The 57,239-nt window shown below is 61.2% G+C and carries 54 protein-coding genes, 1 tRNA gene and 1 pseudogene (1 of these 56 running past the window's edge); 29 read left to right on the plus strand and 27 right to left on the minus strand.

Translation table 11 applies throughout. The annotated features are described in order from the left end of the window. From WH91_RS25460 to WH91_RS13725, 4 genes and pseudogenes are all read right to left on the minus strand, one after another. Positions 1-630: pseudogene (locus tag WH91_RS25460) on the minus strand (IS3 family transposase); the annotation flags it as partial. A gap of 487 nt (positions 631-1,117) precedes the next feature. Then, complete coding sequence (locus WH91_RS13715) at positions 1,118-1,801, minus strand: Crp/Fnr family transcriptional regulator (RefSeq protein ID WP_074797268.1); 684 nt, start codon at positions 1,799-1,801, stop codon at positions 1,118-1,120. Positions 1,802-2,023: 222 nt separating this feature from the next. Then, positions 2,024-2,494: an Hsp20/alpha crystallin family protein gene (locus WH91_RS13720; protein ID WP_046171585.1), complete on the minus strand. Its 471-nt coding sequence runs from the start codon at positions 2,492-2,494 to the stop codon at positions 2,024-2,026. A gap of 80 nt (positions 2,495-2,574) precedes the next feature. Beyond that, positions 2,575-3,222, minus strand: coding sequence for a BON domain-containing protein (locus WH91_RS13725; protein ID WP_046171586.1), 648 nt, complete (start codon positions 3,220-3,222; stop codon positions 2,575-2,577). Positions 3,223-3,405: 183 nt separating this feature from the next. Between WH91_RS13725 and WH91_RS24685 the strand changes: the two genes are divergently transcribed. Continuing rightward, the gene (locus WH91_RS24685; protein WP_158409570.1) at positions 3,406-3,576 is read left to right on the plus strand and encodes a hypothetical protein; all 171 of its coding nucleotides are present in this window, start codon (positions 3,406-3,408) and stop codon (positions 3,574-3,576) included. Positions 3,577-3,594: 18 nt separating this feature from the next. After that, on the plus strand, positions 3,595-4,680 hold the full coding sequence (locus tag WH91_RS13730) for a sensor histidine kinase (RefSeq protein ID WP_046171587.1): 1,086 nt from the start codon (positions 3,595-3,597) through the stop codon (positions 4,678-4,680). Between the two features lie 2 nt (positions 4,681-4,682). Here the strand turns inward: WH91_RS13730 and WH91_RS25465 are convergent, their stop codons facing one another. Together WH91_RS25465 and WH91_RS24690 are read right to left on the minus strand one after the other, a co-directional pair. Beyond that, positions 4,683-4,820 carry a hypothetical protein gene (locus WH91_RS25465; protein ID WP_248305821.1) on the minus strand — a complete coding sequence of 46 codons (138 nt, stop codon included), beginning with the start codon at positions 4,818-4,820 and terminating at the stop codon, positions 4,683-4,685. 46 nt (positions 4,821-4,866) lie between these two features. After that, positions 4,867-5,382 carry a hypothetical protein gene (locus tag WH91_RS24690; RefSeq protein ID WP_248305822.1) on the minus strand — a complete coding sequence of 172 codons (516 nt, stop codon included), beginning with the start codon at positions 5,380-5,382 and terminating at the stop codon, positions 4,867-4,869. On the opposite strand from WH91_RS24690, the gene WH91_RS25470 reads away from it, so the two are divergent. Continuing rightward, positions 5,263-5,664 (plus strand): hypothetical protein, encoded by a 402-nt coding sequence (locus tag WH91_RS25470; RefSeq protein ID WP_046171589.1) that lies wholly within the window; start codon positions 5,263-5,265, stop codon positions 5,662-5,664. The two genes, WH91_RS24690 and WH91_RS25470, sit on opposite strands and share 120 nt — an antisense overlap. 132 nt (positions 5,665-5,796) lie before the next feature. Here the strand turns inward: WH91_RS25470 and WH91_RS22690 are convergent, their stop codons facing one another. The 4 genes from WH91_RS22690 to WH91_RS13760 are packed head-to-tail and all read right to left on the minus strand — an operon-like array spanning position 5,797 to position 8,390. Then, a complete protein-coding gene (locus tag WH91_RS22690; protein ID WP_143078022.1) occupies positions 5,797-6,180 on the minus strand; it encodes a hypothetical protein in 384 nt (127 codons plus the stop codon). Between the two features lie 32 nt (positions 6,181-6,212). Beyond that, entirely contained in the window at positions 6,213-6,863 is a 651-nt protein-coding gene (locus WH91_RS13750; RefSeq protein WP_046171686.1) for a BON domain-containing protein, read from the minus strand. Between the two features lie 29 nt (positions 6,864-6,892). Next, positions 6,893-7,753 carry a universal stress protein gene (locus WH91_RS22695; protein ID WP_052952843.1) on the minus strand — a complete coding sequence of 287 codons (861 nt, stop codon included), beginning with the start codon at positions 7,751-7,753 and terminating at the stop codon, positions 6,893-6,895. A 1-nt stretch (position 7,754) separates the two neighbouring features. Beyond that, entirely contained in the window at positions 7,755-8,390 is a 636-nt protein-coding gene (locus WH91_RS13760; RefSeq protein WP_046171590.1) for a hypothetical protein, read from the minus strand. A 137-nt stretch (positions 8,391-8,527) separates the two neighbouring features. Here WH91_RS13760 and WH91_RS13765 point away from each other — a divergent pair, with 137 nt between their 5' ends. Further along, complete coding sequence (locus tag WH91_RS13765; RefSeq protein ID WP_046171591.1) at positions 8,528-10,111, plus strand: MBL fold metallo-hydrolase; 1,584 nt, start codon at positions 8,528-8,530, stop codon at positions 10,109-10,111. Positions 10,112-10,548: 437 nt separating this feature from the next. Beyond that, positions 10,549-10,622, plus strand: a tRNA-Cys gene (locus WH91_RS13770). An 89-nt stretch (positions 10,623-10,711) separates the two neighbouring features. On the opposite strand, the gene WH91_RS24300 is transcribed toward WH91_RS13770, so the two are convergent. Beyond that, positions 10,712-10,906, minus strand: coding sequence for a hypothetical protein (locus WH91_RS24300; RefSeq protein WP_143078021.1), 195 nt, complete (start codon positions 10,904-10,906; stop codon positions 10,712-10,714). 227 nt (positions 10,907-11,133) lie between these two features. Between WH91_RS24300 and WH91_RS13775 the strand changes: the two genes are divergently transcribed. The 3 genes from WH91_RS13775 (at position 11,134) to WH91_RS13785 (ending at position 14,242) form a co-directional block, all read left to right on the plus strand. Next, complete coding sequence (locus WH91_RS13775) at positions 11,134-11,790, plus strand: protein-L-isoaspartate O-methyltransferase family protein (protein ID WP_046171592.1); 657 nt, start codon at positions 11,134-11,136, stop codon at positions 11,788-11,790. A gap of 133 nt (positions 11,791-11,923) precedes the next feature. Continuing rightward, positions 11,924-13,303, plus strand: coding sequence for a TolC family outer membrane protein (locus WH91_RS13780; protein WP_046171593.1), 1,380 nt, complete (start codon positions 11,924-11,926; stop codon positions 13,301-13,303). Positions 13,304-13,492: 189 nt separating this feature from the next. After that, on the plus strand, positions 13,493-14,242 hold the full coding sequence (locus tag WH91_RS13785; protein WP_046171594.1) for a DUF2497 domain-containing protein: 750 nt from the start codon (positions 13,493-13,495) through the stop codon (positions 14,240-14,242). Between the two features lie 68 nt (positions 14,243-14,310). Here WH91_RS13785 and WH91_RS13790 read toward each other — a convergent pair whose 3' ends face one another. After that, complete coding sequence (locus WH91_RS13790) at positions 14,311-14,610, minus strand: hypothetical protein (RefSeq protein ID WP_046171595.1); 300 nt, start codon at positions 14,608-14,610, stop codon at positions 14,311-14,313. A gap of 183 nt (positions 14,611-14,793) precedes the next feature. On the opposite strand from WH91_RS13790, the gene WH91_RS13795 reads away from it, so the two are divergent. Both WH91_RS13795 and WH91_RS13800 read left to right on the plus strand, forming a co-directional pair. Then, positions 14,794-17,673, plus strand: a complete 2,880-nt coding sequence (locus WH91_RS13795; RefSeq protein WP_046171596.1) for a valine--tRNA ligase — start codon at positions 14,794-14,796, stop codon at positions 17,671-17,673. 124 nt (positions 17,674-17,797) lie between these two features. Continuing rightward, positions 17,798-18,808: a CorA family divalent cation transporter gene (locus tag WH91_RS13800; protein WP_052952844.1), complete on the plus strand. Its 1,011-nt coding sequence runs from the start codon at positions 17,798-17,800 to the stop codon at positions 18,806-18,808. 253 nt (positions 18,809-19,061) lie between these two features. On the opposite strand, the gene WH91_RS13805 is transcribed toward WH91_RS13800, so the two are convergent. Continuing rightward, positions 19,062-20,909, minus strand: a complete 1,848-nt coding sequence (locus WH91_RS13805; protein WP_082102174.1) for an ABC transporter ATP-binding protein — start codon at positions 20,907-20,909, stop codon at positions 19,062-19,064. Positions 20,910-21,469: 560 nt separating this feature from the next. Between WH91_RS13805 and WH91_RS13810 the strand changes: the two genes are divergently transcribed. Next, positions 21,470-22,279: a tetratricopeptide repeat protein gene (locus WH91_RS13810; protein WP_052952845.1), complete on the plus strand. Its 810-nt coding sequence runs from the start codon at positions 21,470-21,472 to the stop codon at positions 22,277-22,279. A gap of 309 nt (positions 22,280-22,588) precedes the next feature. Here the strand turns inward: WH91_RS13810 and xth are convergent, their stop codons facing one another. From xth to WH91_RS13825, 3 genes are read right to left on the minus strand one after another with little or no spacing between them, the layout of a single operon-like run. Continuing rightward, the gene (gene xth / locus WH91_RS13815) at positions 22,589-23,368 is read right to left on the minus strand and encodes an exodeoxyribonuclease III (protein ID WP_046171691.1); all 780 of its coding nucleotides are present in this window, start codon (positions 23,366-23,368) and stop codon (positions 22,589-22,591) included. A gap of 28 nt (positions 23,369-23,396) precedes the next feature. After that, positions 23,397-24,509, minus strand: a complete 1,113-nt coding sequence (locus tag WH91_RS13820; RefSeq protein ID WP_046171597.1) for a serine hydrolase domain-containing protein — start codon at positions 24,507-24,509, stop codon at positions 23,397-23,399. A gap of 57 nt (positions 24,510-24,566) precedes the next feature. Continuing rightward, complete coding sequence (locus WH91_RS13825) at positions 24,567-24,917, minus strand: HesB/IscA family protein (RefSeq protein WP_046171598.1); 351 nt, start codon at positions 24,915-24,917, stop codon at positions 24,567-24,569. A 98-nt stretch (positions 24,918-25,015) separates the two neighbouring features. Here WH91_RS13825 and WH91_RS13830 point away from each other — a divergent pair, with 98 nt between their 5' ends. The 3 genes from WH91_RS13830 to WH91_RS13840 all read left to right on the plus strand — a co-directional run bounded on the left by WH91_RS13830 (position 25,016) and on the right by WH91_RS13840 (position 30,330). Further along, complete coding sequence (locus tag WH91_RS13830) at positions 25,016-26,206, plus strand: deoxyguanosinetriphosphate triphosphohydrolase (RefSeq protein ID WP_046171599.1); 1,191 nt, start codon at positions 25,016-25,018, stop codon at positions 26,204-26,206. 30 nt (positions 26,207-26,236) lie between these two features. Then, complete coding sequence (argS, locus tag WH91_RS13835) at positions 26,237-27,982, plus strand: arginine--tRNA ligase (protein ID WP_046171600.1); 1,746 nt, start codon at positions 26,237-26,239, stop codon at positions 27,980-27,982. Between the two features lie 80 nt (positions 27,983-28,062). After that, positions 28,063-30,330 (plus strand): SPOR domain-containing protein, encoded by a 2,268-nt coding sequence (locus tag WH91_RS13840; RefSeq protein ID WP_143078020.1) that lies wholly within the window; start codon positions 28,063-28,065, stop codon positions 30,328-30,330. A gap of 30 nt (positions 30,331-30,360) precedes the next feature. On the opposite strand, the gene WH91_RS25475 is transcribed toward WH91_RS13840, so the two are convergent. After that, positions 30,361-30,510: a hypothetical protein gene (locus WH91_RS25475; protein ID WP_244542309.1), complete on the minus strand. Its 150-nt coding sequence runs from the start codon at positions 30,508-30,510 to the stop codon at positions 30,361-30,363. On the opposite strand from WH91_RS25475, the gene WH91_RS13845 reads away from it, so the two are divergent. From WH91_RS13845 to WH91_RS13885, 9 genes are all read left to right on the plus strand, one after another. Next, positions 30,449-31,237: a segregation and condensation protein A gene (locus WH91_RS13845; protein ID WP_046171602.1), complete on the plus strand. Its 789-nt coding sequence runs from the start codon at positions 30,449-30,451 to the stop codon at positions 31,235-31,237. The genes WH91_RS25475 and WH91_RS13845 overlap by 62 nt on opposite strands. Before the next feature lie 5 nt (positions 31,238-31,242). Further along, entirely contained in the window at positions 31,243-31,896 is a 654-nt protein-coding gene (scpB, locus tag WH91_RS13850; protein ID WP_046171692.1) for an SMC-Scp complex subunit ScpB, read from the plus strand. After that, on the plus strand, positions 31,889-32,971 hold the full coding sequence (locus WH91_RS13855) for an ABC transporter ATP-binding protein (RefSeq protein WP_244542307.1): 1,083 nt from the start codon (positions 31,889-31,891) through the stop codon (positions 32,969-32,971). The genes scpB and WH91_RS13855 overlap by 8 nt, the downstream gene beginning before the upstream one ends. Positions 32,972-33,031: 60 nt before the next feature. Continuing rightward, entirely contained in the window at positions 33,032-33,247 is a 216-nt protein-coding gene (gene tatA / locus WH91_RS13860; protein ID WP_046171604.1) for a twin-arginine translocase TatA/TatE family subunit, read from the plus strand. A 43-nt stretch (positions 33,248-33,290) separates the two neighbouring features. Further along, positions 33,291-34,001 (plus strand): Sec-independent protein translocase protein TatB, encoded by a 711-nt coding sequence (tatB, locus tag WH91_RS13865; RefSeq protein ID WP_046171605.1) that lies wholly within the window; start codon positions 33,291-33,293, stop codon positions 33,999-34,001. Between the two features lie 3 nt (positions 34,002-34,004). Further along, positions 34,005-34,823, plus strand: coding sequence for a twin-arginine translocase subunit TatC (tatC, locus tag WH91_RS13870; protein ID WP_046171606.1), 819 nt, complete (start codon positions 34,005-34,007; stop codon positions 34,821-34,823). Positions 34,824-35,051: 228 nt separating this feature from the next. Beyond that, on the plus strand, positions 35,052-36,446 hold the full coding sequence (gene serS / locus WH91_RS13875; protein ID WP_046171607.1) for a serine--tRNA ligase: 1,395 nt from the start codon (positions 35,052-35,054) through the stop codon (positions 36,444-36,446). Continuing rightward, positions 36,446-37,225, plus strand: coding sequence for a 5'/3'-nucleotidase SurE (gene surE, locus WH91_RS13880; protein WP_052952846.1), 780 nt, complete (start codon positions 36,446-36,448; stop codon positions 37,223-37,225). The genes serS and surE overlap by 1 nt, the downstream gene beginning before the upstream one ends. 280 nt (positions 37,226-37,505) lie before the next feature. After that, positions 37,506-38,765, plus strand: a complete 1,260-nt coding sequence (locus tag WH91_RS13885) for a M23 family metallopeptidase (protein ID WP_082102176.1) — start codon at positions 37,506-37,508, stop codon at positions 38,763-38,765. A gap of 53 nt (positions 38,766-38,818) precedes the next feature. Here WH91_RS13885 and WH91_RS13890 read toward each other — a convergent pair whose 3' ends face one another. Beyond that, positions 38,819-39,697, minus strand: coding sequence for an ATP-binding protein (locus tag WH91_RS13890; RefSeq protein ID WP_046171608.1), 879 nt, complete (start codon positions 39,695-39,697; stop codon positions 38,819-38,821). Between the two features lie 208 nt (positions 39,698-39,905). On the opposite strand from WH91_RS13890, the gene yajC reads away from it, so the two are divergent. The 4 genes from yajC (at position 39,906) to WH91_RS13910 (ending at position 44,119) form a co-directional block, all read left to right on the plus strand. After that, positions 39,906-40,262: a preprotein translocase subunit YajC gene (gene yajC / locus WH91_RS13895; RefSeq protein WP_046171609.1), complete on the plus strand. Its 357-nt coding sequence runs from the start codon at positions 39,906-39,908 to the stop codon at positions 40,260-40,262. A gap of 66 nt (positions 40,263-40,328) precedes the next feature. Next, positions 40,329-42,875: a protein translocase subunit SecD gene (gene secD, locus WH91_RS13900; RefSeq protein ID WP_046171610.1), complete on the plus strand. Its 2,547-nt coding sequence runs from the start codon at positions 40,329-40,331 to the stop codon at positions 42,873-42,875. 13 nt (positions 42,876-42,888) lie between these two features. Further along, positions 42,889-43,272: an Mth938-like domain-containing protein gene (locus tag WH91_RS13905; protein ID WP_046171611.1), complete on the plus strand. Its 384-nt coding sequence runs from the start codon at positions 42,889-42,891 to the stop codon at positions 43,270-43,272. A 1-nt stretch (position 43,273) separates the two neighbouring features. Beyond that, positions 43,274-44,119 (plus strand): phytoene/squalene synthase family protein, encoded by an 846-nt coding sequence (locus WH91_RS13910; protein WP_046171612.1) that lies wholly within the window; start codon positions 43,274-43,276, stop codon positions 44,117-44,119. A gap of 145 nt (positions 44,120-44,264) precedes the next feature. Here WH91_RS13910 and trmFO read toward each other — a convergent pair whose 3' ends face one another. After that, positions 44,265-45,650: a methylenetetrahydrofolate--tRNA-(uracil(54)-C(5))-methyltransferase (FADH(2)-oxidizing) TrmFO gene (gene trmFO / locus WH91_RS13915; protein ID WP_046171613.1), complete on the minus strand. Its 1,386-nt coding sequence runs from the start codon at positions 45,648-45,650 to the stop codon at positions 44,265-44,267. Between the two features lie 95 nt (positions 45,651-45,745). On the opposite strand from trmFO, the gene WH91_RS13920 reads away from it, so the two are divergent. After that, complete coding sequence (locus WH91_RS13920) at positions 45,746-46,399, plus strand: glutathione S-transferase family protein (RefSeq protein WP_046171614.1); 654 nt, start codon at positions 45,746-45,748, stop codon at positions 46,397-46,399. Between the two features lie 88 nt (positions 46,400-46,487). Here WH91_RS13920 and WH91_RS23535 read toward each other — a convergent pair whose 3' ends face one another. The 4 genes from WH91_RS23535 to WH91_RS13930 all read right to left on the minus strand — a co-directional run bounded on the left by WH91_RS23535 (position 46,488) and on the right by WH91_RS13930 (position 51,427). Continuing rightward, complete coding sequence (locus tag WH91_RS23535; RefSeq protein ID WP_074797262.1) at positions 46,488-46,637, minus strand: DUF1127 domain-containing protein; 150 nt, start codon at positions 46,635-46,637, stop codon at positions 46,488-46,490. 198 nt (positions 46,638-46,835) lie between these two features. Continuing rightward, positions 46,836-46,988, minus strand: coding sequence for a hypothetical protein (locus tag WH91_RS24695; RefSeq protein ID WP_158409571.1), 153 nt, complete (start codon positions 46,986-46,988; stop codon positions 46,836-46,838). Positions 46,989-47,668: 680 nt separating this feature from the next. Next, a complete protein-coding gene (gene uvrA / locus WH91_RS13925; RefSeq protein ID WP_046171615.1) occupies positions 47,669-50,563 on the minus strand; it encodes an excinuclease ABC subunit UvrA in 2,895 nt (964 codons plus the stop codon). Between the two features lie 219 nt (positions 50,564-50,782). Further along, on the minus strand, positions 50,783-51,427 hold the full coding sequence (locus WH91_RS13930; protein WP_046171616.1) for a LysE family translocator: 645 nt from the start codon (positions 51,425-51,427) through the stop codon (positions 50,783-50,785). A gap of 230 nt (positions 51,428-51,657) precedes the next feature. Between WH91_RS13930 and ssb the strand changes: the two genes are divergently transcribed. Then, entirely contained in the window at positions 51,658-52,176 is a 519-nt protein-coding gene (gene ssb, locus WH91_RS13935) for a single-stranded DNA-binding protein (RefSeq protein ID WP_046171617.1), read from the plus strand. Positions 52,177-52,208: 32 nt separating this feature from the next. Here the strand turns inward: ssb and WH91_RS13940 are convergent, their stop codons facing one another. From WH91_RS13940 to WH91_RS13955, 4 genes are all read right to left on the minus strand, one after another. Beyond that, on the minus strand, positions 52,209-53,591 hold the full coding sequence (locus tag WH91_RS13940; protein WP_244542306.1) for a diguanylate cyclase domain-containing protein: 1,383 nt from the start codon (positions 53,589-53,591) through the stop codon (positions 52,209-52,211). A 95-nt stretch (positions 53,592-53,686) separates the two neighbouring features. Further along, complete coding sequence (locus tag WH91_RS13945; RefSeq protein WP_046171618.1) at positions 53,687-54,211, minus strand: hypothetical protein; 525 nt, start codon at positions 54,209-54,211, stop codon at positions 53,687-53,689. Positions 54,212-54,295: 84 nt separating this feature from the next. Then, positions 54,296-56,686 carry an efflux RND transporter permease subunit gene (locus tag WH91_RS13950; protein WP_046171619.1) on the minus strand — a complete coding sequence of 797 codons (2,391 nt, stop codon included), beginning with the start codon at positions 56,684-56,686 and terminating at the stop codon, positions 54,296-54,298. Positions 56,687-56,829: 143 nt separating this feature from the next. After that, positions 56,830-57,239: the 3' portion of an NAD(P)H-binding protein gene (locus tag WH91_RS13955; protein WP_046171620.1), read on the minus strand. The gene runs 469 nt beyond the window's last position; 410 of the gene's 879 nt are visible here — the last part of the coding sequence; the start codon falls outside the window, past its right edge; the stop codon is at positions 56,830-56,832.

The raw sequence follows: 57,239 nt of genomic DNA on the forward strand, positions 1-57,239 counted from the left end.
GGAATGCTCGCTGTCGGTGGTGCGCTTGAAGCGGCGCTTCTGGCGCGCCACCAAGCCATTCTCGTGCATCAGTCTGGCGGTGCGGCGACGCCCGACGGCATGCGCCTCATCCTGCAACTCCCGCGTCGTGCGCGGGCTCCCATAAGTGCCATTCGAGAGTTTGAACGCCGATCGAACATGGGCGAGTAGAACCATGTCCTGACGCTGCCTGGAACAGGCCGGTCGATCCTTCCAGGCGTCGATCCTTCCAGGCATGGAACCCGCTCGGGCTGACGCCAAGCACTTTGCACATGCGGTTGATGGGGAACTCTGCCTTCTTCGCATCGATGAACGAGAACCTCATCGACTTCCCTCCTTGGCGAAAAAAGCGGCGGCGCGCTTGAGAAGCTCGCGTTCTTGCCGAAGAATTTCGTTCTCCCGGCGAAGCCGTTTCAGCGCGGCCAACACATCTTCCGAGCCGGGCTTGGCAGGCTCGTCGATCAAACGGTCCCGACTGCGACCAACCCAGCGCACAAGCGTCGAAAGCCCGATCCCCAAATCGTCGGCAACCTCGCGCTGCGTGCGCCCACTGGCCTGCACCAGACGAACAGCTTCGGCTTCAAATTCTCTCGTAAATCGTCTCTTTTGCATCGGGAAGTTCCTCGTCCTTCATTGGGAACTCTCCACCTTTCCAAAGCAAGTCCACTGTTGCTCGACGCTGGCGATCTCGTCGCTGCCGACGCGAGAGTAATAGGCGACGTCTCACCGACCGCCATGGAAGCAGCTCTGACCGATGAGTCCGAGGTGGTCGCCAAGCAGAGCCAACCTCTAGATGGGCAGACGCCAACCGAGAGTTGACCGCGGCAGGTGCCATCGGACTGGCGGCGGTCGATGGCGAGCGGGGGATGGTTTTCATCGCTCTTACCGGCCTCTACGATCCTGCGCGACTTTCAGGCCAAGGCAGCGATCGCTAAATGCAGGAGCGCAGGTATCCGCGTCATCATGATAACAGGTGACTATCCAGAGACTGCGACGACGATTGCCGGGGCGCTGGGTGTAACGCGGCGCCATAATGTGACCTCGCAGGTGATTGAAATTTCAATGACTTACCGTGCCGATCGGCACCCAAACCACACGCCTATTTATAGCCAGAGTTTATAGCGGAGGTTGTGGAAGAAGGAGGGCGCCCGGAAAGAACAGCCAGATCGCTGCCCGTCAACCCGGAAATGCTCATCAGTCGAATGTGGTTGAGCACTTCGAAATGGCTGGCGTCGATGATACGGATGACGCCTTGAGCGGCCAAATAGTGCACGTGCCGACTGATTGTTTCGATAGTGGTGCCGAGGTAGCTGGCCATATCCCTCCGCGTCAGCACCGAAACTGAAACGCGCTTATGCAATTCGACCGACATGTGTTCGAGCAGTTGCTCGCGCCGATCCAATGTTACCAAAAGATATGTCGAGACGCGCTCAAGCGTACTTTGGGCCGTGAGTAGCATGGAGCGCTCATACGCTCTTGCGAGATCATTGAAACCGCGCAGCATGATTTCGTGTTCCAGCTCTGGATGACGCTGCAGAACCGCCTCGAACCCGTGCCGGTCCATCACGCAAAGTACGAGATCGGAAGCTGCCTCGTAGCTGAAACTAGTGCGGTCAGCAAAGAGGCGTCCAAAGAACTCGCCGGGGTAGACCAAACCCACGATCTGCTCGCGACCGTCGCGCATACTCTTGGTGACACGGACTACCCCCCGCAGAACCGTCGCGACGAACGAAGCCTCCGCATCGTCCCCAAGTACGGTTCCGCCGGAAGGCACGGTTTTCACATGGGATATCTTGGACAGTTCGGTATGACCCAAGATATTTGTAGTAGCGCAAAGCGTTGTGGACTTCACGGGACAGTCTGAGCAAAGCGTATTCACGTTCTCGAGCAATGTCGCTGACACGTGGCACTCCTTAACGCTAGGAGAGCAGCCAAGGGCTGGCGGTCCTGAGTTCCCTTCTACCGGACATTCCGGTCGGCGCATGACGCTGCGCTCTAGATTGGCTTAGGAGGTGATCGGAACTGTCCGCGTCGGCATCACCAGCTCAGCCGACTTAGGTGCCCTTATGGAAAGCACCCCATTATTTGATTCTGCGGTAACTCTATCGGTGTCGACAGGCACAGGCAACGTAAATGACTGAGAAAACGCGCCGAACGCCCGATTTGAGAAGTAGTGATCATCGCCCTCCGTTCTAACTTTAGAGCGTTTCTGCCCAGAGACAACTATTGAATTAGCGGTCGAGGAAACGGAAACGTCATTCAACATGACACCAGCGAGTTCGATATTGATCAAAATCTCGGTTTGCGAATCGAGAACTTCGTGCGCAGGCAAAAACTCGAAGCTTCCTTCACTCGAAATTGGGCTTGGCAAAGCCCGCGCAATGTCATTGAGCAGCATTTCAATCTGTTCTCGAAGTGGGGCGAATGTGAGGACATTTGAAGATCCGTTGACGGTGAACGGTGCGCTGCGAGCCATAATATTCGTGCCTTCTCTAAGATTGCTTCCGTCGCTGATGGGTGACGGTCGACAACGGATCATCGACCGTCAGATCAGGCTCAAGCGATTCCGAGGTGGTCGACGACGGAGGAAACGCCGGGTGTCGCCCAGGCAGCATCTTCAACGAGACGGCGCTCGGACCAGGCCTTGACTTTGCCTTCGAGGGTGACCTTGCTGCCTATTACGTTGACGCGGATGCCGCTGGCTTCGAGCTCGGCATTGCGTTTGAGCGAATCCTCGATGCGCTTTTTGACGTTATCGGGCGTGGCGCGAGCGCGAATTTGGATCATGTTGCTCACGCCCAGCACGCCATGCAGGCCCCGAACTGCGTGTTCAGCTGAATTCTTCTCGAAGTTCCAGTCGACGGTGCCGGTGAGTGTGACCCAGCCCCGCTGAACCTTGACCTGAAGGTTTTCGTCAGGAACCACGACGTTCCATTTCATGGATTCCACAGCACGTCTGGCTATCTCGTCGTCTGCATTCCCATTGGTGCCGGCAAAACGGACTTCGAGCTCTTCCGCAATGCCCCTCACGCCCTTGATGCGGCTGACCACACGTTCGACGGTGGATTTTTGGGGGTAATTCGCAACATGGCCGGTGATGGTCACGATGCCGTTCTCGACGGCCACGCCGACATCATTGGCGTCGATGCCGGGGGTGAAGTCGAGTTCGTCCAGAATATCTTGGCGTAGCTTGGTGTCGTTCATCGCTGTCTCCTTTGTCGGGCGCAACGTCCGCCGTTTCGCCTTGACCGCATTGAACGCCTCGCTGTGCTTTCCATTATTGATGCAGGTCAAATCCCGCACGGCGCGTCGCAGTACATTTGGACACCGGACAATCCAACTCGCCGCATGCCCGGTCTATTGGTTGATACCCATGGAGGGCCGAGCATGATCAAGGATATTGTCGTGCATCTGACAGGCTCGGAAAAGGACCAAGTCAGCCTCGGTTTTGCCGAGGCGACCAGCGAGCGCTTCAAAGGGCTCGATAGTCTCTGTCACAGGCTTGATCCCCGTCAATGCTTGCACCCAGGCGCACTCTACAGTGTTCCCAATCCCTGATTGGCGGGGCCGTCGAACATGACGAACGATCGCATGCACAAGAGGGAGGTATCCGTTGGTGTTCTCGCCAGAGCCTCCATGCCGTTTCAGGATTTTCTCGACGCGATACCGGCTGGCGCCGTCGCCGTTGACGGGCAGGGGGAAATTGCGGCGCTCAACGAGGAACTGCTTGACCAGTTCGGCTATCGCGCCGACGAATTGCTGGGTGAGCGCATCGAGCTTCTTATCCCCAGCCCGCTGCGAGGCGACCACATCGGCCACCGGTCACGGTTGGTTGAGAACCATCACGCCCGCGTCATGGGCGCCGGAGAAATTCTCCATGGTCAGCGAAAGGATGGTTCGATCTTCCCCGTGGAGGTGGGTCTGCGCGCCCTGCCGTTCGAAGGCGACTTCGTGCTGGCGATCGTCTCGGACCGAAGCGATCAGGCCCGTGCCGTGGCCTCCGAGGCCCATGAGGAGGTGCTTGCCCACGAACTGAAGCATCAGCAGGTCGTGGCCCGGGAGATGGGTCACAGAGTCAAGAATCTTCTGGCCACGGTCACTGCGTTGATTACGCTGAGCGCTCGTGGCGCGACATCTCCCAAGGCGATGGAGGAAAGCCTGAGAGGCAGGCTCATCGCGCTTTCCTCCGTGATCGACCTTTCCCTCCGTTCGCCTTCCGATCCGGCGGGTGGGACATTGTCCATCGAAGAGGTCCTGCGCGCCGTGCTGTCACCTTTCATGTGGACGAGTGTTGAGGCCGACAAGATTTCCCTGACCGGGCCTTGCCTTGTGGTCGGAGCACGACCCGCAGAGGTGTTGGCACTAGTGTTCCACGAACTGTCAACGAACGCGCTCAAGTACGGCTCCTTTCGCCATTCCGACGGCAGGGTCGATGTGACTTGGGAATTGATCGAGGATCAGGTGGTACTGACCTGGCAGGAACGGGCGATCCAGTTCGTGGCTGCTACCCCGTCGGTACCCGGGTTCGGCATGACCTTGATGAGGCGTCTTATCGAGATGGAGTTCCGGGGGCGGACGGAACGGCAAGTCACCGACCTGGGGTGGACGACGCGTATTACAGTCCCGCTTTCGGTCTTGGGTATTTCTCCTGCAAAACTGTGACGTCAGACCGCGCGGGCATTCCTGCGCGACAGCAGAGATTGAAGTTCGCCGAGTCTGCTCTCCAGCAGGCCCGAAGGGGCGCCGTACAGGCCCGTCTGCAGCTTGGCATTGAGCACCGCCCACATGATCGTCGCCTCCAACGAGTTCCCCGAAAAGTCCAAAGCGCGATCAAGGTGCGCCTTGCCGTCAGTCAGCGTGCCGGTTTTGTGGGTGCACAGGACTTCCATGGCGCCGAGATTTTCGATTGCCACCGAGCGTTTCACCAACACTCCGGCTTCGGCAAGCTTGCCTGCCGCTAGTGCCAAGGTAACCGTGACTACGGCCAGCAGCTGGGGGAAAAGGCCGACTGCAAGAGCCGCCCCAAACAGCAAGGAGTCGATCAGTGGCCGCCCTAGGAACACATTTGCTGCGAAGACCTCTGTCACGATGACCAACAACTGCGTCATCAGCGGGCCGAAGCGACGGACGCCCTTGGCAAAGCTGGTTCGGGCTCCTGCCGCGCAAGGGCCGTGGCGATGGCTCGATACTGGGTGTCATTGCCGGTTTGGATGACCAAGGCCAGCCCCGAAGCGCTCCGGATGGATGTTCCAATATGATGGAAGGATAACACGCACCGGTGAGGGCCGCTTCCTCGACATGCAGATCCTTGCATTCGATCACGATGGCATCGGCGGGTATGAGGTTGCTGCCGGCAAGGACTATGAGGTCGCCCGGCACCAGGCCAGCGGCGTCGACCTCGATCAGACTGCCGCCCCGCAGCGCCTAATGGCAAGACGCTGCTCCAAGGCCTGCACGGTGCGGGAGAGGTGGCTCGGGAGATGTGAACAGGGGGAGGAGTGGATTTTCTGCCTGACGGCGGCCAGTATGGCCGCGAACAGGAGAGACCATTTTCCGAGGGAGGAGAGCCGCCGATGCGGCGGTGTGCTTATTTTAGGCTTCTTGGTGTTGGCAAAGTCATGCCGCGGGCTTCCAATTCGCGCTTGATCGAAGTGGGTATCTCCCGACACCCGCAGTTCACGGAATGTTGGATATGCCAGTGGAGCCGCTCCTCGATCGACGCATCTCGGGCCAGCTTATGAGTCGCGTGCCATTCGCGGTTGATGGACATGGCCGCTCCTAGCTATGAACGCGTGTCGCGGTCTTGAAGAACTGCCGCGCAGCGACCACAAGTTCGCCATCGATCGGGTGATCAACAGCGGCCACCGGCCAGATCTTCTTGGCAACGGCCGGAAACTGCTCCCTGAGGTGGGCAATCAGATCGGTCTTGGCCCGACTCGGGCCCACGATAATGATGCCGCCGGCCAGGAGTAGCGCCTCGCCGATGGAATGCAGAAAGTCAGGGCTTGTGGGAGCCTGACCGTGCCGGCCATGACCGGGAGAGCGATGAGCATGGTCCTTCGCGCCCTGGTTGGACACGATGCCTTCATTGGTGGTGTCCATCCCGACGCCGAGGATGTTGGCTTCGGTATGATCGACCCAAACACAAAAATACTGCTTCATCTCGCCTCCGACGTTCATGCCCCATATTTTTTTCACGGAACCAGTATCTGGTTATCGACCGTCGACACGCCGGATACGGACCGGGCTACGGTTTCCGCGATCTCCCTCTCGTGCCATGAGTTCACGGAGCCGCTGAGCCGGACGCTGCTTCCCTGGGTCTTCACAATCACTTTTGCGGCGTCGAGTGGGGAAATCCGTGACAGTGCGTCCCGGACACGTTTCCTTACGGCGCCGACTTTAACCGGAGGTCTGATCTTGATCCGGTTCTGCAGCACTCTTATGCAGTCCAGCGCCATCATGTCACTCTCGATTGCGTCCAACTGATAGTGCCAGTCCACATCACCGCTGAGGGTCACGATCCCGTCTTCCAGCACGATATGAATTCGGTCGAGCGGCACGGATCGATTTGTCGAGAGTCGGACGGACACGCGATCCGCAATAGTTTCGTCCCCGGTGGTGCGATGGCCGGGCCAATCGACGGTTATCTCGTCGACGACGCCCCTCACTCCGTGAACGATTCCAGCGGCCGTGTCCGCCGCGCCCTTCTCTCCGAAGTTCTGGACGTGACCTGTCAGCACCACGACGCCGTCGCGAACCGCAACCCCGATGTGACTTGAGTTGATCGAGGGATCACAATCGAGCTGTTCCAGCACGTCTAGCTGCAGTTGATGGTCGGTCGGCATGGCGATCATCCTTCGGAAAGCGGCATGGTCTAGTGAGACATCAGTACGGGCAGACGAAGCCCGCGCAGGATCGTGCGTGTGGCGCCGCCCAGGACGAATTCCTGCAGTCTGTTGTGGCCGTAGGCGCCCATGACCAGCAGATCGGCGTCCAGGCTTGCTGCGACAGCCTGTAACGTGTCGCCGATGGGAGACTTTCCGCGCAGGCGAGTGATGTGTTTGGCCTTGATGCCATGGCGAGCGAAAAACTTGAGAATGCCGTCCGTATTCGAGACCGGCTTGTCGTCGTCCACGGTCAGCAGATGGACCGTGTCGGCTTGCTTCAGGATCGGGACAGCATCCCGGATGCTTCTGGCTGCCGCGCGCCCGCCATCCCACGCCACCAAAACGATAAGCGGGATGGCCCGCTGTTCGGCGACAGGTATCGCTGGCTCGGTTGCCGGAATGACCATGACCGCACCCCCTGTCTCGAAGATAAGTGCCTCAGTTTCCGCAAGCCTCTGTGGGTCGCTGGTATCGAGGATGCTGATCGTCAGGTCATGGCAGCGCGCAGCGGGAAACAGGTCGTCCGCGAATCCTTCTGGTCGGGAGCGGATCGTCTGTAATTCGATCGGCACGGCCAAGCGATCTGCGCGGTCCTGCATCCATTCCCGGATTTCTCTCACCCTGTCGCGGCTCCGGGCCTCGGCCTCGCCGGCCAGGCGCGATACGCCCAGGACTGCTTCGCCGACTGCGCTGTGTATAGGAGTAATGTCGACTTCTTGTACGACGGCGGTCACGCCAGCGCCGAATCTGGACGCCATGGCCAGGGCGCTCCCAAGTCCCAGTTTCGTCGTCGGATCGGGATAGGTGGCGACGGGCAAGAGGAAAAGAAGACGGGCGTTCTGTTCCATTTCAGACCCCGGCGCTCAATGGGGTGGCCGCCGGAATGCGATTGCTTTTCCTGGATGTCCATCGCCTGCTCATCATGATGGCCAAGGCACCGAAGCCGAAGACCAGCAGTACCAAAATCAGCAGCCAGCCGATGAAGGGCAGCATTCCGAATACCCGGGCCGCAGGGCCGAACGTGGGGGTCTCCCCATAGAAGCTGAAATCTCCCTCGACGGCCTGGTCGAGCATAAAATCCTTCGCGGTGACGAGTGCCGATCCGGCAACTGGCGTCGCCAGAATGACCGTGCCGCCTGCCAATCGAACATTGTCCGAAACCGGACTGGTCGAACGCACTGTCACGGTGTTTCCCCCGGCCGTGAGATCGCCCCAACGGCTGTCGTGGCTTGCACTGAAAAAGCCCGCAACATCGGCGCCGACATCTACGTTGAAGCCGGCAAGATGCGCGTCTCCCGAAAGGGCACCTGAGAGGGTAACTTCGTGGCCCACGGCAAACGTGTCCTGCTGAACAGGCGCGGCAACGGCAAAGACCTGCCCAGCGGCGAACTCGTCGCCGCCGAACGATGGCCTTGCTTCATCGGCCAGCGCCGGCAACAAACCGATCAAGATGCAAATCCATATCAGAGTGCCGAACGTTTTCATCGCAATGTTCCCTCGGGTCGCAGGGATTATGACGCATTGGAAGGATCCAGTTTTGATCCGTATCAACATACAGGTCGCGCTGTGCCCCTATTGTTCAGGCAAATCCACGTCCCGCATGTCGGAGCCTTAAGGATACCATGAACCCAGAACTACACTTTCACGGCGCCGCCCACGGTGTGACCGGGTCATGTTTTTTGATCAAGTTGGCTGGGAAACAGTTTCTGGTCGATTGCGGTCTGTTCCAGGGATCGAATTCCGAGCGTGAACTCAACGCTCAGGATTTCCCGTTCACCCCGTCGACGATCGATGCAGTCATCCTTACCCATGCCCACATTGACCACAGCGGCCTTCTGCCGAAATTGGTCAAGGATGGCTTTACCGGCCCAATCTACGCGACTAAGGCAACCATCGACCTCTGCTCCGTCATGTTGCCGGACTCCGGCTACATTCAAGAGGCCGAAGCTGATCGGCGAAGCCGCAGAGGCAAACGCAGCGGGCGCAGCGACGTCGTGCCCATCTACACGGCTGCGGATGCCACTGTGTGTCTGGTTCAGTTCCGCCCCATCGCATACGAGGAATGGCTGGAAGTCGTACTCGGTGCGCGTGCGCGTTTCTGGAATGCGGGCCACATGTTGGGCTCTGCCTCGATCGAACTGGAGCTGGGCGCGGGGCAGGGCAACATACGCATCCTTTTTTCAGGCGACATTGGACCGGCCGGCAAACTGCTGCAGCCCGATCCTTTAGCCCCAAGCGGCTTTGACTATGTCGTCTGCGAGTCTACGTATGGCGCCAAAGATAGGCCGGAGACGACATTGCAGGGACGTAGAGAGATTCTATGCGCGGAGGTCCTCGACGCCGTGCGACGGGGCGGCGCGCTGCTCATTCCCTCCTTCGCGGTCGAGCGCGCGCAAGAGGTCTTGGTGGATCTTTTTTGGCTGATCGAGCAGTCTCGACTGCCCGCTTTTCCCATTTACATAGACTCGCCGCTGGCCAGCAGAGCGACCGGCGTGTTCAAACGCCATGCAGATGAAATGGACGAGGGCGCGACGCTTGTCCGAGCGCTGACCTCCACCAACGTGAAGTTCACGCAAAGCGTCGAGGAGAGCATTGCGCTCGACGGCATAACAGGCTTCCATACGGTGATCGCGGCTAGTGGCATGTGCGATGCCGGCAGAATTCGTCACCGCCTGAAAAGCTGGCTCTGGCGGCCAGAAGCAACCGTACTCTTCGTCGGTTTCCAAGCCGCAGGTACGTTGGGCCGCGTGATCCTCGACGGTGCCCCTTCCGTTCGCATTCACGGCGAGGCCATAGCGGTCAAAGCTGCCATCCGCAGTATCGATCTCTATTCGGGACACGCGGACGGCCCGGAGTTGCTCGAGTGGATCAAACGCAGGCGGCCGGTCGCACAAGATGTCTTCCTCGTGCATGGTGAAGATGTGGGCATCGACGGGATGAAGGCGCGTCTCGTCGGAATTGGATTAAAGGGTGAGGTGGTCGCTCCACATTTGGACGATGCCTTCGCCCTGACGAAGTCGGGTGCCGTCGAAATTGCCGTATCCGGGATCAGAAGCGGACAACAGGCGAAGATCGGCAGGCGAGACGCCGACAACGACCTTTCGGAACTACTGCTGGATATTGGCGACGCGATAGACGCCGCAGCAGACGATAGATCCAGAGGTGTGATCGTGCGCCGATTGAGGCAGGCCTTATCCGAGAAGTGATTTGGTTGTTTCGATAAGGGCTCACGTGTCAGGGTTGCATTCAATCATACAAATGCGCGAAGTGCTATTACCGGCACGAATTAACATGACGCGACACTTGACACGCAAAACCTGCCGCCACACTGAAGTCTAAGTTCGCTTAATATGCGGTCTGGAACGCGTGACCACGCCATGGACTATGTGTCGGCAACTATCACGCGGTCGTTTCCAAAGGCTGCCTGACCGTTACCGGCCCCGTTTGCGCAAGTCTCGATGAGACAACAAATCTATGTCTGTGCGGGTGAGGGCGCACGCCGGGAGCATGAACCGGGGTACGAGGAGTGAACCGATTTCAGAAGATTGCTGTGCATCCACTCGTTGGCATTTCAGAAAATTGAGCTGACGCTGCTTGGGGTCTTGCATAAGCCCTTGGTGTCCAATAGTTACTGCGGACGTGAGGCCTCGTGGCGGAGTGGTGACGCAGCGGATTGCAAATCCGCGTACTCCGGTTCAATTCCGGACGAGGCCTCCAATAATCTCAAATCGTCAGAATGGCCTATCATTCCTGCCCGTGAAGCGCGCTCTTCGCCCGCAAATGGTGCCGTCGCTGCACGCTCGGCACTAGCCCTTGTACGCAGCGATCCGCTTCACCGCCGCCGGAACATTGCCCGGGTGTTGCATGGCGAGTGTGGCTAATGCGCAGGTTTCGCCCGGTAACAGTGGGACGACTTCGTCGGGTCGGGTCGGGTCGGGTCGGGTAGAGATGGTGGACATCCAGTTCGAGGCCGCGAGCACGCGGCTTGCTGCGGTGCGCATCGAATTCCTCCTCACCGTTTGGAGCAACGGACGCAGGGGGCAGGGTGGTTCGCGCGCCGGGGTCTGTAGTAAAGCGGGCGGTAGTGCCCGTTCTCAGCTTGCGCCGATATCGTGGCATGGCTGCCATGCCGCCCCAAATTGTCGCGGATGCCCGTCGCTACTTGTCATCACGGTGGCCGATCGATATTCACGTCCGGCATAGGGTTGGCGGGCAGGGCAGTTGCTTCATGGTCGATTTTGATCGCGCACGGCAGGTGATGGTTGATGGCCAGTTGCGTGCCGGCGGCGTTACCGATGAGCGCCTTCTGGCCCAGATGAGCCGCTTGCCGCGTGAACTTTTCGTGCCGGAACCGCGCCGCAATCTCGCCTATTTCGATGACCTGCATTGGCTGGGCGAGCCGGGTTCCCGGCGCTTCATGCCTGCACCGGCAACACTTGCCAAGCTGCTGAAGCTGGCCGAAGTCGCCGCGGGCGATGCCGTTCTCGATCTCGGCGCGGGCACTGGCTATGCCACCGCAATTCTCGCAGGCCTCGCCGCAACGGTGGTCGGCCTCGAGCAGGATGCCGCGCTTGCTGCCAGCGCCAACGCCAATCTGGCTACCTTGGGCATAGCCAATGCCAGCGTGGTCACCGGCACGGTAGATCAATTTGGGCCGGCCCGTTTCGACGTCATCATTGCGCAAGGTATGCTTGATAGTATCCCCGCAGCATTCTTCGATGTTTTGAAGGACGGTGGCAGCTTGGTGGCGCTGGTGCGCACTGGTCCCGTTGGTCTCGCGACGGTTTTTAGCAAGTCGGGTGGCCATGTTGCCGCGCGGCGAGAGTTCAATGCCTGGCTGCCGCCGCTGTTCGGCGCGCTGCGCCATGAGGAATTTATATTCTGATCTGCGAGTAGCCGGTGTTGCCCGTCGGGCACGGAGCTAGACAAATCGCACTTTAGAGTTCTGTGGGATTGCCGCGGCAGTTGTGTACCCCATGTGCCGGGCTTAGAGTTTTGGGGTTCCTTGGAGTCGGCCGATGGGTTTGCGCGTAAATTTGATCGTCAGTGCGCTGGCGCTTGGTCTGGCTGCCATCTCGGTTGGGGGCGTCCAGGCGCAGTCGATCACCCAGGCATTGACCATTGCCTACGACCACGCGCCTGAGCTGCAGGCTGCTTTGCTCGATGCCAAGTCATCTGCGGAAGACGTGGCGTTGGCCAATGCGGGAAAGAGGCCGACGATTGGCGCATCGGTGGGCGGCACCTATGCCTGGAGCGCCGGGCAGGCGGGCGTCGGCAATCCAAATGGCAATTTTTCGGATAGCGCCACCTATACGGCCGGGGTCTCCTATAGTCAGACCATTTTCGACAATTACAAGACCGATGCCCGGATTGAAGCCGCTCGCGCCGGCGCTGAAGCTGCTGAGCATCAGATTCGCAACACCGAGCAGAATGTTCTCCTGTCGGTGGTGCAGGCCTATATGTCTGTTTTAAGCGGGCGCCAGCTCGTTGCCTTGCGCCAGGAAAATACCAGCTTCTTCCAGGCCCAGCTCCAGTCGTCTCAGGATCGTCTGGAAGTAGGCGAGGGCACCCGCATCGACGTTGCCCAGGCCCAGGCGCGCCTCGCCCAAGGCGATGCCACTTATCGGGCCGCCTTGAGTTCACTTGAAATTAGCCAGGCCACCTTCCAGCGCTATGTCGGCGCGGCTCCGCAAAGTCTTAGCGCATCGCACAATTATGGCCGGCTCATCCCCAATAGCTTGCAGACGGCGATAGCCGAAGCTGAGGCTGGGCATCCGGCTATTCTGCTAGCCAAAGCTTCTATCCGTGCTGCTCAGGCCGGCAGCGACGCTGCGGATTCCGAGTTTGGACCCAACGCTTCGATTTCCGGCGATGTTGGTACCGGCATCAATTCGGTCAGCGGCTCAAGAGGAATCAGTGGCACTCTTGGCTTCAAGATAACCGTGCCAATCTATGCCGGTGGAGCCATCGGCGCCGGCGTTCGCAAAGCGAATATCGAGCAGATCAAGTCCGAAGTGAACGCTATGTCGGCCTATGACCAGGTCCGCGAAGCTGTCATTTCGGCCTGGGCCGGCATGCAGAGCGCCGATGCGCAAATTGCTGCCGCGACTGCTGGCGTTTCCGCTGGCACTACCGTACTCGACGGCGTCATCCAGGAACGTGACCTCGGCAGCCGCACTACGCTCGACGTGCTGAACTCTCAGGCTGAGTTGACCACGGCCCGCGAAGCGCTAATCAACGCATCGACCAATAAGGTGGTAGCGACTTTTTCTCTGCTGGCCGCCATCGGGCATCTTACCGCTCCCGATCTTGGCCTTGACGTCGAGGTCAAATCGGCGGTGCGCTACAATCAAGCCGTCGAAGATGTGTGGCAGGAGTTGCGCACCGTCGCCGAATAAAACGCTATCTGCCCGTCTTATTCCATCCCTTGTGGCCGGGTCATTCCCGGCCACAAGTTTTAGTGGAAGACGCTTGTGCGGCCTGTCCTATTTGTCGCCGCTACGGTTAAGGTGGTGGTAACGAATCAGGGCAGTCGCGTTGGCGGATGATTGCAAGCTGGTTTGGGCGCGCATGAGTAAGAGGCACTGATGAACAAGCCGGCACCCAAAGAACCATCGATGGACGAAATCCTGTCGTCGATTCGGCAAATCATCGCCGATGACGATGCCGCAGGGGTGCCACGGCGACCCAGCATTCAGGCGGCCGCGCCGCCGATGCAGGCAACGCCCGCTCGCCAGGCGGGCTCGCTGGATCGCGACCTGAGCGACATGCTTGATGATATCGAGCCGCTCGCACTGTCGGCCGCGCAGATCGTCGACAAGGAAGACGATGATATCGGTGGCTTCAGCTTTGACTCGATCCTGGCCGACACCGCCGCCGATGACGAACCTATGCTGGCCGCTGCGCCGCAGCTGGTCGAGCCGGAAGATATTGCCTTTGACCTCAGTGATGTCGAAGAAGAGGAAGACGATCTTCCTTCGTTTGATCCGCCGCCGCTTGCCAGGTCCGTGCCGGCTCCCGAGCCTGAGCCAGAGCCGGTGTTTGCGCCGCGCATTGTCCCTGCGCCCGAGCCAGTCGCTCAGGTTCAGGCCGCGCCGCTGCCCGATCCGAAACTGTCCAGTGACATGGCTGATCAGTTGCTCGAGCCGGCCACCCAGGCCGCCGTGCGCAGCTCGATTACCCGGCTCAATGGCCTCGGCAACACCGGCGCCACTATCGAATCACTGATGCGCGACATGCTTCGCCCGATGCTCAAGGAATGGCTGGATGAAAATCTGCCATCGGTGGTCGAGCGCATGGTCGAAAAAGAAATCGCCCGCGTCTCCCGCGGCGAGTAATCCAGAACATAGCCAATGCCAGTCTAAAACCCTCGAGTTCGCCCGGGGTTTTGCGTATCCGGGCCTGCCTAGAGCATCGGCTGCACCACCGGCGGCACATAGACCGGCGGCGGCACGTATCTGGGCAATGCGTCCATACGCTGTTGCAACTGCATGTCCTGAAACCGCCGCTCCGTTGCGTCGATATCGAATTCCAGTTTTCGCAGTCGAGTCTCGGCGGCTACTTCATTCTGAAGGCAGACGATACGCTGCTGATTGCCACGGATTTCCTCGGCCGTTGTACCGCCCATCTCGGGCGGGCAAGCTGCCATTACTCCAGAGGTGCCAAGGAGCACGAGTGCGAAAAAGCTATGGGCAATCAGTTTCATCTACCGATGGGACGCGAACCAAGCCATGGATGCAAATCAAAATCGCGCCATCCGCCACGCCGCCGGTCACCCATGCGCACTTGCCATTGACCCCGCACCCCGCATTTGATTGAAGTCTGCCAACCTGTTTATCCGGCCCGCCAAGTCATCTGCCTGGCGGGTCAATGCTGTTGCGAGTGACCTATGCTTGAAAAGTCCTATGAGCCGAGCGCTGTCGAAGACCGCGTCTATGCCGAGTGGCTCAAGGCCAATGCCTTCGCCGCCGGGGCAGGGGCCGCGCCCGGCGCCGAGACATTCACCATCGTCATTCCGCCGCCCAACGTTACCGGCTCGCTCCATATCGGCCACGCCCTGAACAACACGATCCAGGACATCCTGGTGCGTTACAATCGCATGCTGAAAAAGGACGTGCTCTGGCAGCCCGGCACCGACCACGCCGGCATCGCCACCCAGATGATCGTCGAGCGCCAACTAGCCGAGCGCCAGCAGCCTGGCCGCCGCGACATGGGCCGCGAGAAGTTCGTTGAACGCATCTGGGAGTGGAAGGCCGAAAGCGGCGGCACCATCATGAACCAGCTCAAGCGCCTCGGCGCCTCGGCTGATTTCTCGCGCGAACGCTTCACCATGGGCGAAAACGGCGCGGCCGACGACCAGATGGTTCGCGCCGTCACCAAGGTCTTCGTCGAGCTGCACAATCGCGGCCTGATCTATCGCGCCAAGCGCCTGGTCAACTGGCACCCGGGCCTAGAGACTGCAATCTCCGATCTCGAAGTCGAGAACATCGAGATCAAAGGCCACATGTGGCACCTGCGCTATCCACTGGCCGACGGTATCACCTACCAATTCCCCATCGCCCACGATGAGGACGGCAAGCCCACCGAATACGAAACCCGCGATTACATCGTCGTCGCCACCACGCGCCCCGAAACCATGCTCGGCGACTCGGGCATTGCGGTGCATCCGACCGACGAGCGCTACGCTCCACTGGTCGGCAAGTTCGTCGACCTTCCGCTGGTCGGCCGCCGCATTCCCATCGTCGCCGACGAATATGCCGACCCAACCCTGGGCACCGGCGCCGTCAAGATCACGCCCGCCCACGATTTCAACGACTTCGAAGTCGGCGTCCGCAACAGCCTCGAACAGATCAACGTCTTTACCACTAGTGGCCTGATCATCTCCGACGAGTTCATCCCGGCAGCCTATCGCGGCCTCGATCGCTTTGCCGCGCGCAAGGCCATCGTCGATGACCTGACGTCGCTCGCCGAAACCGAACCCACCCGCGGCCTCGATCATATCGAGGACAAGAAGATCATGGTGCCGCATGACGAGAAAAGTAAACTCGTCGTCATCGAGCCCTTCCTGACCGACCAGTGGTGGGTCAAGGCCGACGTTCTGGCTCAACCAGCCATGGCCGCCGTCCGCGAAGGCCGCACCAAATTTGTGCCTCAACAGTACGAGAACACCTATTTTGCCTGGCTCGAAAACATCAAGCCCTGGTGCATTTCGCGCCAGCTTTGGTGGGGTCACCAGATTCCTGCCTGGTACGGCCGTGTTAAGGATGAGCCAGAGAGCGGCTTTCCCTATAAGGCGTTTCAGACAAAGGAGTTTGTTGCCTATTCTGAGGAGGAGGCTGTCCTCCTTGCGAAAGAATATTATGGCAATGATGTCGTCGTGGGTACTCGGCCAAGTGCGTTCGATGCAACGTCTCCCGCGCAGTACGACGTGGTGGATGCATCTGGACCATCGCTGATTTGGCGCGACGAAGACGTGCTCGACACCTGGTTTTCATCCGCCCTCTGGCCCTTCTCCACTCTCGGCTGGCCGGACGATACCGCCGAGCTGCGCCGCTACTATCCGACCGACGTTCTGGTCACTGGCTTCGACATCATTTTCTTCTGGGTTGCCAGGATGATGATGATGGGTCTTGAGTTCCTGGATGAAGAGCCGTTCCACACGGTCTACATGCATGCGCTGGTCCGCGATGAGAAGGGCCAGAAGATGAGCAAGACGAAGGGCAACGTCATCGACCCGCTGGCGCTGATCGACGAATACGGCGCCGACGCCACCCGCTTCACGCTGGCCGCCATGGCCGCGCAGGGGCGTGACCTCAAGCTGTCGCTGCAGCGCGTTGAGGGCTATCGCAACTTCGTCACCAAGATCTGGAACGCCGCCCGCTTCCTCGAAATGAACGAGTGCCGCCGCGTCGAGGGCTACGATCCCAAGGATAACAAGCTGCCGCTTAATCGCTGGATCGTCGGCGCCACTGCCCGCGCCGCTGCGGCCGTCACCCAGGGCATAGTCGATTACAAGTTCAACGAGGCCGCCAACAGCGCCTATGATTTCGTCTGGGGCACTTTCTGCGACTGGTATGTCGAATTCGCCAAGCCGGTCTTCATGGGCACCGACGAAGCCGCCAAGGCCGAAACCCGCGCCACCGCCGCCTGGGCGCTCGACCAGATACTGACCATCCTCCACCCCTTCATGCCCTTCGTCACCGAAGAGCTGTGGGCCGAGACCGGCAAGTTCGGAACGCCGCGCAGTTCAATGCTGATCCTCACCCAATGGCCGGCCCTGTCGGGGCTCGAAGATCCCGAGGCCGATGCCGAGCTCAACTGGCTGATCGACGTCATCACAAATGTGCGCTCGGTCCGCAGTGAAATGAACGTGCCCGCAGGCGCCAAGCTGCCGATCGTCGTAGTCGGGGCAGGGGAGGTCACCCTCCGCCGCCTCGTCGCCGGCACCTCCCTGATCACCCGCCTCGCCCGCCTCGAGGAAATCTCGCCGCAATCGACAGTTCCGGGCGAGTCGGCGCAATTCGTCGTCGGCGAAGCCACCTGGGCGCTGCCGCTGGCCGGCGTCATCGATATCGCTGCCGAAAAAATCCGCCTCGAAAAAGAGGTCGGCAAACTCGACGCCGAAATCAGCCAGATCGACAAGAAGCTTGGTAATGAGCAATTCGTCGCCAAGGCACCGCCCGAAGTGATCGAAGAACAAAAGGCCCGTCGTGAAGCCGCCGTAGAACGGCGTCATTACATCTTCGAAGCTTTGAAGCGTTTGAGCTAACCCGAGTAGACCTCATGGTGAGCCTGTCGAACCACGAGGTCGTGCCGCCGTTCATGCCACGCCCTCGTCCTTCGACACGCTCAGGATGAGGGCTACTGGGCCTGCGCCCGAGACTGGATTGACTATGGACGACATCATTCCCCGCGAGCCCCCCGCCCGCCACGTCGCCAACGGCATGGTCGGCGTCGGGGCAGTTCTGGTGTTTGACGGCAAAGGCGGCGTAGTTCGCCACGAACCGACCGCCGAAGAACCCAAAGTGCCCGCTCGCGGCTTCAAGCTGGTCTGCGGCAATTCCAAAGCGCCCGAATTCAAGGTCTGGCTCAAGCAGGAGTTGGGAGAGTTCAACGCCGACCTGCTCACGGTGCCGAGCACTCGTTCGCGCTGCACGGTCATTGAAGACCGCGCCATGGTTATGATGCGAGTTGCGCGGCCGGGGGCCGAACCGCATGACATAGGCCGTCAATTGCTCACGCTGTGGATCGAGAAGGGGCGCGTCATCATCGCGTCGGAGCTAAATATCCTCGATTTTCTTGGACTGACCAAGTGGGAGAGCTCTCACCACGCACCAGTGTCGCCGGCCGACCTCGTCGCCCGCCTCGGCCTGCGGGCCGCAGATCGGCTTGAACCGCTCGTTGAAATGCTTGGGGATCGTCTCGATAGCATCGAAGAAGCGTTGATCGTCCAGAACAATACCAAGATGAACAGCCGCCTCGCCGAGTTGCGCCGCACCATGATCAGCTTCCGTCGTATCGTCTGGCCGCAGCGCGACGTACTCAACACGCTTGAGATCGAAGACCTTTCTCACTTCACCGCCCGTGACCGCCTCCGCCTGCGCGAAGCCTCGGCTCGCTCAGCCCGTATCGGCGATGAGCTACAGGCGCTTTCCGAGCGCGCCGTGCTGGTGCACGAACAGATCATCGACGCGCGCGCCGAACAGATGAACCGCACCATGCTGATCCTCGCCGCCGTCACGGTGGTCTTTATGCCCCTAACGCTACTGACTGGCGCCCTCGGCATGAACGTCGCCGGCATTCCCTTCTCCGACAATCCGCACGCCTTCTGGACAGTCTGTCTGGCTCTGTTTTTGCTGTCGCTGGGGATAGTCTGGTGGATGCGCGGCCAGCGGTGGCTTTGAACCGGCCATAGGCAAAATCGCTCCAGTGGAGCGATTTTAGGTGAGAAGGCCATTGGGCCTATGGCCTAATGGCGGGCTCTTCAGCACCCACGGTGTCACCCCGGCCTTAAGCCGGGGCCCATCCCGAGGTAGCCCGCGGCCGCAAGGTCGACCGCATGACCACCCGGGGCGATATGCACATCTCAGGATAGATCTCGGCTCAAGGCCGGGATGACACCGAGTGTGGGACTGCGTCGCGCTTGGTCCGCCCCTCCTAAATCCGCCCCGAAACCCGATGCAGCCCGGCGTACAACCCATCCGCCGCCATCAATGCATCATGCGTGCCTTCCTCGCCGACGCCCTCGGGCGTCATCACCACAATCCGGTCAGCGTGCCGCACCGTCGACAGCCGATGCGCGATGGCAATCATCGTCCGTCCCTTTGCCAGGATCAGCAGCGCCTGTTGCACCTCCCGCTCGCTTTCATTGTCCAGCGCACTGGTCGCCTCATCGAAAATCAGCACTGCCGGGTTTTTCAAAAACGCCCGGGCAATGGTCAGCCGCTGCTTCTGCCCACCAGATAGCTTCACCCCACGCTGGCCGATGTTCGACTGATAACCATCAGGCAGGCCTGTGATAAACTCATGTGCGTTGGCCGCCCGCGCCGCCGCCACAATTTCGTCCTCGCCAGCTTCCGGCCGTCCATAACGCAGGTTGTCTTCTACCGTGCCGCTGAACAGATACACATCCTGTTGCACCACGCCGACGCTGCGCCGAAGCGAGGCCAGCGTCACATCCCGGACGTCCTTGCCATCGATAGTGATGGCGCCGCTGGTAACATCATAGAACCGCGGGATCAGCGCACAAAGCGTACTCTTGCCTACCCCCGATGAGCCAACCAGCGCTACAAACTCGCCCGGCGCGATGTCCAGCGACAGCCGGCTGAACACCTGCGCAGACCCTTCGCCATAGCCAAAGCTGACATCGCGAAATGCAATTGCGCCCTTCACATGCCCGATATCCACCGCACCCCACCGGTCGGCGATGTCCGGCTGTTTTTCCAGCAGTTCCATGGCCCGCACGAAGCCGGTAGCGCCCTCCTGCCAAAGCCGGATGAAGTTATCCAGCCGCCGCACCGGATCGACCAGCACGCCCACGCAAAGCAGGAAGGTCAGCATTTCCGCCACCGTGAGCTCGCCGCCGAGAATGCGGATTGCTCCACCCACGATCACCATGATCGTCACCAGTTGCGCAAAGCCGTCCATGCCGACCCAAAGCAGCGCTTCGCTGCGGTAGCCAGCGGCCCGGCTGCGGAAGAAACTCTGGTTCTCTGCCTCGAAGCGGCGCAATTCCTCCGCCTCATTGGCAAATGACTGCACCACCCGAATGCCGCCCAACGCATCCTCGACCCGCTCGTTGACCGCCGCGATATGCTCCTTGCTGGTCTTGAGCGCCACACTCATCCGACCGTTGAAATGGCGCGCATACAGCACGGCAAACGGTACCAGCACCGCGATCAGCCCGGCCAACATCGTATCAATCACGGTCAACACCACCATGGCGCCGCCAAATTTCAGCACGCTGATGGCGATGTCTTCCGGTCCGTGATGGAACAACTCGCCCAGCCAAAGCGAGTCATTGCTGATCCGACTCATCAGCTGCCCGACGCGCTGCCGGTCATAAAAGCCGAACGATAGCTTCTGGCAGTGCTCGAACAGTTCCCTGCGCACATCGGCCTCGATGCGCGCGCCCATCACATGGCCCTGGTAATCAACGAAATATGTCGCCAGCGATTCCACGAGGAACACGCCAAGCATCAACCCGCCCATGCTCAGGATTTGGAGCAGGGCATCGTCGGCCTGCGCCAGTTCGGGCAGCCGCGTCGTGATGTAGCTGGCGCAGAGGGGCAGGGCGATGGCGCTGGCTGCCACCAGTACGGCACAGCAAAGATCGGCCACCAGCAGCGGCACATAGGGCCAGTAGTAGCCAATGAACTTGCGCGCTCGCGCCGCAGATTGGGCGGGGTCGTTCCGGCCTTTAGTCAGTCTTGAGAGAAGTTTGTAGAAGAAATGGCTACGGCCTGCGTCGCTGCGCTGCTCCGGCCAGGAATTTTTCGAATGCATGATTGGTAGTGTCCTGGTGAGGATTTGTTTTCATCGTCCTGGACAGGGCTTTCATCATGCGCTCCTCGGTTTGAAATCTGCGAACATTATGCTTCCGGCGATCCCGCGACACAACCACATGGACGCGACAACTGCCTCTCTGTGCTGATTCCGCAACAGCGTCCGTGAATCCATTTTGCCCCGGTGCTCGGCAACACTTTGGCGATGTTTGTCGCCACAATCTCACCCTAAACGAGACGGCATAGGCATCTGGGGGCGGATGACCTGTGAGCAGCGTGGATATCTCTGCGCGCTTGCATGTTTTTCTTCCCCAAAAGCCCAGGCCGATGCTGCAGCCAATCTGGTTGCGCGCTCTCGGCACGGTGAAGCGACGACGTGACAATACCTCCGAAGCGCCATGCGCTTGGCGGAATCCGGTCACAAACGGAGTTTACCGAAAGATTAACATCTCGCTTCCCGGGCCAGCTTGGTTCGGCCGAAGCTGGAACAGACGATCGTGAGGCCTGAACGGGCCTCGGAAACAATGTTCGCCCGCAAGAATGCGGGCAAGAAGGAGCAAGATGCGGACCATTAGGGACCACTCCCTGATTTCCGTGACAACGGCAGTCGTCCTCGCGCTCGCTGCGTCGATCCTGCCTGTGCACGCCCAGACGGCAGCCGACGCTGCCCTCAACATGGCCAACATGCTCGATGGGGCAGGAGGCGGTGTTTCTGGAGACGACCTGCTTGCGGCCCTCGAAGACGCCGCCGAAGCCGGCCAGCCGATGGCCATGTGGCAACTCGGCACCATGTATGAAAACGGCGAAGGCGTAGACCGCGACCCGGCCAAGGCTTTCGGCTACTTCGCCCAGATCGCCAATCAGCACGCCGATGCAGTGCCCAAGGGCGTCGAGGCCGATATCGTGGCCCAGTCATTTGTCAAAGTCGGCGACTACTACCGCGAAGGTCTGCCTGATGCTGGCATTCCTGCCGACGCCGAGCGTTCGCACGCCCTGTTGCTGCATGCCGCCACCTATTTCGGTGACGCCGATGCGCAATACCGCGTCGGCCTGCTCTACATGAGTGACGATGGCCTCGGTGCCAATCCGCTGCAAAGCGCCCGCTGGTTCTCGCTGGCCGCCCGCAAGGGGCATTGCCCGGCGCAGGCTCAGCTCGGCGAACTGCTGTTCCACGGCGTCGAGGGGATCGAAGCCCAGCCCGTTGAAGGCCTGATGTGGCTCGAAATCGCCCACCAGCGCTGCGCCACCACCGCCGATGCCGGCTGGATCGACGACATGCTCAACAAGGCAGTGGCAGCGGCTGCCCCCGAGCAACAGTTAGAAGCGACCAAGCTGGCCGACACGATAGCCCCGCAGTTTGCTGGCTTTTGACGGGCCGCTCCGCGGCTAAAACGCGCCAGTGGCGCGTTTTTAGGTCAGAAGGCCTTGAGGGCTATGCCCGAATGGCGGGTGAACTTTTTTGCTTGAATGACAGTTGGTACCCCCACCTAACTTTCCCCTGATGAGGGGGAGGAATACCTTTGGTGATCGTCACAAATCCCGCCAAAAACTGGATCGGATTCCTCCCCCTTTTCAGGGCTTGGGCGCGATCCAGAGGGGCAAATCGCTCCGGTGGAGCGATTTGAGCAACCAAGGCTAGGTGGGGGTATTCTTCCTCACTTACTCGAGCGAACCAGCCCCTCAAAAACTAAACCGCCCCTCGACCGGCACATGATCGCTCGGCTTGTCCCAGCCGCGCACATCCTTGTGCACGATCACGTCTTCCAGCCGGTCCGCCGCCTGTGGCGACAGCATCAGGTGATCGATACGAATGCCGGCGTTGCGTCGCCACGCGCCAGCCTGGAAATCCCAAAACGTATAGGCGGATTCCGATGTCGTCGCCCGCAGCGCATCGGTCAGCCCGAGGTTAACCAGCGTCCGCCAGCGCTCGAGGCTCTCCGGGCGATACAACGCATCGCCCCACCAGGCAGCCGGGTCATGCGCATCGATCGGCGCCGGGATCAGGTTGAAATCCCCCAGCAGCACGAACGGCTCTTCCAGCGCCAGTCGGCCCTCGACATAGGTCTCCAGTCGCTTCATCCAGCTCAGCTTGTAGGGGAATTTTTCCGTATCCACCGGGTTACCGTTCGGCAGGTAAATCCCGCACACCCGGATGGCGCCGGTCTCGACCGAGAACACTCCCTCGATCAAGCGTGCCTGCTCGTCGGCATCGTCGCCGGGCAGCCCGCGCGACACCTCGTCGAACGGCAGCAGCGACAGGATGGCCACGCCGTTCCAGCTCTTCTGCCCATGCGTCTCGATATTGTAACCAAGCGCCTCGATCTCGGCGCGAGGAAAGCCCTCGTCGATGGTCTTGATCTCCTGCAGCACCACGATGTCCGGCTTTTCCTGCGCCAGCCAGGTGACCAGCAACTCGATGCGGGCCTTGATGCCGTTGATGTTCCAGGTGGCGATACGCATGGCGAGAGTCTCCTTAAGTGCCGACAGCTCAACCGCGCAGGAAATCCGCATAGATGGCGTTCCGCACGTTACGTGGAAACATTCCGAGGCACCCTTCCTGCGCGGTGTTGCTCATCGAGACCATTACCAGTTCGTTGGCCGGGTCCACCAGCCACGAATGTCCGTATACCCCGCCCCAGTTGACAGTTCCCGGGGCCTCTGGCGTGTTGGCCGCAACCGGATCATCCACCACGGCGCCAAGATAGCCAAACCGCAGCCCGGCGTCCTCGCGCGGCAATTTGCCGACCTGATTGCGCATCGCCGCGGCGACCGTACTGGCGGAGACAATGCCGCCGCCGCCGGTCCGCAGTGTTTCGAGTAATTTCAGGATATCGACGCCTGTGCCCACCATGCCGGCGCCGCCAGACTGGAAGGCTTTGGGATTCCACACTCGCACCGGCGAGAATATTGTCGTGTCGCCATTGTCATTGATAATTGTCTGATGATCCGCCATGCGGACCGGCTCCGGCGTACCATCGGCATAGGCTGGCGCCAGCCGGGAGGGATCGGAAACCTCGAAACCGGTATCGCTCATACCTAGCGGCCCGGTCACCTGGGTGAAGGCTGCCTCACCGAGCGTACCACCATGTACTGCTGCCAGAACCGCGCCCAGGACGTCGATAGCCACCGAATAGTTCCACCCGGCGCCTGGAGCGAACAACAGAGGTTGCTGCGCGATTCGCGTCAGATTGCTCTCATGATCGAGATTGGTATCCTGCATACCGGTGGTGATGATCGTGTCACCCGGATAGCCATAACTCAGCCCGGCAGTGTGGTTCAGCAAGTGCTTCAGGGCGATGTTGGCAATACTGCCATCGCCAAGCCTGGGTTGAAAATACGGAAGGTATCGGTCAACCCGGTCGTCGAGGTCGAGCAACCCCTTGTCCGCCATGGCCAGCGCAGTCGTCGCGACGATTGGCTTGGTGACCGAAGCAAGCCGATAAATCGCGTTTTCCGGCATGGCTATGCCGGCTTCGCGGTCAAAATAACCAGCGGCGCGTCGATAGACGATCTCGCCGCCTTTCGACGCGATGATCTCGGCCCCGACAATGGATTTATTGCTTATGGCGTCGTCTATGACGCGATCGACCGACTGCTGCATATTGTTCCCCTCGGATACAACTATGCAAAGCCACGCCCGATTGATCAACCAGGAAGGCTAAACCGCAAAGCTCGTCCCGCAACCGCAGGACGCTACGGCATTAGGGTTCTTGATCTGGAATGACTGGCCGATCAGGTCATCGGTAAAGTCGATCTCGGCGCCGCCCATGAATTCAAGGCTCATCGAATCGATCAGCACAGTCGCGTCGCCCTTGCTCAAAACGATATCGTCGCTGGCCGGCTTTTCCTGTACGAGATTGTATTCATACTGGAATCCGGAGCAGCCACCCCCCGCCACCGAAATGCGCAACACCGTGCCTTGCGGCTCCTTGGCGAGTATGCGCGCCACCCGCTTGGCAGCGCGATCGGTCAATACGACTTCGGGGGAGGCAAGCAGGGTTTCGGTCATGATAGTTCCACGCCGTAATGTCATAACGGTTAGGCTAAAATAGTAACTCTTGGACCATTTGAAAAGGCCCAAGTCGTCAAAAGGCAAAGCGATCCCCGATGAGCGACACCGCTCCCTATGCCAGCCGGTCAGAGTTTTCCCTCGGGCGGCTCCACAGCACCGGCCCCAGCCCGACGCGCAGCGAATTCCAGCGCGACCGCGACCGCATCATTCATTCCACCGCCTTCCGCCGCCTGCAGTACAAAACCCAGGTTTTCCTGCAGTTTGGCGGCCATTTCCGGAACAGGCTGACTCATACGCTCGAAGTCAGCCAGATGGCCCGCTCGATGGCCCGCGCCTTGCGGCTGGATGAAGACCTCGCCGAAGCCGTTGCCCTCAGCCATGATCTGGGCCACACCCCGTTCGGCCACGCCGGCGAGCGCGCGCTCCATGCCGCAATGCAACCCTACGGCGGCTTCGATCACAATATCCAGGCCATGCGTGTCGTCACGCGGCTGGAAAACCGCTATGCCGAGCATGACGGCCTCAATCTCACTTGGGAAACCCTCGAAGGCATTCTCAAGCACAATGGCCCGCTGACTAACGCCGATGGCACGCCATTCGGCAAATACGCCCACGAAGGCCTCCCCGCCGGCCTCGACGACATCCCCGCCGCCGCCGACCTGCGTCTCTCCAGCTTCGCCTCGCTCGAAGCCCAGACCGCTGCCATCGCCGACGACGTGGCCTATAACGCCCATGACATCGACGACGCCCTCCGCGCCGGCCTGATCGTTCTGGCTGATATGGTCGACGTACCGTTAGCCGGCCCCATCGTGCGCGAAGTGCTCGCCCGCTATCCCGGCATCGCCCCCAAGCGCCAGGCCCACGAAGTGCAGCGCCGCCTCATCACCTCCAGCATCGAAGACGTCATCGCCACCACTTCCGCCAACATTGCCGCGTCCGGTATCAACTCCCCCGAAGACGTCCGCAACGCCGGCCGTACACTCGTGACCTTCTCTCAATCCGCAGCCGAAGCCGAAAAAGGCCTCAAGGCCTTCCTGTTCGAACGCGTCTATCGCCACGAAACCGTCATGGTCCCCGTCCGCCACAGCGAAACCGTCGTCACCGGCCTGTTCATCCGCTACATGGCCAGCCGCGACCTCCCCGGCCGCTGGCACGGCTACGCCGCCGACGCCCCCGACGACCATGCACTTGCCCGCATCGTCGCCGATTTCATCGCCGGCATGACCGATCCCTACGCCCTCGACGAATATGCCCGGCTGTTTGACGCTCGCCCGGATTTCCGTTAACCCCGGCGCACTTCAATAGTCAGGTCTACCATGGACGTTTTTGCCCTATTCTCCGCGCGCATTGCCAATGCGATGCAGGTTCTGTTCCCCGAAGCCGGCGCCGACCTCATCGCCCGCATCGTGGTCGAGCCTCCGCGAGATGCGTCCCATGGTGATCTCTCCACCAACGCAGCGATGATCGTTGCCAAGCCGCTCGGCAAAAATCCGCGCGAAGTGGCGACCGCCCTGGTCGAGCATTTCAAGCATGATGCCGACGTGGTCTCGGTCGAAGTGGCTGGTCCCGGTTTCATCAACTTCCGTCTCGCTGCGCCGGTCTGGCACCAGGTGCTGAAGTCGATTGCCGAGCAGGGTGCCGATTTCGGCCGCTCCACGCTGGGCGGCGGCGAAGCCGTCAACATCGAATATGTCTCGGCCAACCCGACCGGACCAATGCATGTCGGCCACACCCGCGGTGCCGTGTTCGGCGATACGCTGGCCGCGCTGATGGCGTTTTCCGGCTATGAGGTCAGCCGCGAATACTACATCAACGACGCCGGCAGCCAGATCGACACGCTCGCCAATTCCAGCTTCCTGCGCTACCGCGAAGCTCTGGGCGAGACCATCGAAATTCCGTCCGGCTTCTATCCCGGCGATTACCTGATCCCGGTCGGCGAGGCCCTCAAGGCTGAGTTCGGCGATAGCCTGCTGGCCATGCCCGAGGCCGAGCGTACTCCGCTGATCAAAGATCGCGTTCTGGCCGCCATGCTGGAACTGATCAAGGCCGACCTGGCCCGGCTCAACATCCATCACGACGTGTTCTTTTCCGAGCGCACGCTGCACGGGCCGGGGGGCGATATCGAGCTCACGCTCGCCTGGCTGCGCGAGATGGGCATGATCTATGAGGGTCGGCTGGAGCCACCAAAGGGCAAGGCGCCCGAGGAATGGGAAGACCGCGAGCAGACGCTGTTCCGCGCCACCGATTATGGTGACGACATCGATCGCCCGCTGATCAAGTCGGATGGGTCCTATACCTATTTCGCGGCCGATATCGCCTATCACCGCAATAAATTCCTGCGCGGCTTCAAGCACATGATCAACGTGCTGGGCGCCGACCACTCGGGTTACGTCAAGCGCCTGCAGGCGGCCACCAAGGCCGTCTCGCTCAATGCCGCCGATATGGACGTCCGCATCTGCCAACTGGTTCGCCTGCTCAAGAATGGCGAGCCGTTCAAGATGTCAAAGCGTTCGGGCGATCTGGTCACCCTGGCAGGTGTTGTCGAAGAAGTCGGGGCCGACGCTACGCGCTTCATGCTGATGTATCGGCGCAATGATGCGGCCATGGATTTCGATTTTGCCCTGGTCAAGGAACAGACCAAGGATAACCCGGTCTTTTACGTTCAATACGCGCATGCCCGGACGCACTCGATCTTCAAGACCGCGGCGCGCGATCTTCCGGCGCTCGATTTCTCCCCTGCAGCACTCGCTTCGGCAGAGATCGAACGTATTGCCACACCAGCAGAACTCGACCTGGTTCGGGTGCTCGCAGCATGGCCGCGCACCGTCACCGCGGCGGCTATAGCCCACGAGCCGCACCGCATTGCCTTCTATGTTCACGAGCTTGCGGCGGCATTCCATGGCTTCTGGGCCAAGGGCAAGGATGACCCCCATTTACGATTTGTTAACTCTGACGACCCAAAGCTGACTTTGGCCCGACTCGCGCTGGTCGATGCCGTGCGTCAGGTTATCGCCAACGCACTAGCAATTCTGGGCGTTACAGCACCGGAGGAGCTTTCATAATTCCGGCGCAATACTATGGTGATTTCCGGCACAATGCCCCCGTCAGGGTGCCGTAGTCGTAACCGAGAGGGCGCTGCCAGATGACAGCGAAACCGCAACCGATGGCCGGACAGTCCGACACTTCAGACGACCTGATTGCCGAATTGGCCAAGCTCATGGCGCAGGATGCGCAGAGCGATAAGCCAGCGGAACCGACTCGCCCTTCGTCGCCAGTCCGAATTCCCGGTAGCGATACCGGCACGACGCCTTTGCCGCGTTTCGATTTCCAAGCCTCGTCGGCGCCCGATCAGTCGGGCGCACTCGATGCTCCAGAAGCGATGGCGGAAGCCGCGCAGTATAACGTTGCGCCCGAGCCCGTTGAGCCGTTCCGTTTCGACTTTGGCCTCGTCGCACCCAAGAGCATTCCAGCGCCCGCGTCAGAGCAGTCGATCCCAGCCCAGGTCGCGGCGCCGTCTTCGCCGGTGCAGATGGTGCCCGATGCCGGTTTCACGCCTGCCGATCACGACACTATTGCCGACCTGATTGCCGCTGAACTGTCGAACGACCCTGAGCCGGTAATAGAAGCGCCCGCCGTGCCCGTTCCGGCCCCGGCGCCTATTGTTGCAGAAGCCCGCCCAGCGCCGCCGCCATCGTCCAGATGGTCACCGACCGCCGTCGCTGCAAACCTGACCGCACCCAATACGCAGGAACGCATTGTCATGCGTCCCGTCAACCTGCAGTCGGCGCCACGCCCGGAACAGGACCGCTTCAAGGTTGCGCCAGTATTTGGTCTCGGGTCAGGTGCCGCCGTTCCCTCAGTTGTCCCCGTAGTCAGCGAGCCTGTCGTGGCTGCTCCGGCGCCGGTTGCCGATGCACCCGCTCGCACCGAGCCGTCCTTCGACTGGCGCCAGCCAGCGCCCGAACCCACGCCGGACGCATTGGACGACGGCATCGGCCGCGATCCGATCGACGAGATCGAAAGCCTGATTGGCAGCGCCATGCGGGTCGAACTCGATCGCGCCAATAATCCTGCTTACAAGTCGGAACGGATTGTTCCCAGTCCAGCTCTTCGTAGCCTCGCCACGCCCACAATTCCCGCCTCTCAGGCTGCACAATCTTCCGGCAGCAGGCGTCCGCTGACGGGCGCCGATGAGGCCATTCTTGCGGCGGCTCAGGCCACCGGCGTAAAAATTGGTTGGGTAGATACAACAGAGCAATCTAACCAAGAGCCCGTCGCGCCTCGCGCACGGCGCGCTCCACGCGCCTTGGGCATGACCCGAGCCCTCGCGGGCCCGCTGGTGGCGGTGACGTTGCTGCTGGCCGCCGGCTTCGGTCTCTATTGGGTGTTGGGTCTCGGTCGCGAGGCCGGTCCTGCACCGCTGCTTACGGCAGATGCCAGCCCCTCCAAGGAAACGCCGGTTGTCGATCCCGAAGCCGCTGCATCGCAATCCGTCGTCTTCAACGAGATCGATGGCGTGGTGCCGGGTGCTGAAGAGCAGCTGTTATCGCGCGACCAGGCCGACGTGAGTGAGGTCACTCAAATTCCGCCTACTGCGGAAGTGAGTGAAGAAGGCCTCGCCAACCGCAAGGTTCGTACCGTCACCGTTCGCCCCGATGGCACTATCGTCAGCGGCGAAGACAGCGTTGCCGGCAGCAACATCCTGCCCGTTGCACGGCCGAACGTACCGGCCGTTCCGGGTGCCGAAACCGCTAGCGAAGAGCTGCTCGCCAGCATCGCGGCTCCTGCGACTGCTACAGATCCCGCGGCGGCGACGCCTGCCGCGACCCCGACGCCTGCTGCACCGGCCATCGCGCTGGTCACCCCGGGCGCCACCGTTCCCGCCGTCGATCTGGCTGGCAATGCGCTGGCTGGCAAGACAACCGTCGTTCCGATGACTCGCCCCGCCGGTCTTGAAGGACCGGGCGCGGCGTCGTTCGTCGCGCCGACCTCGCCGGTCAATGCCGTCGTCAACTCTGGCAGCGGCGGTGGCAACATGCTGCCTCCCCCGCCGACTAACAGCGCCTTTGGTGCCACCGCCGCGCCGGCTGCTGCAGCGACGCCAGTGGCCCCGGCGCAGGTGACCACAGCCACGGCGCAACCGGTCGAAGTCGCCCCATTGGGTAATACCGCTCCGGCCTATGCTCAGCTGGCATCCTTGCGCACCGAGGATGAGGCGCGGCAGGCCGGACAGAATTTGGTGACGCGTTTTGGCCCGGTGTTCAATGGCGCCAATCTCGAAGTGCAGCGTGTCGATCTGGGCGAGCGGGGTATCTACTACCGCGTGCGCGTGCCGGCCGCCTCTACGCAGGATGCGAACACCATCTGCGCCAATGTCAAAGCTGCCGGTGGCGACTGCGTTCCGATGTAAAGAGCGCCGGTCCCAACGGACCGGTGCACATCATCGCAGGTTGCGGCTCAACGCTTGACGCTTGCCGACCCAGCGGCCAAGGATGGCGCCAGTTTCCAGCAGCGCGGCGCCCACTTCGATGACCACAGCCCAGACCGACTGGTTTGAAACGCCGACACCGCCGGCTGACGAAGATGTCATGTATGTCGACGTAGATGGCTATGAGGGCCCGCTCGACCTTCTGCTCGATCTGGCGCGGCGGCAAAAGGTTGATCTTGCCGCCATTTCCGTCTTGGCTCTGGCCGAGCAATATCTCGCATTCATCGAAACCGTGCGCGAGAAGCGCATCGAAGTGGCGGCCGATTATCTGGTGATGGCAGCGTGGCTGGCCTATCTCAAAAGCCGGCTCATGGTGCCGCAGGCGCGGTCCGATGACGAGCCATCGGGCGAAATGCTCGCCGCCATGCTGCAATTCCGCCTAAAGCGCCTCGAAGCCATGCGCCAGGCCGCCAACCGCCTGATGAACCTCCCTCGGTTGGGCTCCCGAGTCTACGCCAGGGGCATGCCCGAGCCCATGGCGGTCACCCGTACCAATATTTGGGAGGCCACGCTCTACGATCTGCTCAAGGCCTATGCCAGCCAGCGCCAGCGCGGCATCACCGAGGACTACTCGCCCATCCAGCGCACCGTCTGGTCGCTCCACGACGCGCGCGATATTTTGCAACGCCTGATCGGGGAAAGCTTTGAGTGGGTGGCAATGGACTCCTACCTTGTGGATTATCTCGCCACCCCGGCAGAACGCGCCACTGTCCGCGCCTCCAGTTTCGCTTCGAGCCTCGAACTCGTCCGCCTCGGCCAGATCGATTTGCGCCAGACCGAGACCTTTGGACCGCTGCTGATGCGCAGGCACAAGGCCGACTGCTCTTGACCGAAATGTACGATGACCGGCAGGAAGTGCTTGAGCGCCATATGCGTATCCTTGAAGCGGTGCTTTTTGCATCGAATGAGCCGCTCGATGCTAATAGCCTGCTACCTTTTGTGGGGGACGGAGCACGAGTAGGTGAACTGCTTGAGGCGCTCCAGCAGCGCTATGCGGGCAGGGGGGTCAACCTGGTCCGGCGCGGGGATAAGTGGGCCTTTCGAACTGCAGACGATCTCGGATTCCTGCTCCGCCGCGAGGAAAGCGAGACCCGTCCGCTATCTCGTGCGGCGCTCGAAACCCTGTCCATCATCGCTTACCACCAGCCCGCGACCCGCGCTGAAATCGAGGAAGTTCGCGGCGTTGCCACCGGCAAGGGTACGCTCGACCTGCTGATGGAAGCCGGCTGGATCCGCATGCGCGGCCGTCGTCGCACCCCCGGTCGTCCCGTAACCTATGGCACTACCGACGCTTTTCTCGATCACTTCGGATTGGAAAGTCTCAGCGATCTGCCCGGCATGGACGAACTCAAGGGCTCCGGCCTGCTCTCCGGTCGGCTGCCGGCCACCTTGCAAATCCCGCTGCCCTTCGATAGCGCCCTCCGTGACGACGAAGATCCGCTCGAGCCCGACGACTTGGGCAGCGACGAGGATCATGCCGATGACTGATTGGGGCGCCAGGGGGACGACCGGCGTCAGCTTTGCCGCCACCCTCGATTTCGACGCGGTTACTGTCAGCCTCGGAAACCGCGTGGTCCTCGACCAGTTTTCTCTCAGCTTACGGCCGGGCGAGATCGTTTGCCTACTGGGCGAATCCGGTTCCGGCAAGTCGACAGCGCTCCGCGTCGCGGCAGGAATCCAGCCGGTGCATGGCGGTGCGGTGCGCATCAACGGCGAGACGGTCTCCGCACCCGGCGCCACGACGCCACCAGACCGACGCGGAATTGGCTTGATGTTTCAAGACTTTGCGCTCTTCCCTCATTTGACCGTGCTAAGGAATGTGCTGTTCGGACTCCGGGGCCTCAACCGGGCCGGCGCCCTGGCGCAGGCGCGCGCCGCCCTGAAACGCGTTGGCCTCGCTGACCGCGAAACCGACTATCCGCACATGCTTTCCGGCGGTCAGCAACAGCGCCTCGCCCTCGCCCGCAGCGTCGCCCCAAGACCCGGCGTTCTGCTGCTCGACGAACCCTTTTCCAGCCTCGACGCCCGCATGCGTGAAAGTGTCCGCGAGGAGACCTTGGCTGTGCTGCGCGAGACCAATGTGACCAGCCTGATGGTCACTCATGACCCCGAAGAGGCCATGCTGCTGGGCGACCGCGTGGCCTTGCTGCGCCAAGGTCGCATTGCCCAGATCGGCACTCCGGCCGAGGTTTACCGCCGACCGATCGACCTTAATGCGGCACGGTTCTTTTCGCCATTGAGCGAAGTAGAGACCCGCGTTTCCGGGGCTCAGGCGATGACGCCTCTCGGTCCCGTCGCTACGCCGGGCCTGGCCGATGGCACCTCCGTCACCGTGGCCATCCGCCCTGCGGGGGGCGTGCGCATTGCCCTGCGCGGGTCTGGTACGCCCGGCCGCATCATCGGCAAGCGCAACGCCATCGGCATCGATATCTGCGAGGTCTCGGTCGATGGGCTCGACGCTCCGCTCGGCCTGCGCCAGCCGTCCGATGCCGAACTCAGCGTGGGACAAGACGTATTCGTAACGCTCGACCCTGAGCACGTTCTTGTGTTTGCGCGCGATTGACCCTATTTCTGACCTATCTTTCGCGTGTAACGCGTTCTGAGTTTTACTAGGGAGTCCAATATGCACGCGCCAGGAATTTGGGGCATTCTCATCGTCGCCGTCGTTGTGATCATGCTGTTCGGTCGCGGCAAGATTTCCGGCATGATGGGCGAAGTCGCTTCGGGCATCAAAGCTTTCCAGAAGGGGATGAAAGACGACGATAAGCCGGTGGAACGCGTAACCACCACCGCCGATGGCGAAATCGTCCGCGAGACCGAGAAGAAGGACGTCCTATAGGACGTTCTCTCTGGCCGCGCTCATGCTTTGAAGGAATAAGACTATGCTCGGCTTGGGCTGGACAGAGATGCTGGTGATTGGCGTCGTGGCGCTGATCGTCATCGGCCCGAAAGACTTGCCCGTGGTGATGAACCGCGTCGGCAAGATCATCGGCCAGATCAGGCGCATGGGAAGCGAGTTCCAGCGCGAGATCAACAAGACCTCCGGTCTTGATGAGGTTCGCAACCTGCGCAACTCGATTACTGGCCCGCTCAAGAAGACCAGTGATGAAATCCGCAAGGAGTTCAATGCAATGACCCCGACCGGTCCCAAGCCAAGCGGCATCATCAAGCCGACCGATCCCAAGACCGAAAGCGTGGTTGACGCGATCAAGGTTCAGGCGGGCATGACGCCGACCAAGACCGCGGATGAGGTCGCAGCTGAAGCCGGATTCAAGCCGGCCGGTCCTGCACCGACGGCGTCCACGGCCAGCGTGCGGGCGCCAACCAAGGCGGCGGTCAAGCCCAAAGCGCCCGCAAGGGCCAAGGCCGCCCCGACGCGGCCTGTGGAGACCACCGATCTGGCGCCGCTCGACGCAGTGCCTGCACCTGCCGAATCTCAGCCGGTCGCCGTTGCGGCAGTTAAGCCGCGCACGAAGAAAGTAACGGCTCCAAAGCCCATTCCTGCACTGGCGGTCGAACCCGCTGACTCGCCGGCGACCAACACACCAAAGGTCCGCGCTCCCCGCAAGGCAGCAGCCGCCGGGGATAACTAGACCATGGCCGACGCAAAACAGATCGAAGACAAGAGCGCCGAGCCGGTTGACGAACTCGCCGGCAGCGAAGCGCCGCTGCTCGAGCATTTGGTCGAACTGCGCAAGCGGCTGATCTATTCGGCGGTGACCATTGTCGCCCTGATGGCTTTCTGCTTCATTTTCGCCAGCACCATCTACGACTGGTTGCTGGCGCCATATCGCGCTGCGGCACCGGGCACCAACCTGATTTTCACAGCCCCGCAGGAGCTGTTTTTCACCTATCTGAACGTGGCGATGTTTGGCGCGATCTTCCTCGGTTTCCCGATGATCGCCTCCCAAATCTACATGTTCGTCGCGCCGGGGCTGTATAAGCACGAGCGCAAGGCGTTCTTGCCGTACCTGATCGCCACGCCAGTGTTCTTCGCGGCTGGCGCGGCCCTCGTATATTTCGTCGTGCTGCCGATGGCGCTGCGCTTCTTTGCGGGCATGCAGACCGACGAAATCCAAATGTTGGTTAGCGTCAGCGAATATCTCGGCTTCGCCATGGTGCTGATCCTGGCCTTTGGCGTCTGCTTCCAGCTGCCGGTGATCCTGACCCTGCTGGCGCAGATCGACCTCGTGCATGTCGACATGCTCAAGAAGGGTCGCCGCTATGCCATCGTCGGCATCCTGATCTTTGCGGCCTTCATCACGCCGCCCGATCCGATCTCCCAGATCGGCCTCGCCGTGCCAATGTACCTGCTCTACGAACTCTCGATCATTTCCGTTCGGATGATTGAGAAGCGCCGCGCCGCTGCCTTGGCCGCGCAGGAAGCCGAGCTTTCCAGCTCATCATCCGAGTAGTTGCCAGGCTGACACCATTTCACCCACCTACGGTGTCACCCCGGCGAAGGCCGGGGCCCATCCTGAGATGGATCGACGTGCTGTTAGCCTGGAAATATCTCTGGATGGGTTCCGGCCTTAGCCGGAATGACCCGGTGGTTTGGGGATTGCAGGGTTTCCCCATCGACCTTAGACAAGCTTCAACCTGCGCATCACCAATCAGAGGCGGGCGGCGTCCCGTAGCAACCGATGTTCGATATCAAGTGGATCAGAGCCAACGCCGAAGCCTTCGATGCCGCCGTTTCGCGGCGTAAGGGAGTTTCGGTCCGCTCCGCCGATCTGCTCGCCATCGATGACCGGCGCCGCGAAATCATCGCCAAGCTGAACGACGCCCAGGAAAAGCGCAACGCGCTTTCCAAGCAAATCGGCCAGGCCAAGGCCCAGAAAGACGAAGCCAAGGCCGCCGAGCTGATGGCCGAAGTCGCCGGCCTCAAGGAATCCATTCCTCAGGGTGAAGTCGAAGAGCGCGCGGTCGAGGCCGAACTGCGCGATGCATTGTCGGTCATCCCCAACCTGGTGTTCGACGACGTGCCCGATGGCACCGACGAATCCGGCAACGTCGAATATTTCGGTCGCAACGGCACTGCCGAAACCGCCGCCAAAGTCCGCGCGCGCAAGCCCGTTTTCTCGTTCGCTCCCAAGGAGCATTACGAAATCGGCGAAGCCATGGGTGAGATGGACTTCGAAAAAGCCGCCAAGCTTTCGGGCAGTCGCTTTGTGGTTCTGAAAGGGTCGGTGGCGCGGCTAGAGCGTGCTCTAGGCCAGTTTATGCTAGACCTGCATACGACTGAGCATGGTTACACTGAAGTGCAGCCTCCACTCATCGTGAACAACGCTGCGATGATCGGTACGGCTCAGCTGCCGAAATTTGAGGACGACCAATTCGAGGTGGCGGCGGACCTGCGCTCGGTGTTCGCAGGAATCGACTCGGTCGGCTCCGCCGAGGTCGTTGCGTCAAGCCGGGTGGACAATCGCCGTTGGCTTATACCTACGGCTGAAGTCCCTTTGACCAACCTCGTTCGCGAATCCATCGTCGACGAGCCAGAACTGCCCCTTCGCTACACCGCTCTTACCCCATGCTTCCGCGCTGAAGCCGGCTCGGCGGGTCGTGATACGCGCGGTATGCTGCGCCAGCATCAGTTCAACAAAGTGGAAATGGTGTCGATCACCACGCCGGAAACTTCGGTGGACGAGCATGAGCGCATGCTGGGTTGCGCCGAGACCGTGCTGCAGAAGCTTGGCCTCCACTACCGCGTCATGGATCTCTGCACCGGCGATATCGGCTTTGGCGCCAGGCGCACCTATGACCTCGAAGTCTGGTTGCCGGGCCAAGACACCTATCGCGAAATCTCGTCGGTGTCGGTGTGCGGCGATTTCCAGGCCCGCCGCATGGATGCCCGCTATCGTCCATCGGGCGAAAAGCAGGCGCCGCGCTTTGTCCATACGCTTAACGGTTCCGGCACCGCGGTTGGCCGCTGCCTGATCGCGGTCATGGAAAATTACCAGCGGGAAGACGGCTCGATCGCCATTCCCGCCGTGCTGCAGCCCTACATGGGCGGCCTGACCTCGATCGGCGGCAAGTGATGGCAGGCCTGCGCATCCTCATCACCAATGACGATGGTGTGGATGCGCCGGGCATTGCCATCATGGCCGACATTGCGCGCGCCTTGAGCGGCGATGTCTGGATCGTGGCGCCGGATAGCAACCAGTCCGGTGCAGGGCACCGCTTCACCCTTGGCCGCGAACTGCATTTCGACAAGCTCGATGAGCGGACTTTCGCTGTGGTTGGCGGCTCGCCCGCCGACTGCGTCGTCGCCGGTATGACACATCTGCTCGGCGACAAGCCCGCCGACGTCGTGCTGTCCGGCGTCAATGCCGGTCAGAATCTGGGCGACATCATCAATGCCTCCGGCACAGCTGCCGGCGCGCGGGAAGGGGCTCTGCAGGGTGCCATCGGCATCGCCATGAGCCAGGGCATCAATTACGAGCATGGCCGCGAGGTGAATTGGTCCAACTCGGTACGGCACGGCGCCGCCGTTGCGCGCTCGATCATTGCGTCCGCCCAGGGCCGCGATCACTATTACAACGTCAATTTCCCGTTCTGCGACCCGGACGCCACCAAAGGCATCGCCGTGGTGCCGCACCAGCGCTTCTCGCGCTCGCCGTTTCGTTATTATCCCAGTGACAACGCTGGAAAATTCTTCATCGCTATCCCGGAGACCCCGCTGCCGCTCGATCGGCAAGCCGATTTCGAAGTGATGCGCAGGGATGGGTTCGTGACCGTAACGCCGATGCGTCTGCAGCAGACTGATATGGACGTGGTGGAACGGCTCAAGGGCACGCTGAAGCTTGAGGCTCGGTAGGCAACTCACCGCATCGGGGCCAAGCCACCCCACCCTTAATCCCTCCCCACAAAGGGAGGAGGGAGACGATGAACACTGACATTCGAGCTTGCGCCTCCCTCCCCTGAATGGGGAGGGAATGAGGGTGGGGTGATGGCAGCCACAGGGCCGGTCTCTTAACCTTACCCAATCCGGAATCACCCCGCCACGAATTTGCTCAAATCGCATCGGCCTTAAACTCGTCTTTACCTTACCGGCCTAGATTCAAACTCGTGTTGAGTACCTGCGTACGAGTAAGCTGATGAGTATCCGCGTATCCCGCCGGGCGCCCAAAGGTGCCGTTGCGATGACCACTCTGGTGATTGCTGCCGTTGCACTGTCTGGGTGTTCCAGTCTCGGTGGCCGTACCTTCGGCGACCCGACGACCACCAGCGCCGTGCCTGCAAACTCCCCCAATAGTTTTAACCAGCCGATGCCCTCCAGCCTCGGTGGTCCTCAGGCTATGGTTGCCGAAAACCAGTTCGTCCCACCGGCCAATGTGGGCGGCGGCTGGAACAGCCAACCAGCGCAATCCCAGCAGGCCTGGAACCAGCCTTCCCAGACTGGCTTTGCCGCGCCAATGGCGCCGGTCCAGTCCCAAGACCTTCCTGTACTGAGTAACCAGTCTTCCCAGGGGAACCTGACCGCCATGCAAGCCCAGCCCTCGTTCGCTTCAGCCTCTCCTATGCCATCTCCCGCCGTTCTCGGCAGCCTGCCTGCCAATAGCTCGGTGCCATCGCTTGCTGCGGTGACCCCGGCTTCTTCCGGTGCGACGACCAACAGCTTCACCCACACCATTGCCAGCGGCGAGTCGCTTTACACCATCGCCCGCCGCTATGAAGTGACCACCCAGGCGCTCGTGCAGGCCAATGGACTGTCCTCCCCCGACAAGATCGTGGTCGGCCAGAAGGTGATCATTCCAGGCCGCGCCGACCTGCTCGCCACCAAGGCGCCCGCTGCTATCCAGGTTGCCAGCGCCTCGCCAATGGCTGCGCCGGCACCACAGCAGACCCTGCCGCAGGCGGCACCCAATGCCTTGCAGGCAGCGAAGCCTGTGCTGGGTACAACGCCGGCTTCGGCGCCTCTCGTTGCTCCGGTCCAGGCAGCGCCGGCCCAGGTGGCAAGCGTTCCCGCCGCCGAGCCCGCAATGTCGGGCAATGACAAGTTCCGTTGGCCAGCCAGCGGCCGCGTTCTGGTCGATTTCGCTTCGTCCAAGGGAACTGGCATCAATATCGAAGTGCCGGAAGGCTCGACCGTCAAGGCCGCCGAGAATGGCACGGTGATCTATGTCGGCTCGGGAGTCGAAGGTTATGGCAACCTCGTGCTGATCCGCCACCCGAACGGCTACGTCTCCGCCTATGCGCACCTGCAGTCGATGAGCGTCGCCAAGGGCGCTGTCGTCAGCCGCGGTGATGCGATCGGCGCCGCCGGCATGACCGGCTCGGTGACCAAGCCACAACTCCATTTCGAGCTCCGCAAGGGCGCGACACCGGTTGATCCCGTGCCGCTGCTGGCGGGCTGATCTGACATAATACGAAGCAAGGGCTCCCGCGAAGGTGGGGGCCCTTTTCGTTTCTAGACCGGCTTGCCCATCTCGCCAGCCAGCGTCCGCACCAGCTGAATGGCGACACGGCCCGAACGGGCGCCGCGCGTGGCCGACCACTCGATGGCCCGGGCCTTCAGTGTCTCGTCGTCGATATCGAGCCCATAATGATCGGCATAGGTCCGCACCATGATCAGGAATGTCGGCTGGTCGCAATTGTGGAAGCCGAGCCACAGCCCGAAGCGGTCCGACAGCGACACTTTCTCTTCCACGGCTTCACCCGGATTGATCGCTGTCGAGCGCTCGTTCTCGATCATGTCCCGCGGCATCAGGTGGCGACGGTTGGACGTGGCGTAGAACAACACATTCTCAGGGCGGCCTTCGAGGCCACCATCGAGAATGGTTTTGAGCGACTTGTAGCTGGTCTCGCCATTGTCAAAGCTGAGATCGTCGCAGAACACGATAAAGCGTGATGTCTCGCCGCCGATTCGCCGCATCAGGGCCGGGAGGGTATCCAGATCCTCGCGCGCAATCTCGATCAGCACCAGCCGCTGAAACCCTTCACCGGACCGAACAGCGACGTCGCCGTGGATGGCCTTGACCAGCGAACTCTTGCCCATGCCGCGAGCACCCCATAGCAGTGCATTGTTGGCGCCATGGCCGCGGGCGAACTGCTCGGTGTTGCGCAGCAGGATGTCCTGCACGGAATCGATGCCCTTCAGCATGGCCAATGGCACCCGGCTGACCTGAGGCACGGCGATCAATACACCGGCATCGCCATCCCAATGGTAAGCGTCCGCCGATCCGAGCACAGTCTCCGTGCCCGAATCCTGCGGCGTCAAAGCCTTAAGTGAACGGGCAATCTCGCTCAGCGAGGTGGCGATGTCAGCGAGGTATTGTTTGCTCTTCAAGGTCTGGTTTCCTATGCGCGGCGCGGCAATTTGCGGCCCCCTGAATGCCTTTGCAATCGCTGGGGTGCAATTGTATAGTCCGGCCGATTTTGTGCGGGGTGCAAGTGCAACGAGCCCCTTATGCGTCCAGTAGCGTCGCAACGTCGATGCTGGGTCCTGGCGCCGTTACCTCCACAGCCACAACAAGAAACGATAGGAATCTCGCCTCATGTTCGTAACGCCCGCTTATGCCCAGGCAGCCGGTGCAGCCGCCCCCGCAGGAGGTGGCATGTCCGACATCTTCATCCAGCTGATGCCAATCCTTTTGCTGGTGGTGATTTTCTGGTTCCTGATCTTCCGCCCGCAGCAGAAGCGCCTGAAAACCCAGCAGGCAATGCTGTCGTCGATCAAGCGCGGCGATACCGTCGTGACCACCGGCGGCATCGTCGGCAAGGTGACCAAGGCCGTTGACGGTGAAGATCTCGAAGTCGAGATCGCCACGGGCGTCAAGGTCAAGCTGGTTCGCGGCATGGTGGCCGACGTTCGCTCCAAGGGCGAGCCGGTCAACGACAACAAGCCTGCCTAACCGCAGCACTCCGACTGCCGCCGGCGCCTGAGGGCGCCGGCTTTCTGCTTTCAGGACTTACCTTCCATGCAGTCTTCGCCGATCCGTACCGCCGTCATCGCCCTTGTCGCCATTCTGGGTGTGCTCTTTGCCGTCCCAAGCTTCCTGCCGCAGGATGTGCGCGACGCCTGGCCCAGTTTCCTGCCCCGGCAGACAGTGGTGCTCGGCCTCGACCTTCAGGGCGGCTCGCATCTGCTGCTGCAGGTCAACGAAGACGGCATCGTTACGGAGCGCCTGCAGGCCTTGCGCCGCGACGTTCGCAACACGCTGGCCAACCAGAACGGCATCGGCAACCTGATCACGACCGACGAAGCGACCAAGACGCTATCGATCGAGCTGACCGATCCTACGCAGAAGGAAGCCGCCCGCACGGCTATCCAGGCGTTGCAGAACACCATCAGCAATTCGATGCTTGCCGTTGGCGGCACTAACGAATTGGCCTTTGGCGATTCGCCCGACGGCAAGCTGACCGTCACCCTGACCGAAGAGGGCGTCAGCGAGCGCATGTCGTCGCTGGTAGCGCAGTCCATCGAAGTCATCCGCAAGCGCGTTGACGAACTGGGCACTACCGAGCCGTCGATCCAGCGCCAGGGCACCAATCGCGTGCTGGTCCAGGTTCCGGGTTTTGGCGACAGCCAGCGCCTCAAGGACATTATTTCACGTACCGCCCGCCTGACCTTCCACATGGTCTACCCCGGGCTGACCGCCAGCCAGGCCGAGGCCCAGGGCCTGCCGGCCGGCACCATGGTGCTGCCCAGCCAGGATGGCGGCAGCGAATTGCTCTATGAAGACATCGCCCTCGGTGGAGAGTCTTTGGTCGATGCGCAGCCAAGCTATGACCAGCAGCGCGCCATGCCCGTTGTGAGCTTCAAGTTCGACACCCGCGGCGCCATCGCCTTCGGCCAGATCACCGGCAAGAATGTCGGCCAGCGCTTCGCGATCGTGCTCGACAACACCGTCATCACCGCGCCGGTCATCCAGCAGCCAATCACCGGCGGCTCGGGCCAGATTAGCGGCAGTTTCACCACATCGACCGCCAACGACCTTGCCGTGCTGTTGCGCGCCGGTGCCTTGCCGGCTTCGCTCGACGTCATCGAAGAGCGCACCGTCGATGCCAGCCTCGGCGCCGATTCGATCCAGCACGGCATCACCGCCGGCGTCATCGCCGCAGTGCTCGTCATCGGCTTCATGATCGCCGCCTACGGGCTGTGGGGCGTTTTCGCCAACGTCTCGTTGATCCTGAATATCGTCCTGATATTTGCCGCGCTCTCCATGCTGGGCGCCACGCTGACCTTGCCGGGTATTGCCGGTATCGTGCTGACCATCGGCCTGGCGGTTGATGCCAACGTGCTGATCTATGAGCGAATGCGAGAGGAGCAGCGATCGGGTAAATCGCCGATCCAGGCCATCAATGCCGGCTTCGAACGGGCTTGGGGCACCATTATCGATTCGCACCTGACCCAGCTCATCGTGGCAATCGTGCTGTATTTCCTGGGCTCCGGCCCGGTTCAAGGCTTTGCCGTGACGCTCGGCCTCGGCATCCTGACCTCGCTGTTCACCTCCTACTGGGTCACCTCGTATCAGGTGCAGGCCTGGTTCCGCCGCGTGCGGCCAAAAGTGCTCAAGATCCAGCACTTCCGCTTTATTCCTGATGGGACCAAGATTCCCTTCATGAAAATCTCGCGCTACGTGATCGCCTTCTCGATCATCGCCAGCGTGCTGTCGCTCGGTTCGGCCTATTTCAAGGGCTTCAACCTTGGTATCGACTTTGTCGGCGGCACTGCCATTGTCATCCAGCATCAAGGTGGCCCGGCCGATGCTGGTGCGGTGCGTGAACTGCTCGATGGCCTGAACCTTGGCGAAGTCCAGGTGCAAGGCTTCGGCACGCCGGAAGACGTGCTGGTCCGCATCCAGGCGCAAGAGGGCGGGCAGGACGCTGACCAGGTTGCAGTTTCCAAGGTCCGCGATGCTTTGGCGACCGAGAGCTACACCGTGCGCAGCACGGAGGCCGTCAGTGGTACCGTTTCGGGCGAGCTCGCCTGGAAGGGCGGCATCGCCGTCATCATCTCGCTGATCGCCATCCTGATCTACATCTGGTTCCGCTTCGAGTGGCAATTCGCCTTGGCCGCGGTGACCACGACGACGCATGACGTCATCATGACCATAGGTCTCTATTCGCTCACCGGGCTGGAGTTCAACCTGACCTCCATCGCTGCAGTGCTGACTCTCGTGGGCCTGTCGCTGAACGAAACCGTGGTGGTGTCGGATCGCGTTCGAGAAAATCTGCGCAAGCATCGCAAGATGCCGCTGCCGGAGTTGATCGATCTGTCGATCAACCAGACTATCGTGCGCACCACGATCACTCAGTTCACCGTGTTCCTGGCGCTGATCCCGCTGGTGATCTTCGGTGGCGAAGTGATCCGCAGCTTTACCATTGCCATGACGTTCGGTTGCCTCGTCGGCATGTACTCGTCGATCATCGTCAACGGTCCGATCCTGATCAACTTCGGCCTCAAGCAAAAGGTCGAGGACGACAAGGCGGTCGCCAAGACGGTTGACGGCGCTTCGGTCTAGGCGGAGGCCTTCGGTGAGCCAGGTCAAGCAGTACCCGACGCAGGCAGGCATCGACGCCTATGGCAATGGCGGTTTCCGCTTTGCCGGCGTTTCGCATAGGGGATCGCTGCTTTGCCTGCCGAGCGGCATGCTGGCCTGGCCCGTAACGACGCCGTCGGAGATCACGCTTGAGTCGCTGGCGCCGGTGTTTGCCGCCGCCGATGATATCGACGTGCTTCTGATCGGCATCGGCCCCGATATCGCGGCGATCCCTCGCCAATTGCGAGAGGCGCTGCGTGAGCGTGGGGTGATTGTCGAAGCGGTCAATACTGGCAGCGCCATCCGGACCTACAACGTGCTGCTGGCCGAGGAACGGGCCGTCGCTGCCGCACTGATCGCAGTCGACAAGGTTCGCTGACATGGACCAAGCCAGTTTTGCCCATGCGGCAGACGCCCTGCGCCTGGGTGACCGCGATCGCTATCTCTCGACGCTGGTGCTGACCGGCGGGTACCGCGATGCGGTCACCGCGCTTTATGCCTTCAACGCCGACGTCGCCTCGATCCGCGAGCGAGTGTCCGACCCGGCGCCGGGCGAAATCCGCCTGCAGTGGTGGAGCGATGCGCTTGAGGGCGAGGGGCATGGCGAGGTGCGCCTGAACCCCGTCGCCGATGCGCTGCTCGATACCATCAGCCGCTACAATATCCCGGCCGGTACGTTGCTACGGCTGATCGGAGCGCGGCGCTTCGATCTTTATGACGACGCCATGCCGGACCTCAAAAGCTTCGAAGGCTATGCCGGCGAGACGGTATCGACGCTATACCAGCTGGCCGCGATGATCCTTAATGATGGTGAGATCGTCGAAACCGGTGACGCGGCAGGGCATCTTGGCGTGGCGCATGCGATGATCGGGCATCTGCGCGCATTCAGCTACGTGTCGTCGCTGGGCCGCATCATGCTGCCGTGGTCGATTTTCGAGGCCAACGGCGTACGCGAGGGCGAGATTTTCGCCCGCACGGACAGTGAAGGTTTGCATGAAGCGCTGGGGCAACTTGCCGAGATTGCGGCAGAACACCTCAAGAAGGCTGAAAGCGCCATTGCCGCGCTGCCTGCCAAGCTCAAACCGGCTTTTGCCACCATCGCCATCCTCGAACCACAGCTCAACAGCCTCAACCGTCGCACCAGCCCGTTCGCTCCCGTCAGCGACGAAGCGGACTGGCGGAAAATAACACGGCTGATGTGGTGGGGGATAAGTCGGGGGCGCTAGCAGGCTTTCTTACCTCTCCCTTTGGGGGAGAGGTCGGCGCGCAGCGACGGGTCAGGGGGCCTTCAAGGCACATTGCACCCAGTAAAGGCCACCTCACCCGACCCAAGAGGGTCGACCTCTCCCCCGAAGGGAGAGGTGAGGCGCGTCAGCCCCAGGCTTCCAAATCCACCAGTGCGCGCGAGGTGATCGCACGGCGCTTGGCGATGGTTTTGTCGTTGCCGCGCCAGCGGCCGGCGCCTTCCGGCCTGACCACGGTGACTTCGGGGAACAGGCCGAAATTGACATTCATCGGCTGGAAGCTGCGCGCGCCGCTATAACCTTCGGCTTCTATATGGCCGCCGGTGATATGGGCTACCAGCGCGCCGAGTGCCGTGGTGATCGGAGGCGTAGCTATGCTCTCGCCGCGCGCGTCGGCCGCTGCCAGGCGTCCGGTAATCAGGCCACAGGCGGCGCTTTCGACGTATCCTTCGACGCCGGTAACCTGGCCCGCGAAGCGAATGCGCGGATCGGCCTTGAGCTTGAGGTCGGGCCCCAGCAGCTTGGGCGAATTGAGGAACGTATTGCGATGCAAGCCGCCGAGCCGCGCAAACTGCGCGTTCTCAAGGCCCGGGATCATGCGGAAAATATCGGACTGGATGCCATAGCGCATCTTGGTCTGGAAGCCGACCATGTTCCACAATGTGCCGAGCGCATTGTCCTGCCTAAGTTGGACGATGGCGTAGCATTTGACGGTGGGATTGCGCGGATTGGTCAAGCCAACCGGCTTCATCGGGCCATGGCGCAGGGTCTCGACGCCGCGCTCGGCCATCACTTCGATGGGCAGGCAGCCGTCGAAATATGGCACATTCTCCCAATCCTTGAATTCGTGCAGTGGCGCGGTCTTCAGCGCTTCGACGAATGCAAAATACTGGTCCCTGTCCATCGGACAGTTGAGATAGTCGGCGCCGGTGCCGCCAGGGCCGGCCTTGTCGTATCGCGACTGAGCCCACACCACATCCATATCGATGCTGTCCTTGTGGACGATGGGTGCGATGGCGTCGAAAAACGCCAGCGCGTCTTCGCCGGTCTTGGCCATGATCGCTTCGGCAAGGGCAGGGGAGGTCAGCGGCCCGCTGGCGATGATGACATTTTTCCAGTCCTCGGGCGGCCAGCCGGCGATCTCCTCGCGCAGCACGGTTATATTGGCGTGGTTGTGAATGGCGCGGGTGACCTCGGCCGAAAAGCCGTGCCGGTCGACCGCGAGTGCGCCACCCGCCGGCAGCTTGTGCAGATCGGCTGCGCGCATGATGATCGAGCCACGACGGCGCATTTCCTCGTGCAGCAGGCCGACGGCGTTCTGTTCGTGGTCGTCGGAGCGGAAGCTGTTGGAGCAGACCAGCTCGGCAAAGCTGTCGGTGCTATGCGCATCGGTGCCGCGCACGCCGCGCATTTCGTGGATGATGACCTGACAGCCAGCTTCCGCTGCCTGCCATGCGGCCTCGGAGCCGGCGAGACCGCCGCCGATAATATGAATGGGTTCTGATGTGGACATGGCTGGCAGATAGCAAGAGGACCGAAGGGGCGCAACCGGCACTTGCGATTGCGAGCCCCAACATTAGCATGCGCAGCACTATGGGGGGATAATTGATGGGTCCTGGACTGAGGCTGTGGGGGCGGGCGAGCTCTGCCAATGTGCAAAAGACGCTATGGTCGCTTTGGGAACTGGGTGTGAGCTATGAGCATCGCCTGGTAGGTGGTGCACACGGCGGACTTGATACTCCCGACTTTCGGGCGATGAACCCGAATGGGCTGGTGCCGGTGTTGCAGGATGGTGAGTTGACGCTGTGGGAAAGCCACGCGATCTTGCGTTATGTGGCCGCGGCTTACGGCGCTGACGGCCTCTGGCCTTCCGATCCGCGACAGCGGGCTATCGCTGACCAATGGACCGATTGGACGGCGGCGACGTTCCAGCCCGCCTGGATCTCGCTGTTCTGGCTACTGGTGCGGACGCCCGAGGATCAGCATGATCTTGAGGCCATAGCCGCGGCGCATGCGAAAACAGTGGCCGCACTACGCATCCTCGATGCCAACCTTGCAGAGCGGGATTATCTGGCGGGAGATCGGCTGAGTTATGCTGATATCGCAGCGGGCGTATTGCTCTATCGCTGGTTCAGCATGGAGATCGACCGGCCAGCCATGCCGGGTGTCGAGAATTGGTATCGGCGCCTGCGGGAAAGTCCCGCGTTTTGCAGGGCAGTTATGGTCAGTTATGACGAACTTATAGGCAGGTTGGCATTCTGACTTCAATGAGCATCAAACCAAAACAGCCGCATCTCAGAGAGAAGCGGCTGTTCGAAATGTTGTGTCTGTAAGTCCAGTCGAGCAGAACTTAAAGACCAGCAGCATGATCGCGGGCAATGCGATTGATGTCGGTGCGCGAAATGCCCAGGTCGTTGAGCTGACGATTGTCGAGAGCGGCGAGCTCACGAACGGTCTGCTGGTACGCTGCCCACTTCTTGAAAGTCTTGCGGATGTCCATTTGAATTCTCCTTTTCGTTTACAACACTATATTTAGAGCAGTGCTCGCCAGATGAGCAGTGGGATATTGGTCAAATGGGTCATGCGTCTGGCGCAGGGCTTTTGCCGTCACGGTTCATGTTCGGTTAAGGCTTGCGGCAAAGCAAAGGCCGCTGGATGGCGATCCGGCGGCCCTGCAGAAGTCGGCAAGTTGAAAGCCTTAGCGGTCGAACAAAGACCGGGTCATCTTGGAAAAGTCGGGGCCCGTAAGCCCCAGCAGATAGGCATCACGCGTCGAAGGAACGTCCATTTCCTTCAGGGTCTGCTTGATATCTACGAGGCGCTTGATACGCCAGACGGCACGGACAAACATCGTCGCACTCCATTCAGGCTGTTGAGCAACACGCTGAAGATGATCTGATTTGAGGACAGGCGCCACCGCCGATGCGTCAACCGCTTTATGCGCGGGATGCATGGCAAATTCACGATACGGTCGCAAATGACGTGCGGAGGCGCCGCCTGCACGCGGATTTTGTGTCGTCCGATGAGCTCACGAGGTGAGCGATGGTGGCGAGGCGACTGCCTCGGGGTAGGGTAGTAGGAAGTGAGGCAGTTGCCTCGCCACCAAGTCGGGATTTGTCGTGGGTTGGGATCGTGCTGGCCATTATCGCAGACCAGCGCGCCCGATTTCCCCGCACGCAACAGGAGCGACCTCCCATTCCCGGCAGTCTCCACGCTCGTCACTCGTCATGACTAGCTCTGTTGTGAAGATGGGATGGAGTATGCGGGACTTTCGGTGGACGGGGATAAGTTTTTTGAGACAAGCGGCCGGAAGAGTCTTTGATGGGGTACCCCCACCGCCATTCGGGCGTAGCCCTCATGGCCTTCTCATCTAAAACCACGCCACCGGCGTGGTTTTGCCTTCGGCCGGATCGAAGTCCCGCTGATGAGGGGGAAGAATCCCTCCGGTGAATTGGGCGAGATCGAGGGCACACTCGATGCGGCTCCTCCCCCTTTTCAGGGGGAGGTTGGGTGGGGGTATTCTTGCTACCTTTACTCAGCCGCCCGCGTCGCGAACATCGGGCGCCGCGCCATGACATCCTTGAGGAACTTGCCGGTGTAGGAGCGGTCGACCTGGGCGACGTCTTCGGGGGTGCCAATGGCCACCACTTCGCCGCCGCCGTCGCCACCTTCGGGACCCATGTCGATGACCCAGTCGGCGGTTTTGATGACTTCGAGATTGTGCTCGATGACGATGACGGTGTTGCCGCCATCGACCAGCTCATGCAGCACTTCGAGGAGCTTGGCCACGTCGTGGAAATGCAGGCCCGTGGTCGGCTCATCCAGCATGTAGAGCGTGCGGCCGGTGGCGCGCTTGGACAGCTCCTTGGACAGCTTGACGCGCTGCGCCTCGCCGCCCGAAAGCGTATTGGCCGGCTGGCCGACCTTCACATAGCCGAGGCCGACGCGCTGCAGCGTGGCGAACTTGTCGCGGATCACCGGCACCGCCGAGAAGAAATCGACGCCTTCGTCGATGGTCATGTCGAGGATGTCCGAAATTGACTTGCCCTTGAACTGAACTTCCAGCGTCTCGCGATTGTAGCGCTTGCCCTTGCAGACGTCGCAGGTGACGTAAACGTCGGGAAGGAAGTGCATTTCGATCTTGAGAACGCCATCGCCTTCGCATTTCTGGCAGCGGCCGCCCTTGACGTTGAACGAGAAACGGCCGGGGCCGTAGCCGCGGGTCTTGGACTCCGGCAGGCCGGCAAACCACTCGCGCAGCGGCGTGAAGGCGCCGGTATAGGTTGCCGGATTGGACCGCGGCGTACGGCCGATAGGCGACTGGTCGATGTCGATGACCTTGTCGAGAAATTCGAGGCCGGTCAGGCTGTCATGCGGGGCAGGGACCACGCGCGCGCCGTTCAGCCGGCGGGCGATGGCCTGGTACATGGTGTCGATCATCAGCGTAGACTTGCCGCCGCCGGAGACGCCGGTGATGGCGACGAACAGGCCCAGCGGGATATCGACTGAGACATTCTTGAGATTGTTGCCGGTGGCGCCCTTGACGCTAAGGGTCTTGCCCTTGGTGGCCTCGCGACGCTCCGCCGGCATGGCAATGCCCATCCGCCCGGACAGATACTGCCCGGTCAGCGAGTCGGGGTGATTGAGGATGTCCTGCGGCGTGCCTTCGGCGACGATATGACCGCCATGTACACCGGCACCGGGGCCGATATCGACCACGTAATCGGCACTCATGATGGCGTCTTCGTCATGCTCGACGACGATCACCGTATTGCCGATATCGCGTAGGCGCCGCAGCGTTTCGAGCAGCTTGGCATTGTCGCGCTGATGCAGGCCAATGCTCGGCTCGTCCAGCACATAGAGCACGCCGGTCAGGCCGGAGCCGATCTGGCTGGCGAGCCGGATACGCTGGCTCTCGCCACCCGACAGAGTGCCGGAATTGCGCGACATCGACAGATAGTCTAGGCCAACGTCGATCAGGAAATTCAGCCGCTCGCGGATTTCCTTGAGGATGCGCTCGCCAATGGTCATCTGCGTTGGCGTCAGCTTGGCCGGCAGCGAATTGAACCAGGCGAGGGAGTCGCGGATCGACTTTTCGGTGACCTGGCCGACATGCAACCCGTCGATCTTGACCGCCAGCGATTCCGGCTTGAGACGATAGCCGCCGCAGGCCAGGCAAGGCTTGGCCGACATGTACTTTTCGATCTCTTCGCGCATGCCGGCGCTTTCGGTTTCCTTGTAGCGGCGCTCAAGGTTGCCGATGACGCCTTCGAAGACCTTGGTGGTCTTGTACTGGCGCAGGCCATCGTCATAGACGAATTCGATCTTAGCCTTGTCGGTGCCATAGAGCACCGCGTGCTGCACCTCGAACGGCAGCTCGTTCCAGGCAGTGGCGGTCGAGGCGCCATAGTGTTTTACCACCGCTTGCAGAGTCTGCAGGTAATAGGGCGCACTGGTCTTGGCCCAGGGCAGGATGGCGCCGTTCTTTAGGGACAGCGCCTGGTCCGGCACGATCTGGTCGGGGTCGATCTTTTGCTCGGTGCCGAGGCCATCGCAGACCGGGCAGGCGCCAAATGGGTTGTTGAACGAAAACAGCCGCGGCTCGATTTCGGCAATAGTGAATCCGCTGACCGGGCAGGCGAACTTTTCGGAGAAAGTGATCTGGCGCGCCGAACCGTCTTCGTTCTTCTCGTCAGCAAACTCGATCAGGGCGATGCCGTCGGCCAGCTTCAGCGCCGTCTCGAAGCTTTCAGCCAGGCGTCCGGAAATCTCGGGACCGACCACGACGCGGTCCACCACCACTTCGATGTCATGCTTGAACTTCTTGTCGAGGACCGGAGCCTCTTCGATCTCGTAATATTCGCCATCGATCTTGACGCGCTGGAAGCCCTTGCGCATCAGGTCTGCCAGTTCTTTCTTATACTCGCCCTTGCGGCCGCGCGCGATCGGCGCCAGCAGGAAAACCCGCGCACCTTCCTTTAGCTCCAGCACCTTGTCGACCATCTGGCTGACGGTCTGGCTCTCGATCGGCAAGCCGGTGGCCGGCGAATAGGGCACGCCGACGCGGGCGTAAAGCAGGCGCAGGTAATCGTAGATTTCGGTGACCGTGCCAACCGTAGAGCGCGGGTTACGCGACGTGGTCTTCTGTTCGATGGAAATGGCCGGCGACAGGCCTTCGATGTGATCCACATCGGGCTTCTGCATCATCTCAAGGAACTGCCGCGCATAAGCCGACAGCGATTCGACATAACGGCGCTGGCCCTCTGCATAGATGGTGTCGAAGGCGAGCGAAGACTTGCCGGAACCGGACAAGCCGGTCATCACGATCAGGCTGTCGCGCGGCAGCGTGACGTCGATGCCCTTGAGATTGTGCTCGCGGGCGCCGCGCACAATCAGTTCACGGTTCTGGCTGGTCTTTGGCGTCATCGTTCAAGTCCATAACTCGGTGCGCCAGCGAGGCGGCACGGCGGCAAAGTCGGAATAGGGCAGCGGAATGGGGAGACACTGAGATAGGCGTCGCTCACCCCTCTCGCAAGCGGCCTCTGCGCATGGCCGCCCGGCGGTCTGGTCACCTTAGCGTGTCCCGTCGGCTCTGCCAAAGCACCTTTGCCGACTTGGAACATAAGCGGAACAATATAGATTCGGTCAAGGGCCGACATGCTGGGTCACCCCGTGCCAGGCGGTAAACAACGCCGCGACAAGGAACAATGCGCCGGCACCGCGACCGATCCAGGCGGTAACGCCGGGATTGCCAATCAGCGCATCACGGCCCTTGCCGGCGGCGAGCGCCAGCCCGCCATAGACCACGAATTGCATGCTAACGGACAGCACGCCCATTACCAGCGCTTGCGACCAGATCGGACCAAATTCGGGACGTAGGAACTGCGGATAGACCGCCAGCACAAACAGATAGGCCTTTGGATTGAGCAGGCAGGTTACTGTGCCCTGCCTGAACGCAACCCAGTTGGAGCGGCTTGATGCCTTGCCGATGGCGCCGACGGTTATCGAACTGAGTAGCAACGTGTAGCCGATCCAGCCCATATAGGCGGCGCCGATGACGATCATCACCTGGAAGATAATGCCCGGCAGCTGGGCCAGCGCCCCGACCACCAGCGCGCCAAACAGCGTATGTACGGCGCCGCCGAGCATGATGCCGGCGACTGCAGCGAGGCCCGCCTTACGGCCGCCGGTGAGTGCATTGGCGATGACGAAGAACATATCCATGCCCGGCACCACGATGATCCCAAACAGCAGGACGGAAAAGAGCCAAAGCGACAGCGCGTAGTCCATGCACGATTTCCCCACAACCCCGCCTGCCTTGCGGCAGGCATGCTGACAATGCGTGTCAGTAGGCCCTTGACGCTAAAACAGAAACAGAACATAACAAGAACAAATAAGACCTGTTTACAACCGTGCCAAGGCGCGGGCGGCGAGCGCTGCGCCGGAGTAAGGTAAGGTCGCTATGTAAGTGAGCGTCCCGGCGGGCGATGGCCCGGGGACTGAATCGAAAGGAATGAGCGATGGCAGGCAGTGTCAATAAGGTGATCCTGGTCGGTAATCTCGGCGCGGACCCTGAAATTCGCAATCTTCCCAGCGGCGGCAAGGTTGTGAATCTTTCGGTTGCGACCTCCGAAAACTGGAAAGACAAGAATACCGGCGAGCGCCGCGAAAAGACCGAATGGCACCGTGTGGTGATCTTCTCGGAAGGCCTGGCGCGCGTCGCCGAGAGCTATCTGAAAAAAGGCAGCAAGGTCTATCTCGAAGGCCAGCTACAGACCCGCAAGTGGCAGGACCAGTCGGGCGCCGATAAGTATTCCACCGAGATCGTGCTGCAGGGCTTCAATTCGAACCTGACCCTGCTTGACGGTCGTGGTGACGGCGAAGGCGCTGGCGCAGGTGATAGCGGCGGCTTCCGCGGTGCCCGCGACAACGGCGGCAATAGTGGTGGTGGCAACAATAATAGTGGCGGCGGCCAGCGTCCGCGTCCTAGCGCCCCGGCGTTCGAGCCCGGCGGAATGGACGACGATATCCCGTTCTAGAAACGGCTGGAAAAACTTGTGAGACGGGTCGCCTAAAGGCGGCCCGTTTTTCGTTGGGGATGACCGCTATCCTCGTGCGATCCGGCGGCGTCCGCCGCAAAAGTCCGACTGGTGCTGCGGCCTGCGGCCTTGGCGGCATAGAGGGCGATGTCGGCCTGCTGAAACAGACTTTCCGAGGATCCGCCACGATATTGCGCGACGCCGACCGATGCGCCCAGAGTCAACCGATGGTCGCCGCGGACGAAGGGTCTACCGATCATCGATACGATATGTGCTGCCAGCGCCTCGCTCTCGGCAGCGGAGACATCGGCGCCCAGCAGGACGGCAAACTCGTCGCCGCCAATGCGGGCGACCAGTTCGGCACCGCCGCAGCTTGCCACGAGACGTTGCGCTGCTTCCTTGAGGCATTCATCGCCCAAGGCATGGCCGTAGGTGTCGTTGACCTGCTTGAAACCGTCGAGGTCGATCAGCAGCATGGTGCCGATGGATTCGCGGCCCTCGTCCAGCCGCATCAGCCGCGCTTGGAATAGGCTGCGGTTGGCAAGGCCGGTCATCACGTCGAACTCGGCCAGGTAGCGAATGCGGTCGGCCGTCAGCTTTTCTTCGGTGATGTCCTGCTTCATGCCGAAAATTCGGTGGGCGACGCCGTCACGACTTTCAACGGCGCCGGTGATTCTCATCCAGCGCCGCTTGCCGGTCGTGGTGATGATTTCGCAATCCACCGAGAAATCGGTGCAATCGGCGACGGCCTTGGAGCGTGCCGCTTCCATCTCGCGTCGTGATTTTTCGGTATATAGGGTCAGTGTGAGTTCACGCGTCACGGCTGAGTTACGCGGTATCTCGAACAGATCGTAGACGCCATTGGTCCAGATGAGGCTGTTGTCACTGAGGTTGCACTGCCAGATACCGATGCGGGCGGTCGATGAGGCCCGGTCGAACAGGGTGCGCCGCTGTTCTTCGAGCGCTGCATAATCCGCAATGGTGCGTTTCTGTGCCTCGATTTCGCGGCGCTGCCGGTCGGTCAAGTGCTGTGACACAGCCTCCTGCGCCAATCCAGCAATATGATCAGCCATGCTGGCACTGCGCGGGCGGATGTCGAACAGGGTGAGCAAATAGGATTGATCTGCCGCTTCGCCGGGTAACAACAGCCCGACATAGAAGCGGGCCGCTGAAGGCCCCGTCGCCTGGGTGTCGGCAATGATCATTGTCTTGCCGGAGACGATGGTTAGCGCGTCGAGATTGGCAAGGTTACTGGCAGCGCTGCCGGTCGAAGCGAATGTCGCGGGGATACCGGCATCAACCAGCGCCAAGCTGGCTCCGCCAATGCCGAGCAGGTCACAAAAGCGCTGCAGCCGTGGGGCCAGATCGCTCGAAGCGGCCTGAGCCTGTGCAGGGTGTTTGATAGGACGGTGCAATTGGGCATTCCCGATAGTGCGCGAACGATAGCGCCGGCTGGTTAACACTTTGTCCGCCGCAAGCTGCTGGCAAACAAAAAGAAAATCCGTCGGGTCTATTTCTTTGTAAACGGTACCTCGGCGCGCAGGCTGTCGCCGCTTTCGACGTAAACCACCGAAAACGTCACCTCCATGGCCTCCGGCCGGAGATTGATCTGGGCCGTGATGTTCAGGTCTTTGCCCTCTTCGTCTTCGTCGCGCTCGCGCAGGTTGAACACCATGCCATCGCCGCGCTTTTGGCCGACTGCAACGCCGGTAAAAGTCGCATTGGAGCTCATCGCCGCCTCGAAGCGCTTGCTGGCCTCGACATAGACCATGGTGCCAGCCACCGAGAGCTGCGTGCCGGCCAGCGAGCAGCGCCCGCTATAGTTGACCTTGTCCTGGTTGCCCTGCGTCACCGACATGCGGCAGACAACCGTCTCGGTAGTGGCGCCGATCAGGACGCCACGCCCGCGCCATTCCCCGATATAGGACTGGATCAAAGCCACATCGGCTGGCGCAGCGAGGGCCGGGGCGGCGGCGCCAATCGCGATCAGGCTGGCCAGCACCAGGGCGCGCGACACGGTTCTGATAAAGCTCATCCCAGAGGTCTCCAGCACTTACGGCAGTCGAATCAGCCGCCAAATATGTAATCCGCCAAGGGTTTTGCCCGCAAGCGCAGCGGCTCAGGCAGGCGTGGAATGCCCTTCGGTGCCGCCTTCACCGGTGATGGTGTCCCCGGTCGGGTCGTCCGGCGTTGCGTCGTGGTCGGCCGTACCAACGCGAATCCTACCCAGGGGGTGGAAGAACTTGCCGCCCGCCGCCAGCAAGGCCGGCAGGATGAACAGGTCCCCGATCACTGCAAAAGCCAGTGTCGAAACAAACAGCGTGCCGAACAGCGCAACCTGGGGCAGGTCCGAAAAGACGACGATGACCACGCCGGCGCAGAGGATTATGGTGGTGGCGACGATGGCGCCGCCGATGCGATCCAGCGTGTGCTTGATCGCCTCCAGATGCGGTCGGCCTTCCTCGCGCCGGGAATGCAGGTAATGCGACAGGAAATGCACCGTGTCGTCCACCGCGATGCCGAAGGCGATGGTGAGCGCGATGACCGTGGTCAGTTGCAGCCCCTGGCCACTGAAATACAGCCACGCCTCGGTGCCCAGCACCGGGAAGAGGTTAGGAATGGCCGAGGCCAGCGCCACCCGGAATGACTGGAAGGCAAAGCCGATCAGCGCCAGATTGACCAGGACGGACAATGTGAGGTCGAGCTGCAATCCGGTGACGATCTGGTCGGTCGCGAAGGTGATCAGCACCCGCAATCCGCCGATCTCGGCGCCCTCGATGCCGGCCGCCTGCATCTCTGCAGTTACGTCGAGCACCAATTGCTTGAGGTAGTCTGAGTCGATGATGGTCGGCATGAATCCGGTGACCAGAGCCTGGCCGCCATCATCCGTGACGAAGCGCTTGCGCATGAAGGGGCCGACCGAGTCGAACACTTCCTTGCGGGAAAATCCGCTGTCGGTGTAGTCGACGATGCTGGCGGCTGAGATGACCTTGTTCTGGCCGATATGGCTCTCGAGAATCCGATGCACGGTGCGAATTTTCTCGAAGTCGACATCATCGACATTGGGGTCGGTTCCGGCCAGCGGCACGCGGATGTAAAGCGGCGCTACGCCACCCACGCCTTCGTCGATTTCGGCCGAGGTCGAAAGCGCGCTGGAATCGGAGGCGACAAAATCCTCGAAAGCGAAATGCGGTTTGATCAACCCATAGGGGATCAGCAGCAGCAGGGTGACCACGATGGCAAGCACCGATACCTGACGGCCAAAGCGGCTGGCGATGAACCAGGCCAGGGGCAGGGGGGCCGTCAACACCAGGCTGGACCGCTTGGGCGGCTTGAAGCCAATCCGGATCGCCAGCTTGAGCAACAGCGGCAGGAAGGTCATCAGGCAGACGAACAGCAGGAAGGTGCCGATGGCGCCGGCGATGGCGAATTCGCGAATGCCCTGACCGGGCGTCAGCGCCAGCGAGGCGAAACTGACGAACGTGGTGAGCATGGTCAGCGCCGCAGCAGGCCCGACCAGCTTGACCGTTGCATCCACCGCCTTGTTGGGCTCCATGCCATCGCGCCAATAGGCCAGCCAGTTGAACACGAAGAACATCGACTCGGCAAAGCTGATCACCAGCACCAACGTGGTGACGATGATGGTCAGAAAGGAAAACGAGCCAAAAAAGAACAGGATCAGGCCCATCGACCATATCACGGCAAGGACTGGCGTGGCCGCCACCAGCAGCGCGCCGGACAGCGAGCGCAGCGCCAGCAGTGCGATGATCGAGCCGAGGGCCAAGCCCCACAGCGTGAACTTGACCTGGTCGTCGAGCGCCGCATTGACCATTTCCGAGGTCCACAGCGGCGGTCCGGTCAGCTCGACACTGATATTGTCGTCGGCGTAATAGGCGATGGTCTCGCGCACGCTGGCAATCATCGCCTTGCTGCCTTCGCCGCGCGTCATTTCCTGATTAGGGAACATGATCAGCACCACGCCGGTAAGGTCGGGCGTGATCAGGTTGCGCATCATCGGATCGTTCTGCTGAAGGTCGGTCAGGGCCCGAGCTACATCGGCAAAATTGTCGAACCCCTCTGGCACGGCAGGCACCGAGCCCCCATTGCCGCTCGGTTTGCGCAGGGTGAACGGCGACATGGTGCCCACGGCATAATCATTGAGCTCAAGATCGAACGCCAGCTCGCGCACCCGCTCCAGCGTTTCCGGCTCAGTCAGGCGCGGCGACGAAACCAGCACATAGATGTCGTTCTCGAACGTGCCGAAGGTGTCGGCCAGCTGCTCATAGGCGTCGTAGTAGTGCCCTGAATCGGCATAGACCCGCAGCAGGTCGCCATCGACATTGGCCTTGGGAATTTGTGTGAAGCAAAAGATCGAAAATGCCAGCACTGCCAGCGCAACGGCACGCGGATAGCGCAGCGTGGTAAGGCCGATATGCTCAAGGCCAAAACCGATGGAACGGTCATAGACGAAGTGCGCCCATAGACGCTTGAACACAGAACCAAACGACACGGGCACCCGACTCCGCGAATACGGCAGACGTTGGGGATTGGTACGGGTTTGTGTGGTAGGCGTCCAGCAGCGCGATAGCTTGACCCCAGCGGCTGTGGATTTGGCTATGGGAAGGCCCCGCGCCGAAGCGCGAGGCCAGCAGATCAGGCGCCGAGGGCAGCCTTGTTGGCGGTCAGGAAGCTTTCAAGAGTTTCCGGCTTGCGGCCGGAATAACGCTCGACCGTATTGGTGGTGATGACGTGGTGGCCGTCTGCCGCATCAAGGTCAAAGGCCACGAGAAGCGTCGCCATGAAGCTGGGCACCCCAGCAGCCTCGAGGCCCCCCAAAAGCTGCTCGCCGGTGAGGCCGACGCGCGCTACCGGCTTGCCGGTCAGCTTTGTGTAAAGCGCCGCGACTTCTTCCTGGGAGACGGGGGTCGGGCCGGTGACGTCGACAATTTCCTTGCCGGTCGCAGAGAGCAGGGCGCCTGCCGCAGTGCGGGCCGTATCAAGACGGGTCACGTAGTTGCGGCCCTTACCATCGGTGGCGTCAAACAGCTGGCCGCTGGCAAGTG

Origin of the sequence: Devosia psychrophila, assembly GCF_000971275.1 — a bacterium.
Lineage (GTDB): Bacteria > Pseudomonadota > Alphaproteobacteria > Rhizobiales > Devosiaceae > Devosia > Devosia psychrophila.

Coding starts and splice junctions, on each gene's coding strand:
- WH91_RS13840 (WP_143078020.1), top strand. CDS start 28,063: ATGACAGCGAAACCGCAACCGATGGCCGGACAGTCCGACACTTCAGAC.
- WH91_RS25475 (WP_244542309.1), bottom strand. CDS start 30,510: ATGACATCTTCGTCAGCCGGCGGTGTCGGCGTTTCAAACCAGTCGGTC.
- WH91_RS13730 (WP_046171587.1), top strand. CDS start 3,595: ATGACGAACGATCGCATGCACAAGAGGGAGGTATCCGTTGGTGTTCTC.
- WH91_RS25470 (WP_046171589.1), top strand. CDS start 5,263: ATGTTCCAATATGATGGAAGGATAACACGCACCGGTGAGGGCCGCTTC.
- WH91_RS22695 (WP_052952843.1), bottom strand. CDS start 7,753: ATGGAACAGAACGCCCGTCTTCTTTTCCTCTTGCCCGTCGCCACCTAT.
- WH91_RS13780 (WP_046171593.1), top strand. CDS start 11,924: ATGGGTTTGCGCGTAAATTTGATCGTCAGTGCGCTGGCGCTTGGTCTG.
- WH91_RS13810 (WP_052952845.1), top strand. CDS start 21,470: ATGCGGACCATTAGGGACCACTCCCTGATTTCCGTGACAACGGCAGTC.
- WH91_RS13725 (WP_046171586.1), bottom strand. CDS start 3,222: ATGAACGACACCAAGCTACGCCAAGATATTCTGGACGAACTCGACTTC.
- uvrA (WP_046171615.1), bottom strand. CDS start 50,563: ATGACGCCAAAGACCAGCCAGAACCGTGAACTGATTGTGCGCGGCGCC.
- WH91_RS13800 (WP_052952844.1), top strand. CDS start 17,798: ATGGACGACATCATTCCCCGCGAGCCCCCCGCCCGCCACGTCGCCAAC.
- WH91_RS13720 (WP_046171585.1), bottom strand. CDS start 2,494: ATGGCTCGCAGCGCACCGTTCACCGTCAACGGATCTTCAAATGTCCTC.
- WH91_RS13885 (WP_082102176.1), top strand. CDS start 37,506: ATGAGTATCCGCGTATCCCGCCGGGCGCCCAAAGGTGCCGTTGCGATG.
- WH91_RS13830 (WP_046171599.1), top strand. CDS start 25,016: ATGAGCGACACCGCTCCCTATGCCAGCCGGTCAGAGTTTTCCCTCGGG.
- yajC (WP_046171609.1), top strand. CDS start 39,906: ATGTTCGTAACGCCCGCTTATGCCCAGGCAGCCGGTGCAGCCGCCCCC.
- WH91_RS13845 (WP_046171602.1), top strand. CDS start 30,449: ATGACCACAGCCCAGACCGACTGGTTTGAAACGCCGACACCGCCGGCT.
- tatA (WP_046171604.1), top strand. CDS start 33,032: ATGCACGCGCCAGGAATTTGGGGCATTCTCATCGTCGCCGTCGTTGTG.
- WH91_RS13750 (WP_046171686.1), bottom strand. CDS start 6,863: ATGCCGACCGACCATCAACTGCAGCTAGACGTGCTGGAACAGCTCGAT.
- serS (WP_046171607.1), top strand. CDS start 35,052: ATGTTCGATATCAAGTGGATCAGAGCCAACGCCGAAGCCTTCGATGCC.
- surE (WP_052952846.1), top strand. CDS start 36,446: ATGGCAGGCCTGCGCATCCTCATCACCAATGACGATGGTGTGGATGCG.
- WH91_RS13820 (WP_046171597.1), bottom strand. CDS start 24,509: ATGCAGCAGTCGGTCGATCGCGTCATAGACGACGCCATAAGCAATAAA.
- WH91_RS13855 (WP_244542307.1), top strand. CDS start 31,889: ATGACTGATTGGGGCGCCAGGGGGACGACCGGCGTCAGCTTTGCCGCC.
- WH91_RS13945 (WP_046171618.1), bottom strand. CDS start 54,211: ATGAGCTTTATCAGAACCGTGTCGCGCGCCCTGGTGCTGGCCAGCCTG.
- WH91_RS13785 (WP_046171594.1), top strand. CDS start 13,493: ATGAACAAGCCGGCACCCAAAGAACCATCGATGGACGAAATCCTGTCG.
- WH91_RS13775 (WP_046171592.1), top strand. CDS start 11,134: ATGGTCGATTTTGATCGCGCACGGCAGGTGATGGTTGATGGCCAGTTG.
- scpB (WP_046171692.1), top strand. CDS start 31,243: ATGTACGATGACCGGCAGGAAGTGCTTGAGCGCCATATGCGTATCCTT.
- WH91_RS13920 (WP_046171614.1), top strand. CDS start 45,746: ATGGGTCCTGGACTGAGGCTGTGGGGGCGGGCGAGCTCTGCCAATGTG.
- WH91_RS13805 (WP_082102174.1), bottom strand. CDS start 20,909: ATGCATTCGAAAAATTCCTGGCCGGAGCAGCGCAGCGACGCAGGCCGT.
- WH91_RS24685 (WP_158409570.1), top strand. CDS start 3,406: ATGATCAAGGATATTGTCGTGCATCTGACAGGCTCGGAAAAGGACCAA.
- WH91_RS13765 (WP_046171591.1), top strand. CDS start 8,528: ATGAACCCAGAACTACACTTTCACGGCGCCGCCCACGGTGTGACCGGG.
- tatB (WP_046171605.1), top strand. CDS start 33,291: ATGCTCGGCTTGGGCTGGACAGAGATGCTGGTGATTGGCGTCGTGGCG.
- trmFO (WP_046171613.1), bottom strand. CDS start 45,650: ATGTCCACATCAGAACCCATTCATATTATCGGCGGCGGTCTCGCCGGC.
- secD (WP_046171610.1), top strand. CDS start 40,329: ATGCAGTCTTCGCCGATCCGTACCGCCGTCATCGCCCTTGTCGCCATT.
- argS (WP_046171600.1), top strand. CDS start 26,237: ATGGACGTTTTTGCCCTATTCTCCGCGCGCATTGCCAATGCGATGCAG.
- WH91_RS13825 (WP_046171598.1), bottom strand. CDS start 24,917: ATGACCGAAACCCTGCTTGCCTCCCCCGAAGTCGTATTGACCGATCGC.
- tatC (WP_046171606.1), top strand. CDS start 34,005: ATGGCCGACGCAAAACAGATCGAAGACAAGAGCGCCGAGCCGGTTGAC.
- WH91_RS13930 (WP_046171616.1), bottom strand. CDS start 51,427: ATGGACTACGCGCTGTCGCTTTGGCTCTTTTCCGTCCTGCTGTTTGGG.
- ssb (WP_046171617.1), top strand. CDS start 51,658: ATGGCAGGCAGTGTCAATAAGGTGATCCTGGTCGGTAATCTCGGCGCG.
- WH91_RS13795 (WP_046171596.1), top strand. CDS start 14,794: ATGCTTGAAAAGTCCTATGAGCCGAGCGCTGTCGAAGACCGCGTCTAT.
- WH91_RS13910 (WP_046171612.1), top strand. CDS start 43,274: ATGGACCAAGCCAGTTTTGCCCATGCGGCAGACGCCCTGCGCCTGGGT.
- WH91_RS13790 (WP_046171595.1), bottom strand. CDS start 14,610: ATGAAACTGATTGCCCATAGCTTTTTCGCACTCGTGCTCCTTGGCACC.
- WH91_RS13760 (WP_046171590.1), bottom strand. CDS start 8,390: ATGAAAACGTTCGGCACTCTGATATGGATTTGCATCTTGATCGGTTTG.
- WH91_RS22690 (WP_143078022.1), bottom strand. CDS start 6,180: ATGAAGCAGTATTTTTGTGTTTGGGTCGATCATACCGAAGCCAACATC.
- xth (WP_046171691.1), bottom strand. CDS start 23,368: ATGCGTATCGCCACCTGGAACATCAACGGCATCAAGGCCCGCATCGAG.
- WH91_RS24300 (WP_143078021.1), bottom strand. CDS start 10,906: ATGCGCACCGCAGCAAGCCGCGTGCTCGCGGCCTCGAACTGGATGTCC.
- WH91_RS23535 (WP_074797262.1), bottom strand. CDS start 46,637: ATGGACATCCGCAAGACTTTCAAGAAGTGGGCAGCGTACCAGCAGACC.
- WH91_RS24695 (WP_158409571.1), bottom strand. CDS start 46,988: ATGTTTGTCCGTGCCGTCTGGCGTATCAAGCGCCTCGTAGATATCAAG.